The sequence below is a fragment of the Croceibacter sp. genome (assembly GCF_002716225.1).
In the GTDB taxonomy this organism is placed as follows: domain Bacteria; phylum Bacteroidota; class Bacteroidia; order Flavobacteriales; family Flavobacteriaceae; genus Croceibacter; species Croceibacter atlanticus.
Genome location: NZ_PAZX01000013.1, coordinates 173015 through 230685 on the forward strand (window position 1 = coordinate 173015; position 57671 = coordinate 230685).

General features: G+C 34.1%; 46 protein-coding genes and 1 pseudogene (2 of these 47 running past the window's edge). 23 read left to right on the plus strand and 24 right to left on the minus strand.

Translation table 11 applies throughout. The annotated features are described in order from the left end of the window. Positions 1-455 carry the 3' portion of a UbiA prenyltransferase family protein gene (locus tag CL818_RS10610; RefSeq protein ID WP_272973645.1) on the plus strand. Its footprint begins 172 nt before the window's first position, so 455 of the gene's 627 nt are visible here — the last part of the coding sequence; its start codon lies off the left edge, out of view; its stop codon occupies positions 453-455. Here CL818_RS10610 and CL818_RS10615 read toward each other — a convergent pair. After that, positions 447-701 carry a hypothetical protein gene (locus tag CL818_RS10615; protein ID WP_013187283.1) on the minus strand — a complete coding sequence of 85 codons (255 nt, stop codon included), beginning with the start codon at positions 699-701 and terminating at the stop codon, positions 447-449. The genes CL818_RS10610 and CL818_RS10615 overlap by 9 nt on opposite strands. 6 nt (positions 702-707) lie before the next feature. Then, positions 708-1259 (minus strand): sigma-70 family RNA polymerase sigma factor, encoded by a 552-nt coding sequence (locus CL818_RS10620; RefSeq protein ID WP_013187282.1) that lies wholly within the window; start codon positions 1257-1259, stop codon positions 708-710. An 84-nt stretch (positions 1260-1343) separates the two neighbouring features. On the opposite strand from CL818_RS10620, the gene CL818_RS10625 reads away from it, so the two are divergent. The 5 genes from CL818_RS10625 to CL818_RS10645 all read left to right on the plus strand — a co-directional run bounded on the left by CL818_RS10625 (position 1344) and on the right by CL818_RS10645 (position 8711). Further along, positions 1344-2576, plus strand: coding sequence for a glycosyltransferase (locus tag CL818_RS10625; protein WP_272973644.1), 1233 nt, complete (start codon positions 1344-1346; stop codon positions 2574-2576). A 106-nt stretch (positions 2577-2682) separates the two neighbouring features. After that, entirely contained in the window at positions 2683-3183 is a 501-nt protein-coding gene (locus CL818_RS10630) for a DUF6702 family protein (protein ID WP_272973643.1), read from the plus strand. A gap of 59 nt (positions 3184-3242) precedes the next feature. Then, positions 3243-5555, plus strand: a complete 2313-nt coding sequence (locus CL818_RS10635) for a M1 family metallopeptidase (protein WP_272973642.1) — start codon at positions 3243-3245, stop codon at positions 5553-5555. Positions 5556-5627: 72 nt separating this feature from the next. Continuing rightward, positions 5628-6842, plus strand: a complete 1215-nt coding sequence (locus tag CL818_RS10640; protein ID WP_272973641.1) for an outer membrane beta-barrel protein — start codon at positions 5628-5630, stop codon at positions 6840-6842. 39 nt (positions 6843-6881) lie between these two features. Then, positions 6882-8711: a Xaa-Pro dipeptidyl-peptidase gene (locus tag CL818_RS10645; RefSeq protein ID WP_272973640.1), complete on the plus strand. Its 1830-nt coding sequence runs from the start codon at positions 6882-6884 to the stop codon at positions 8709-8711. A 35-nt stretch (positions 8712-8746) separates the two neighbouring features. On the opposite strand, the gene CL818_RS10650 is transcribed toward CL818_RS10645, so the two are convergent. From CL818_RS10650 to recR, 4 genes are all read right to left on the minus strand, one after another. Continuing rightward, positions 8747-9709, minus strand: coding sequence for a lipid A deacylase LpxR family protein (locus CL818_RS10650; protein ID WP_272973639.1), 963 nt, complete (start codon positions 9707-9709; stop codon positions 8747-8749). Positions 9710-9816: 107 nt separating this feature from the next. After that, a complete protein-coding gene (locus CL818_RS10655; protein ID WP_272973638.1) occupies positions 9817-11139 on the minus strand; it encodes a dihydrolipoamide acetyltransferase family protein in 1323 nt (440 codons plus the stop codon). A 110-nt stretch (positions 11140-11249) separates the two neighbouring features. Beyond that, positions 11250-12389, minus strand: coding sequence for a glycosyltransferase family 2 protein (locus CL818_RS10660; protein ID WP_272973637.1), 1140 nt, complete (start codon positions 12387-12389; stop codon positions 11250-11252). Then, positions 12390-13007 (minus strand): recombination mediator RecR, encoded by a 618-nt coding sequence (gene recR, locus CL818_RS10665; protein WP_013187273.1) that lies wholly within the window; start codon positions 13005-13007, stop codon positions 12390-12392. It abuts the gene before it with no gap. 93 nt (positions 13008-13100) lie between these two features. On the opposite strand from recR, the gene CL818_RS10670 reads away from it, so the two are divergent. Next, on the plus strand, positions 13101-14537 hold the full coding sequence (locus CL818_RS10670; protein ID WP_272973636.1) for a sodium:solute symporter: 1437 nt from the start codon (positions 13101-13103) through the stop codon (positions 14535-14537). On the opposite strand, the gene CL818_RS10675 is transcribed toward CL818_RS10670, so the two are convergent. The 5 genes from CL818_RS10675 to CL818_RS10695 all read right to left on the minus strand — a co-directional run bounded on the left by CL818_RS10675 (position 14517) and on the right by CL818_RS10695 (position 24716). After that, the gene (locus tag CL818_RS10675; RefSeq protein WP_272973635.1) at positions 14517-14879 is read right to left on the minus strand and encodes a CoA-binding protein; all 363 of its coding nucleotides are present in this window, start codon (positions 14877-14879) and stop codon (positions 14517-14519) included. The genes CL818_RS10670 and CL818_RS10675 overlap by 21 nt on opposite strands. A 113-nt stretch (positions 14880-14992) precedes the next feature. Then, the gene (locus CL818_RS10680; protein WP_272973634.1) at positions 14993-18748 is read right to left on the minus strand and encodes a M4 family metallopeptidase; all 3756 of its coding nucleotides are present in this window, start codon (positions 18746-18748) and stop codon (positions 14993-14995) included. A 228-nt stretch (positions 18749-18976) separates the two neighbouring features. Next, on the minus strand, positions 18977-21700 hold the full coding sequence (locus tag CL818_RS10685; RefSeq protein WP_353743994.1) for a M4 family metallopeptidase: 2724 nt from the start codon (positions 21698-21700) through the stop codon (positions 18977-18979). Continuing rightward, a complete protein-coding gene (locus tag CL818_RS10690; protein WP_272973633.1) occupies positions 21631-22728 on the minus strand; it encodes a hypothetical protein in 1098 nt (365 codons plus the stop codon). Before CL818_RS10690 ends, CL818_RS10685 begins: the two co-directional genes overlap by 70 nt. Before the next feature lie 344 nt (positions 22729-23072). Next, positions 23073-24716 carry a T9SS type A sorting domain-containing protein gene (locus CL818_RS10695; RefSeq protein WP_286972988.1) on the minus strand — a complete coding sequence of 548 codons (1644 nt, stop codon included), beginning with the start codon at positions 24714-24716 and terminating at the stop codon, positions 23073-23075. 461 nt (positions 24717-25177) lie between these two features. On the opposite strand from CL818_RS10695, the gene CL818_RS10700 reads away from it, so the two are divergent. Further along, positions 25178-26005, plus strand: a complete 828-nt coding sequence (locus CL818_RS10700; RefSeq protein ID WP_286972990.1) for a DMT family transporter — start codon at positions 25178-25180, stop codon at positions 26003-26005. Positions 26006-26274: 269 nt separating this feature from the next. Here the strand turns inward: CL818_RS10700 and CL818_RS10705 are convergent, their stop codons facing one another. From CL818_RS10705 to CL818_RS10715, 3 genes are all read right to left on the minus strand, one after another. Continuing rightward, positions 26275-27282, minus strand: a complete 1008-nt coding sequence (locus CL818_RS10705; protein ID WP_272973630.1) for a 3-oxoacyl-ACP synthase III family protein — start codon at positions 27280-27282, stop codon at positions 26275-26277. Between the two features lie 109 nt (positions 27283-27391). Continuing rightward, entirely contained in the window at positions 27392-28714 is a 1323-nt protein-coding gene (locus CL818_RS10710; RefSeq protein WP_286972992.1) for an ABC1 kinase family protein, read from the minus strand. A gap of 24 nt (positions 28715-28738) precedes the next feature. Continuing rightward, positions 28739-29422: a TetR family transcriptional regulator C-terminal domain-containing protein gene (locus CL818_RS10715; protein WP_286972994.1), complete on the minus strand. Its 684-nt coding sequence runs from the start codon at positions 29420-29422 to the stop codon at positions 28739-28741. A gap of 254 nt (positions 29423-29676) precedes the next feature. Between CL818_RS10715 and htpG the strand changes: the two are divergent. The 7 genes and pseudogenes from htpG (at position 29677) to CL818_RS10750 (ending at position 37404) form a co-directional block, all read left to right on the plus strand. Continuing rightward, positions 29677-31578, plus strand: a pseudogene (gene htpG / locus CL818_RS10720) (molecular chaperone HtpG). Positions 31579-31764: 186 nt separating this feature from the next. Beyond that, on the plus strand, positions 31765-32598 hold the full coding sequence (locus CL818_RS10725) for a hypothetical protein (protein ID WP_286972996.1): 834 nt from the start codon (positions 31765-31767) through the stop codon (positions 32596-32598). 6 nt (positions 32599-32604) lie between these two features. After that, on the plus strand, positions 32605-32958 hold the full coding sequence (locus CL818_RS10730; protein ID WP_272973625.1) for a DoxX family protein: 354 nt from the start codon (positions 32605-32607) through the stop codon (positions 32956-32958). A 15-nt stretch (positions 32959-32973) separates the two neighbouring features. Further along, on the plus strand, positions 32974-33579 hold the full coding sequence (locus CL818_RS10735) for an alpha-ketoglutarate-dependent dioxygenase AlkB family protein (protein WP_272973624.1): 606 nt from the start codon (positions 32974-32976) through the stop codon (positions 33577-33579). Between the two features lie 216 nt (positions 33580-33795). Next, positions 33796-34068 carry a TIGR03643 family protein gene (locus CL818_RS10740; protein ID WP_013187259.1) on the plus strand — a complete coding sequence of 91 codons (273 nt, stop codon included), beginning with the start codon at positions 33796-33798 and terminating at the stop codon, positions 34066-34068. A 43-nt stretch (positions 34069-34111) separates the two neighbouring features. Beyond that, positions 34112-35062 carry a calcium/sodium antiporter gene (locus tag CL818_RS10745; protein WP_272973623.1) on the plus strand — a complete coding sequence of 317 codons (951 nt, stop codon included), beginning with the start codon at positions 34112-34114 and terminating at the stop codon, positions 35060-35062. Positions 35063-35220: 158 nt separating this feature from the next. Beyond that, positions 35221-37404 (plus strand): glutamine synthetase III family protein, encoded by a 2184-nt coding sequence (locus tag CL818_RS10750; protein ID WP_013187257.1) that lies wholly within the window; start codon positions 35221-35223, stop codon positions 37402-37404. A gap of 135 nt (positions 37405-37539) precedes the next feature. Here CL818_RS10750 and CL818_RS10755 read toward each other — a convergent pair whose 3' ends face one another. The 4 genes from CL818_RS10755 to CL818_RS10770 all read right to left on the minus strand — a co-directional run bounded on the left by CL818_RS10755 (position 37540) and on the right by CL818_RS10770 (position 42504). Next, the gene (locus tag CL818_RS10755; RefSeq protein WP_219359642.1) at positions 37540-38238 is read right to left on the minus strand and encodes a DUF4369 domain-containing protein; all 699 of its coding nucleotides are present in this window, start codon (positions 38236-38238) and stop codon (positions 37540-37542) included. Positions 38239-38299: 61 nt separating this feature from the next. Next, positions 38300-39559, minus strand: coding sequence for a DUF819 family protein (locus CL818_RS10760; RefSeq protein WP_272973622.1), 1260 nt, complete (start codon positions 39557-39559; stop codon positions 38300-38302). A gap of 75 nt (positions 39560-39634) precedes the next feature. Further along, positions 39635-41515 carry a M61 family metallopeptidase gene (locus CL818_RS10765; protein WP_272973621.1) on the minus strand — a complete coding sequence of 627 codons (1881 nt, stop codon included), beginning with the start codon at positions 41513-41515 and terminating at the stop codon, positions 39635-39637. 26 nt (positions 41516-41541) lie between these two features. Continuing rightward, positions 41542-42504 (minus strand): alpha/beta hydrolase family protein, encoded by a 963-nt coding sequence (locus CL818_RS10770; protein ID WP_272973620.1) that lies wholly within the window; start codon positions 42502-42504, stop codon positions 41542-41544. A gap of 143 nt (positions 42505-42647) precedes the next feature. On the opposite strand from CL818_RS10770, the gene CL818_RS10775 reads away from it, so the two are divergent. The 5 genes from CL818_RS10775 (at position 42648) to CL818_RS10795 (ending at position 46551) form a co-directional block, all read left to right on the plus strand. Continuing rightward, a complete protein-coding gene (locus tag CL818_RS10775; protein ID WP_286973000.1) occupies positions 42648-43454 on the plus strand; it encodes a S1/P1 nuclease in 807 nt (268 codons plus the stop codon). Positions 43455-43569: 115 nt separating this feature from the next. Beyond that, positions 43570-43923, plus strand: a complete 354-nt coding sequence (locus CL818_RS10780; protein ID WP_272973618.1) for a BlaI/MecI/CopY family transcriptional regulator — start codon at positions 43570-43572, stop codon at positions 43921-43923. Between the two features lies 1 nt (position 43924). After that, positions 43925-45616 (plus strand): M56 family metallopeptidase, encoded by a 1692-nt coding sequence (locus tag CL818_RS10785; RefSeq protein WP_272973617.1) that lies wholly within the window; start codon positions 43925-43927, stop codon positions 45614-45616. Between the two features lie 90 nt (positions 45617-45706). Further along, positions 45707-45988 (plus strand): Sec-independent protein translocase subunit TatA/TatB, encoded by a 282-nt coding sequence (locus CL818_RS10790; protein WP_041240951.1) that lies wholly within the window; start codon positions 45707-45709, stop codon positions 45986-45988. Further along, complete coding sequence (locus CL818_RS10795) at positions 45988-46551, plus strand: phosphatase PAP2 family protein (RefSeq protein WP_272973616.1); 564 nt, start codon at positions 45988-45990, stop codon at positions 46549-46551. Before CL818_RS10790 ends, CL818_RS10795 begins: the two co-directional genes overlap by 1 nt. A gap of 50 nt (positions 46552-46601) precedes the next feature. Here CL818_RS10795 and CL818_RS10800 read toward each other — a convergent pair whose 3' ends face one another. The 4 genes from CL818_RS10800 to CL818_RS10815 form a co-directional block, all read right to left on the minus strand. After that, on the minus strand, positions 46602-47243 hold the full coding sequence (locus CL818_RS10800; protein ID WP_013187247.1) for an O-methyltransferase: 642 nt from the start codon (positions 47241-47243) through the stop codon (positions 46602-46604). Between the two features lie 78 nt (positions 47244-47321). Further along, entirely contained in the window at positions 47322-48410 is a 1089-nt protein-coding gene (locus tag CL818_RS10805) for an amidohydrolase family protein (RefSeq protein ID WP_013187245.1), read from the minus strand. Between the two features lie 212 nt (positions 48411-48622). Beyond that, complete coding sequence (locus tag CL818_RS10810) at positions 48623-49408, minus strand: SDR family oxidoreductase (RefSeq protein WP_272973615.1); 786 nt, start codon at positions 49406-49408, stop codon at positions 48623-48625. 206 nt (positions 49409-49614) lie between these two features. Continuing rightward, positions 49615-51060: an aldehyde dehydrogenase gene (locus tag CL818_RS10815; RefSeq protein WP_272973614.1), complete on the minus strand. Its 1446-nt coding sequence runs from the start codon at positions 51058-51060 to the stop codon at positions 49615-49617. A gap of 154 nt (positions 51061-51214) precedes the next feature. On the opposite strand from CL818_RS10815, the gene thrA reads away from it, so the two are divergent. The 3 genes from thrA (at position 51215) to thrC (ending at position 56100) form a co-directional block, all read left to right on the plus strand. Next, positions 51215-53659 carry a bifunctional aspartate kinase/homoserine dehydrogenase I gene (gene thrA, locus CL818_RS10820; protein WP_272973613.1) on the plus strand — a complete coding sequence of 815 codons (2445 nt, stop codon included), beginning with the start codon at positions 51215-51217 and terminating at the stop codon, positions 53657-53659. A gap of 105 nt (positions 53660-53764) precedes the next feature. Beyond that, positions 53765-54691 carry a homoserine kinase gene (locus CL818_RS10825; protein WP_272973612.1) on the plus strand — a complete coding sequence of 309 codons (927 nt, stop codon included), beginning with the start codon at positions 53765-53767 and terminating at the stop codon, positions 54689-54691. Between the two features lie 110 nt (positions 54692-54801). Continuing rightward, positions 54802-56100, plus strand: a complete 1299-nt coding sequence (thrC, locus tag CL818_RS10830; protein ID WP_272973611.1) for a threonine synthase — start codon at positions 54802-54804, stop codon at positions 56098-56100. Between the two features lie 40 nt (positions 56101-56140). Here the strand turns inward: thrC and CL818_RS10835 are convergent, their stop codons facing one another. Next, the gene (locus CL818_RS10835; protein WP_272973610.1) at positions 56141-56566 is read right to left on the minus strand and encodes a RidA family protein; all 426 of its coding nucleotides are present in this window, start codon (positions 56564-56566) and stop codon (positions 56141-56143) included. Positions 56567-56714: 148 nt separating this feature from the next. Next, on the minus strand, positions 56715-57671 hold the 3' portion of the coding sequence (locus CL818_RS10840) for an FAD-dependent oxidoreductase (RefSeq protein ID WP_286973005.1). The gene runs 453 nt beyond the window's last position; only the last 957 of its 1410 coding nucleotides appear in the window; the start codon falls outside the window, past its right edge — the gene reads right to left on this strand; the stop codon is at positions 56715-56717.

Consider the following 57671-nt stretch of genomic DNA (forward strand, 5'->3'; position numbering starts at 1 on the left):
GAACTATTAGAGGCCTTAAAATTTTCGTTATTGCAATAGTTTGGGCTGGTTTTGCTGGTATTTTGCCAAACTTATATTTAGACAATACAATTACACATTTAGCTATAATACAAACTTTACAATATGCCATATTTGTATTAGCAATAATATTACCATTTGAAATTAGGGATATTAAATATGATGCCTCACAACTAGGCACGATACCACAACGTATAGGTATAAAAAAAACTAAAGTATTAGGGCTGGTATTATTAGCACTTATTATTCTGGCTGAATTCTTTAAGAGTAAACTAGAGATAGCTAATTTTATAACACTACTAATAATTTGTTTATTAGCCGCACTATTTATAGTAGGAAGTAAGAAAGAACAGCATAAGTATTATGCTTCGTTTTGGGTAGAAAGCTTACCAATAATATGGTTTGGTTTAGCTTGGGTTACAACATTTTTATTTTGAGAGTTCTTGTTGTATTAAACGCTCTATTTCATTTTTATCTGCATCATTAAACGTTTGTATATTAGACTCTTTCATTATTTTAGTCAGCCTACTATTTTTTGAGGAATACTTTCTGCAAGTTCTGCAATACATAAGGTGTAAAATTAACCGCATTTTCTCCCAAACTGAAGCCTCCTTATATTGATTCTTATCGCAGATGTGAGTTGCTTTTCCGCAGTTAACAAACATTTTTTTAATACTAATCATAATTTTTTAATACCAGTTTTTTTCTAAACATTCTGCCATAGCTGTTCGAGCTCTGTGAATGATAACCCACAAGTTAGACGGCGTTATATTATATTCATTACAAATGACTTCCGTCTCATAATTCTTAATGGTCTTCTTTTTAAAGATTTCTGCGTGGCGTTCATTTAAGCTGCCTAGACATTTATGTATTGCTAAACCTAGTTCGGTATTTTCAAGATCGTCTTCAGCTGTCGTATCAAAAGGATCTGCTACACGCTCTTCTAACCAATCTCCTTCTTGGTCTGCATCCTTATAATTAATATGTACTTCTGCCTTCCCTTTTTTAGAGTTAGTTTTCCTGTAATAATCTATAATTTTTCGCTTAAGAATAGCTATAAGCCAAGTACGCTCACTAGCTTCGCCCTTAAAGTTTTTCATAGCCTTTAAAGCTGCCAAGAATGTTTCAGAAATTAAATCTTTAGCCACAGCGCTATCATTAACACGTACAATAGTGTAATTATAAAGATAGTCTGAATACTTTGAGACCCATTTGTTAGGATCTATTTGTGGGGTTGGCATACCGTTATGTCTTTAAGGACGCATAAAATTAACAAACAAATTGTAATATTCTATTATCGGTTACTAATTGTTTTTCTTTGTAGTATGAAACACCTACTTGTCATAGGCAAAACTTGGCCCGAACCTCAGAGCACTGGCGCAGGCTGGAGAATGATTCAGCTCCTTAAGCTCTTTAAATCATTTAATTATGAAATTACCTTTGGTAGTGCATCTGCAAAGACAGAGTTTAGCGAAGATTTAAGTGAGATGAACATCACTGAGACTCAACTAAAGATGAATGATTCTTCTTTTAATGAGTTTTTAAAACAACTTGATCCCAATATTGTATTGTTTGATAGGTTCATGGTTGAAGAACAGTTTGGCTGGCGTGTTTCAGAAACCTGTCCCAATGCTATTAAAATTTTAGATACAGAAGATCTGCATTGTTTAAGAGCAGGACGACAACAAGCCTTCTCTGAGCAGCGAAGATTTAAAAAACAAGATTTACTTAACCAAACTGCAAAAAGAGAAATTGCAAGTATTTTACGATGTGATCTTAGTATTATGATTTCAGAGGTTGAAATTAATATACTTAAACAAGTGTTTCAGATAGATGAATCTATCCTACATTATATTCCATTTTTACTTGATCCAGTTTCAGAAGAAGAAAAGGAAACACTACCAACTTTTGAAGACCGAGAAGGTTTTGTGATGTTAGGTAATTTACTACATCCTCCAAATTTTGAATCTGTAAAATTTGTAAAGAAGCACGTCTGGCCTATAATTAAGAAAGAGATGCCAGAAGCCCAAATACATATATATGGTGCATATACATCTCAAAAGGTTCAACAGTTTCACAATAAAAAAGAAGGCTTCTTAATTATGGGACGTGCAGAAAGCGCTTCAGACGTATTAAAAAATGCTCGTGTACTTTTATCTCCTTTATTATATGGTGCTGGTTTAAAAACAAAATTTATAAATGCCATGCAAAATGGTACGCCTAACATAACCACTATTGTAGGTGCAGAAGGCATAGGCGGATTGTTACCATTTGCAGGTGAGATTGCAAATGATCCAAAAGTAATAGCCAAAGAAGCTGTTAAGCATTACAACTCAAGAAACCAGTGGAAGACTGCACAGAAAAACGGATTTAAAATTATTGAAGAACGTTTCTCTAAGTCCAGCTTCGAAGGTCTATTTCAAAAAAAACTTAATTATCTCGAAACAAATTTAACAGAACATCGCAATCAAAATTTTTTAGGTCAAGTTTTACAACACCATCAATCTCAAAGTACGAAGTATATGAGCAAGTGGATAGAAGAGAAAAACAAAAGTTGATTATAGCGTAACAAATTTAAGTTGGCTACGTCTATTAGTATAGACGATCAAAATAAAACTGCTTTCAGATTAAACCTTTGTCGTTTTTTACAGTCAAACACTAATTATGAAAAAGATAATTTTCCTTTTACTCTTTTGCCTGCCATCTTTAGCATTTAATAATGCCCACAAGTTTTATGTAAGTACTACAGATATAGAGTTTATAGAGGAAGACCAAACTGTACAGATAATCTCCAGAGTATTTATTGACGATTTAGAAAACCTTCTAAAAACAAGATATAGCGAGACTATTAAACTCGGAAAGAACTCAGAAACGAGAAATGCAGATAAGTTTATTGAACGCTACTTTACAGACAAACTTCAGATTACGATTAATGGAGAGAAAATTTTATTCGAATATCTAGGTAATACCTATGATGACGATTTAGTAAAATGTTTCTTTAAAGCTGTAGGTGTAAAAACTCTAAATTCTATTGAAGTTAAAAATGAAGTCCTTCTAGATGTTTTTGAAGAGCAACAAAATGTTGTACACATAACTAAGAATAAAACTATAAAGAGCTTATTACTAATGAAAGACCGCGAAAGCGATGTGTTAAACTTTCGTTAAGAAATACTCAGAGATTGATAAATCCTTAATTTTAACAACCTTAAATTAAACTATATATAATGCGAACTATCAAAACTACTTTTTTTGCCTTGTTTTTGGTATTTTCTGCGGGACTCTTTGCCCAAGAAGAGCAACCTCAAGAAGAACCTACAAAACCGCACACAAACAACAATGCGTTTAGACAACTTTACCAAGAGTTTTCTACACCTAACCAATACCGCACAGGTTCTGGAGCGCCAGGTGAAGCATATTATCAAAATACTGCCGATTACAAAATGGACATCACTTTAGATGACCGTACTCAAAAGATATTTGGTGAAGAAGAAATTACATACACAAACAACTCTCCAGACGCTTTAGAATACCTTTGGGTTCAACTAGATCAAAATGTTAGAGCTAAAGATTCTAAGTCTCCATTGATTAATGGTTCTGGTATTGGTGCTGTTTCACAAACTGGTGGTTTTGTATCTCAATATATGACAGAAGGTTTTGATGGTGGTTTTAATATAGAAAAGGTAACTAGAAATGGTTCTCCTTTAAATTATACCATTAACCAAACTATGATGAGAATAGATATGGGACAGCCATTAGAAGCTGGAGATAGCTATACCTTTAGCATTAAGTGGAACTACAACATTCCAGACCATACTATTAACAGAGCAAGATCTGGTTACGAGCATTTCCCTAAAGATGGTAACAATGCTTACGTTATTGCACAGTTTTTCCCAAGAATGGCTGTTTACAATGATGTAGAAGGATGGCAAAACTACCAATTCTGGGGAAGCGGAGAATTTGCTCTTCCTTTTGGAGATTATGAAGTAAACATTACTGTACCAGCAGATCATATTCTTGATGCTACAGGAACATTACAAAACAGAAAAGAAGTCTTCTCTAAAGAGATGATGAAACGTTACGAAAAGGCAAGAACATCTTATGACAAGCCTGTTATTATAGTAACACAAGAAGAAGCAGAAGAAGCAGAAAAAGGCTTTTCTGAAAAAACTAAAACTTGGAAATTTAAAGCTGAAAACGTAAGAGATTACGGTTTTGCAACATCTCGAAAGTTTATCTGGGATATGCAAGCAGTTAAATTGGGAGAGCGTACTGTAATGGCAGTATCTATGTACCCTAAAGAAGGTAACCCACTTTGGGAAGAATTTTCTACTAAAGCAGTAGCATCTACATTAAAATCTTACAGTGCTCACACGTTTGACTATCCTTACCCAAAAGCAATTTCTGTTCACGCTAAAAATCAAGGTATGGAGTATCCTATGATTTGCTGGAATTATGGTAGACCAAATGAAGACGGTACTTACAATGACCGTGTAAAATACGGTATGATTTCAGTAATTATACACGAAGTAGGACACAACTTCTTCCCAATGATTGTTAACAGTGATGAAAGACAATGGGGTTGGATGGACGAAGGTCTAGATACATTCATGCAATATGTAGCAGAACAAGAATTTGGTGAAGAATTTCCAGATGCAATTGCTCCAAACCAAAAGTACCCTTCACGTCGTGGAGAGCCTAGCAAGATTGTAAATTACATGAAAGGTAATCAAGACTTTATTGCACCAATAATGTCTAACCCAGAAAATGTTTACCAACTTGGTAACAACGCTTATGGTAAGCCTGCAACAGCACTTAACATTTTACGTGAGACAGTAATGGGAAGAGAATTATTTGACCATGCGTTTAAAACATACTCTAAGCGTTGGATGTTTAAGCACCCAACACCAGAAGATTTCTTCCGCACTATGGAAGATGCTTCAGCAGTTGATTTAGACTGGTACTGGAGAGGATGGTTCTACTCTACTGAAAATGTAGATTTAGGAGTTAAGGAAGTAAAATCTTACTTTGTTACAGATAAACCAACCAAAAAAGGTAAGGAATTATTAGCTCGTTATGGTGTTCAGGATCCAAGTACAATAGATGCTATTTATGTTGTTGAAGAAGGTGATGAAGAGTATGACGCTTCTATGAAGAGTAAGTCTCTTTTTGAAAATGCTCCTACGCTTAAAGAATTCATGATGGACAACTTTTCTGAAGAAGAACGTAACGCTATAAAACAACCTAAGTATTTATATAACATCGTATTTGAAAAGCCAGGTGGAATTCCTATGCCTTTAATTGTTGAGTATACTTACGAAGATGGTTCAAAAGAGAAAGTAACATATCCTGCACAAGTTTGGAGAAAGAATGATAAAGAAGTAAGCAAAGCTGTAGCTAGTGATAAGGAAATTACAAACATTGTTGTAGATCCAGATTTAGAAACTGCAGATGTTGATACATCTAACAATTCTTGGCCAAAAGCTGAAAAAGAAGGCGAGTTCGAAAAATTCGAGCAAGGCCAAAAAGGTGATAAATAACATTTATTATTTACAATAATATATATAGCCGCCATACCCCTATGGCGGCTTTTTTACTTTTAAATATATACTATGCACAAAAAAATACTTATATACTTCATATTACTAATTGGATATAATAGCTATAGCCAATCTGATTTTGAAAAGGGCTATATTATTAACAACTCTGATAATAAAACACCATGTCTAATTAGGGTTTCAGATTGGTTTAGCTCTCCTATTAATTTTGAATACAAATTAACTGAAGAAAGTAAACCAATAAAAATTACTACTAAATCTATAAAAGAGTTTTCAAGTTTAAATAATTTTAAATATGAGAGACAAACTGTAGATATAGATAGATCTAGCGACCAGATTAAGAAATTAAATTATGATAATACCCCAAAATTTATTGAAGAAACTCTTTTCTTAGAGGTTTTAGTTGAAGGGAAAGCAACTCTATATAAATATGAAGAGGGAAACCTTATACGTTATTTTTTCAAAACTGAAAACCAACCAATTGAGCAGCTTATTTACAAGAGGTACAAATCAACTATAAATTCTTCAATCAAAGAAAATAATCAATTTAAGCAACAACTTTACACTTCCCTAAGCACCTCTAATCGTTCAGTATCAAGTTTTGAAAACATAGATTACACACAAAGAGATTTACTTAAAATTTTTGAAGAATTTAATAATGAATCTGGTAGCGATTATACTTCTTATAACACATCTGATAAGCGGTTATATTTTAATGTTACTGTAAAACCAGGAATTAACTTTTCTTCATTTGAATTTGAAAATAGTATAGGAAATTCTAGAAGTGTAAATTTTGATAATAAAACATCATTTAGATTGGGTGCTGAAATTGAACTGTATACAACGAAAGCCAAAACGTGGAGTATATTTTTTGAACCAACTTACCAATCCTATAACGCAGAAAAAGATTTTGTGATTTTTGTAAATCCTCAAGTACAAACTGAGTCTCGCGCAATAGTTGACTATAAGTCTGTTGAATTGCCATTAGGTATAAAATATCATATTCCTTTATCTTCAAATACAAAAACTTTCTTGAGTGCTGCATTTATTTCTGACATTGCAATTAACTCTACTATACAATTTGATCAAGGCACTAGTGATAAGGATATTGAATCTGGAACTAATTTTATGCTTGGAGCTGGATTAAAATTTAAAGATTATTCTATTGAAGCCAAATATTATACGAGTAGAAGTCTTACAAAAGGTGATGATGACTTCTCATCAGACTACAACACATTTGCTATAGTCTTAGGGTATTCAATACTATAATTATATAAAATTTTATAAATTTAAAATAAACTAAAAATTATGAAACTTAACCTACTATCGCTATTTGTAGCTTTTGTAACAACTCTAGGTTGTATACAAGCACAAGATAAAGCAACTCCTATTTTTGAAAACGGAGAAGCACAACCCGTTAAAGCATTTAGCAACCCTTCAGAATGGATAACACACGACCTTTGGGTAGAAACTGAGTTTAATACAGATGGTGATGATAAACTAGACCGTATGCACGTCTCTGTTACCAGACCTAAGCAAACAGAAACCGAAGGCTTAAAACTTCCTGTTATATATGTGTCTAGCCCTTATTTTGCAGGTGTAGCACCAGACACAGATGGTTTATTTCATAGTGTTGAAGTAGAATTAGGCGATACACCAAAAGAACGTGTACATCCAGAAGTTACACGCCGTGGTAAAAGACCAGTAATTTCGAAATCTCACATTAATACTTGGGTACCTAGAGGTTATATAGTTGTACATTCTTCTTCTCCAGGCACAGGCTTATCTCAAGGTTCTCCTAGCTTAGGTGGTGACAATGAGTCTTTAGCACCAAAAGCAGTAATAGATTGGCTAAATGGTCGCGCAAAAGGGTATACAGAAATAGACAGTAATGAAGAAGTAAAAGCAACGTGGTCCACAGGAAAAGTTGGTATGACAGGTACATCTTATAATGGCACAATACCATTAGCTGCTGCCACAACAGGAGTTGAAGGTTTAGAAGCAATTATTCCTATTGCACCAAACACATCTTACTATCACTATTACAGATCAAATGGTTTAGTACGTTCTCCAGGTGGCTATTTAGGAGAAGATATAGATGTTTTATATGATTTTATTCATAGTGGAGATGAAGCTAAAAGACCATATAATAACAAAATGATGAGAGATGAAATTTTAGCTGCCAATATGGATAGAGAAACTGGCGACTATAATGAGTTCTGGGCAAGCAGAGATTACCTAAATGATATGAAACCTATGAAGGCAGCATTATTAATGTCTCACGGTTTTAATGATTGGAATGTTATGCCAGAACATAGCTACAGAATTTACAAGCAAGCAAAAGAACAAGGCATACCATCACAAATATTTTATCATCAAAATGGTCATGGTGGTCCACCTCCATTTTCTATGATGAACAAATGGTTTACTCGCTATCTGCATGGTATTGAGAATAATGTAGAAGATGATGCTAAGGCTTGGATAGTTAGAGAGAATGATAAAAGAGATAACCCTACATCTTATGAAGATTACCCAAATCCAGAAGCAAAACCAGTTACACTTTATATAAACACAGGTGCGCCTAAAGCCGGAACTTTAAGTACCACAAAGTTAGATAATAAAGGCACAGAAACTCTACATGATGATGCATCAATTGCTGGAGCAGAATTAGCAACTGCAAAAGAAAGTAAGCACAGGTTACTTTATGTTACTCCAACATTAACTAAAGATTTACATATATCTGGTGTTTCTGATATCACAGTATCGTTATCTAGTAACACACCAGCAGCAAATCTTTCTGTATGGTTGGTATCTTTACCTTGGAATGAAGACAAGAAAGCAAAAATAACAGACAATATTATTACTCGTGGTTGGGCAGACCCTCAAAATTACAAGTCAATAAGTAAAGGCGAAGCACTTAAAAAAGGTGAGTTTTATGATGTAACATTTTCATTACAGCCAGATGATCAAATAATTCCTGAAGGACAACAAATTGGTTTAATGATTTTTTCAAGCGACAAAGAATTTACGCTCCACCCAAAACCAGGAACAGCACTTACTATTGATTTAGATAAAACCTCTCTTAACCTGCCAGTTGTTGGTGGTAAAGATGCTCTAGAGAATGCATTTAAGCAATAAATAAAAAGATTTAGCATTGCCTCTTTGGGGTGGATTTAAAAGGTGAAGCCTAATTTAAATCCACCCCATTTTGCTGAGTCACCTCTACTAAACTCTCTTGTTATTAATGTGCGCGTATATTCAGCATAAAACCCTTTAGTCTGTAAAACAAAACCATATGTATATTGACCTGTAAAACGTTTGACATCATTAGTAGCTATTGTGTATGGACTATCAGTTGTAATTAATCCACCTTGTAAAGTAGCATCATACCCTACTACACTACCAAAAATTTGAGAATAAAAATAAAGTTGAAATTTATCTTTTTTAGCTTCCGAAGAAAATGCAGAATTAATTATCCCTAAGCTGCCATTAAAACCTAAAGATGCGTTAGTAAACAACGTTCCTAGTTTAGCATTAGATTGTGCCTGTATAGAAAAATACTGTCTGTATTTATAAAGCTGCTGCTCTAACCCTACTTCATAATTTAAAACGATGTCATTCTTTATTTGATGTTTCCAGCCTAAAGGAATTTCATTCCCTGTTGCTTTATGAATTTCAACCTGCATTTCTTTACCAAATGCACCTGGCCCAATTATTCCTACATTAAATGAAGATGTTAATCTGCGTTTAGATAATGTGTTGGTATTAATAACAAAGCCCTTTAAATAAATTGCAGTAGCAAATGGCCGATCTCCAAATTGAATTTCCTCACTACCATAATCATCTGGAGTAAAGCCAATATGTTCAATTGCTAATCCAAATTTAGACTGGTAATTTTTAGGCTTTAAGAAGAGAATATTAATAGGGTTCTTCTCAAATACTGGCAATACTAACTCGAAGCTATATCCTTGTGTGTAATTTTTATCTGAAGAAGAAAAGAAATCGTTATCATAATTAAATCTGAAATAATGATCATTTTCAACATCTCTAAATGAAGAAAGGTTATCTATTTTCTGACTGAAAAGTGAGTTAGAAATAAACAATACTACAAGTATTATTAAGCATTTATTTGTCATACTTAATTTACGTTACAAGATGTAATTAGGTTTTGGCAAAGCAATTACTGGTATAAAAAAAGCCATCAATATTAATTGATGGCTTTGTATAATTAGGTTGTTGAAAATTAGATTTCTCTATTCACATCAAACGCTTCTAAATAATCTTTAACACGTTGAACAAATTGTCCTCCTAATGCACCATTTACAACGCGATGGTCATAAGAGTGCGACAAGAACATTTTATAACGTATTCCTATAAAGTCACCATCTGGAGTTTCAATTACAGCTGGTACTTTTCTAATAGCACCTAGCGCTAAAATTGCAACTTGAGGTTGGTTTATTACAGGAGTACCAAACACACTACCAAATGTACCAACATTTGTTACTGTGTATGTACCACCTTGTGTATCGTCTGGTTTTAATTTTCCAATACGTGCACGGTTAGCCAAATCATTAACAGATTTAGACATACCTACCAAGTTTAGCTGGTCTGCATTTTTTATAACTGGCACAATTAGGTTACCATCTGGTAATGCAGCTGCCATACCAAGGTTAATAGCTTTACGCTTTATAATTTTATCACCATCTACAGAGATATTAATCATTGGGAAGTCTTTTATAGTCTTAGCTACAGCTTCCATAAAGATTGGTGTAAACGTTAGTTTTTCACCTTCTCGTTTTTGGTATTCATTTTTAATTTTGTTTCTCCAGTTCCAGATGTTTGTAACATCTACCTCTATGAAAGACTGAACGTGCGCAGATGTCTGCACACTGTCTACCATATGATGAGCAATTAGTTTACCCATACGAGACATTTCAATAATCTCATCGCCACCATTTACACTTACAGGAGCTTTAGGAGGTTTTGGAGCAGCTGCCTTAGGTGTTTCTACAGGTTGCATTTGTGGTTTAGGAGCAGCAGTCTTACCTGCTTTTTTATCTTCAATGTATTTTAAAATGTCATTTTTAGTAACACGTTCATCTTTACCTGTACCAGATATTGCATCTAGCTCAGATAATGATACACCTTCTTCTTTTGCTATATTCTTAACAAGTGGAGAATAAAATTTATCAGATTCTGAAAAATCTGTAGTTGTTGCTTCTTTTGCAGAAGTTACAGATTGTGATACAGCTTCAACAGCTTTATTAGACGACTCTTCTTTAGCCGGCGTTTCTGATGAAGTTGTTTCAGCAGGAGCATCTCCACCTTCAGTTTCAATTATTGCGATAGTCTGTCCTACTTGCACAACGTCATCTGCTTCAAAAAGCTTTTCAACCAAAACACCATCTACCTCACTTGGTACTTCGCTGTCAACTTTATCTGTTGCGATTTCTAAGACAGCCTCATCAGCCTCTATAGTATCACCAACTTCTTTAAGCCAGTTAGTTAAGGTTGCTTCTGCAACACTCTCACCCATTTGCGGGAGCTTTAGTTCAAACTTTGCCATATTCGTAATGCAATAGGTTAATTAATAATTGCGATTGCAAAATTACTTAAAATTACAACGTTATTGTATTAAAATGATGTTAGAATTGCTTTAAACTGAGATTATTTCTTTTATTGAATTTCATCTAGTTCTAAAACCAAAACCTCACCTTTTCCTGTACTAGTATCACTACCAATCAACACATTAGAAGATTTCAACTTTATCCTGAATGTATTATTATGGTGCCCATACTGCTCTAAAAGACTAATAATTTCTTTAAAACTAAAAAATTGAGAGTCTAAAAACAGCTGTGAATTTTTTAAAGTTAGCTTCTGTAGCTCTTTTAAAGAAAGATGTTGTACTTGCTTATTTTTTAGTTTAGACAAGATGGAAACACAGTCTGAAGAATTACCGATATAGATAAATACATTTGAAGATATTTCCTTATCTGTATCTAAACCTTGAGCCTTATTTGCCTTCTTAACTACTTTGAGTGCAGCTTTTACAATTAGATTAGTAAACTTACTATTGCTAAAATGTTTTTTATAAAAAAGTTGCATTGCACCATAAAAACGTGCTCTATACACTTCATCTTTAGTAGTACTTTCTCCTTTAAAATGAATTACTGAATCTTTTCCGTAATAGTAATTTTTATAACCAGCCTTAAGTAGTTTGTAGCTAAGGTCTATATCTTCACCATACATAAAGTAGTCTTCATCAAAACCTCCAACTTGTAAATAACGCTGTCTGGACATAAACATAAATGCGCCTACAAGAACATCTACACAACCAATATCATTAGATTCTAAATTACTTGCATAATAGTTAGTAGCGTTGCCAACCATTTTTTGAAAGGCCACTTTAGGAGTAGGTATTTGCCGTTTGCTTTCTGGTAAAAATTGCCCTTTACCATCGACTAACTTTACTCCTACCGCTCCAAAATCTGGAACTGTTTTAACGAACTTCAATAAATTTGAGAAGATTTGCTCTGGCACTACAGTATCTGGATTTAAGATACAGATGTATTTACCTATAGCTTTTTTTACAGCTAGATTATTAGCTTTACTAAACCCTAAGTTTTTTTTATTTTCGAGTCTTATAACATTTGGAAAATCCTGAGCAACCATTTGCATACTTCCATCTTTAGATGCGTTGTCTGCAACAATAATTTCGGCTTGTATATTTTCTGTAGCCTGCACCACACTTTGTAGGCAAAGCTTTAAAAAATGCTTGACATTGTAATTAAGTATGATTATAGAGAGTTGTACCATTTAAGATTTTAAAGAAGCTTCAAAAGGAATTCTATTTAGGATACTTCTACCTAAGGTGATCTCATCTGCATACTCCAACTCATCTCCTACAGAAATCCCTCTTGCAATGGTAGAGGTTTTTATACCTGTCCCTTCTAATTGTTTAAAGATATAAAAGTTAGTAGTGTCTCCTTCCAACGTACTGCTTAAAGCAAATATAATTTCATCTACTTTTCCTGCTTTAGCCTTATCTACCAAGGTAGAAATATTTAATTGGTTTGGACCCACACCATCCATAGGACTTATTTTTCCACCTAAGACGTGATAGTGACCACGATATTGGCTTGTATTCTCAATTGCCATTACGTCTCTTATATCTTCAACAACACAAACATATTGAGATTCTCTTTTAGGGTTTGCACAAATCTCACAAAGCTTATGATCACTTATATTATGACAGTTAGTGCAGAAATTTATTTGTGTCTTAACATCTACCAAAGCCTTAGCCAAACTTACCGTTTGGTCTTCTGGCTGTTTTAATAAATGAAGTACCAAACGCAACGCTGTACGCTTTCCGATTCCTGGTAATTGAGAGACTTCCTGAACTGCTTGTTCTAAATATTTTGAAGAAAAATCCATATTGCAAAAGTAAGTATTTCACGAGATTTGAGATCACGCTAAATAGACAATACGATAATATTTACATTATATTCGTGCCATAATTATTAAACTATGCAACCGCTACATATTCTTTTCCTCATTGCAGGTTACTTTGGTGTTTTAATGCTTATCTCATTTCTTACAAACAAAGGTGGCACAAATGCTGAGTTTTTTAAAGCTAACAGGCAATCTCCTTGGTACCTAGTTGCTTTTGGAATGATTGGCGCATCACTTTCTGGTGTTACTTTTATTTCTGTTCCTGGTTGGGTTGAAGCTAGTCAATTTAGTTACTTTCAAGTTGTATTAGGTTATACTGTTGGCTATGCAGTAATAGGTTTAGTTTTATTACCTCTTTACTACAAGCTTAATTTAACCTCCATTTACACCTATTTAGATGGTCGCTTTGGTAGGTACTCATACAAAACCGGCGCTTCATTTTTTATCTTATCTAGAATAGTTGGCGCCAGCTTTAGACTATACCTTGTAGCTGTTGTTTTACAAAATTTAATTTTTGATGGGCTTAACGTTCCATTCTGGGCTACTGTTACTATAACCATTTTACTTATCTGGCTTTATACGTTTAAGAGCGGAATTAAAACTATTGTTTGGACAGACACCTTACAAACTTTATTTATGCTTATTGCTGTAGGTGTTACGATTGTATATGTTTCTGAAGACTTAGGGATTAATTCTGGAAATTTCTTTAGCTATTTAGCGGATAGTAACCTTTCTAAAATGTTCTTTTTTGAAGATTGGAAATCTGGTGATTTCTTCTGGAAACAATTTATTAGCGGTGCTTTTATATCTATCGTGATGACTGGTTTAGACCAAGATATGATGCAAAAAAATCTTACTTGCAGGAACTTGAAAGATGCTCAAAAAAATATGTTTTGGTTTACAATTGTGTTAACCATTGTAAACTTTGTGTTTTTAGCACTTGGCTTATTATTAACTGTATATGCCCAACAAAACGGTGTAGATGCTCATAAAGACCAATTATTTCCTGAGCTTGCTACACAAGGCTATTTTGGTATTGGTGTAGCAATAGTATTTATACTAGGATTAATTGCAGCTGCATACTCCAGCGCAGATAGTGCTCTAACTTCTTTAACCACATCTTTTAGTATAGACATACTAGATATTGAAAAGCGATATAGTGAGAAAAAACAAGTTGTGGTAAGAAAAACCATACACGTAATTATGTCTTTAGTGCTCATAATTACTATTATACTTTTTAAGTATGTTATTGCAGATGCTACTGTTATTGCAAAACTGTTCACTTTTGCAGGCTATACCTATGGCCCATTGTTAGGCCTATATGCATTTGGCTTGTTTAGCAAATGGAAAATAAAAGATAAACTCGTACCACTTGTTGCGTTGGCTACCCCAATTTTAGGTTACGTTATAAGTATAAATAGCTTAAAGTGGTTTGGGTTTGAGTTTAACTTTTTTATACTTGTATTAAATGGCGCTCTTACCTATTTAGGCTTAGTATTGATTCGTCGCTAGCATTACTAACGTGCAAGCTAAATCTACCTCTATATTGTTTGCTTTTAATATTTTATAAAACTCAGGATTCTCTGTTCCAGGATTAAAAATAACACGTTTAGGGTTTAGACTTACAATGTATTCATAATATTCAGGTTGATGTTTTGCTCCCAAATAAAGCGTTACTGTATCTATATCTTTAAATTCTACTTGTTCTTTTTCTATTGTCACACCATTAACTGTACCTTCTCTAAGGCCAATTGCTACGGTTGGCTGGTTGTTAGAAACTAACCTATTAATAGCAATGTTAGAATACCTATTCGGCTTTAATGATGCGCCTAAAACTAATGTTTTCTTTTTCATAGTTCTACAAAGTTACAAGAATGATATTTAACTTGCTTAAATAAAAAAGTATCCTAAAAATAAAAAGGCTACTGTAATTACAGTAGCCTTTATTTATTTAAACAGTATTTAGCCTATTTAACTATAAACTTAAATGTTTTATTAGCATCATTATTAAGTCTCACAAAGTAAAAACCAGATTGAAGTGTCGTAACACTTAACTGTACTTGTTGATTTCCTGCAAACTTTTTCTCAATAACTTTCGCACCTCTTACATCGAAAACTGAAGCGCTATTAATAACGATATCTTTAGCTGTAATGTTAACTAAACCACCTTGCGCCACTGGCGAAGGATATAAAGATACACTACTAATTAAAACATCTTTTACACTAGCAGTTACAGGTTGTACAATTGCAAAAGAACTAAATCCTGTAAATGTTCCTTTAAACGTTGCATAACCTTCTGCAGCTGTAAGATCTTCTAACATACTTCCGGTGATTACTGTGTTGCTAGAAGTTGTTGCATCTATATCACTGCCTTCTACTTTCATTATTTGCAGATCTGCCATACTATTAAAGTTTGCCAGTTCATCTGTAGTCATAAATAGTGTAAGGTCATACGTTGCGTTTGTAGCATCAAAACCATCTGCAGTAATTTCTATAACTTTTGAAGATCTATCTACACCTGCATTTGCATTAGTAATAAGGTCTGTACCACTTCCTGTAAGTGTCATTTCAACACAACCTAAGTCTTGAGTGGCACCTTCAATTCTAGCTATAATGCTTCCGCTATCATTACTTGCAAAGTAAACATCATTGTTAGTATTTACAGTATTACTTGTTGTAGCATTTAATTCTGTTTCAACAGCTGCAGGAAGTGCTTCAACGTGAACATTATCTATAGCAAAACTAAATGCAGACGTTGTTGCATTAGTATCATTAAACCAACGGAAGCCTAAGAAAAATCTTGTATTTGCTAATTCAGGAATTATTTCATCAAAAGTACCAGACATAATACCATCTTCTTCAAGTGCAAAACGCTCACTACCTTCTTCAAAGTTTACACCATCAAAAGAGTATACTAGTTGACCATAATCAAAAGCAGGATTACCTGGATCTAGTTCTCCACCAGCTTCCCAATCGAAAGTTACTCTAACATCATTTAATCCTAAAGCATTTAACTCTGGTGTTTTTAAAATTACATGAGACGGTGAATTAGATTCATATATAGCTGAATTTGTAGATCCAACAGGCGAAGTGTAAGAAATGTAAGCTCTTCCAGATTCTGTACCTGCACCATTGTAATACCATTTGTTCATACTAGGATCTACTACTATAATTTCTTCCCAATCATTAGGGATAGCAGAAGAAGCAAACTCTTCGATTGGCATTATTTCTACAACTGAAGCTCCTATTGCTGGAACAACATCATCATCTAATACATTTATTACTTGGGTTTTGGTTTCACCCATAAAATCAAATGATATTGAAATTAACTCATCCTCTTCAACTAAAGCATCATTATATATAGTTACTTCAAAAGACTCTGTTGCAGTACCTTCTAAATCTAAAGTTGTAGTAGACATGTCAAAATCTACTCCTAGTTCTGCAGTACTAGCAGAAGTATCTAAAGTTACTGTAACAGCAGGATTTACCTGTACTGTTGCAACATTTACAGTATATGTTCTAAATGTATTACAACCTGTGTCGTTATTTTTTTCTTGTAAGCTATTTGCATTGGCAGAGCTAAAGAAAACTTGGTTAGGATCTGGTGTGATGTAGCTCTCACCTACACAAATTCCGAACCACGCATTTGTAGTTTGTATTTCTTCGTTAGAGTCTACTCCATAATCTTGTTGCGCCACTAAGATTGATGCATCTCTCATATCACTAAATGTTGCATTAGGCGTTAATAACACTTCACCTTTAAATGCAATCTGTTCTGCAATTTGAAATCCTAAACCTTCAACACTATATGGATCTCCATTATCGTTTACCTCATCATCTGCAGCACGCTTGTCTCTACCTGGTGTAAATACTTGGCCAGAACCTTCAACTAAAAGATAAAACCACTTATTTAACACACCACTATTTGAGTGCACTCCACATTGGTCATTCCCTAAATTTGGTGCAGGACAACCAGCTTCAGAAGTATCTATCCAATTTACACCTTCAAAACATTCTGGATCTCCAGCTGCATTTGGGTCATCCATAAAACGTAAAGCTCTCATATCTGGATTGTCTTCACCTGGCTGAATACCACCATCACGTTCATCTATTTGCTCACCTATACCATAAGGTTGGTATGGCAACGTAGAATCTATCTCCTCTAGGACATAAGCCTCAACAGCTGCAGCCCATATATCTGAAAACCCTTCATTCATACCTCCAGATTGTCTTGCGTAAACTAAGTCTGCAGTAAAATCACAAACACCATGACCTATTTCGTGTGCTGCAACATCCATAGACATAAGTGGTGCAAAAGAACCATTAGGGTTAGTTCCACCTTGGTAACTACCATCTCCGTAAGTCATTGTAGAGCTACTATAAAATGCATTATCATAACCATCTCCATAATGTACAAAGCTTGTAATTTTTTCTCCAGCACCATCAAAACTCCAACGGTTATGACGATCTGCCCAATACCTAATTACAACTTCTGATCCCCAATGCGCATCTAAAGCAACATCATCATTATCAAATTCATTATCAACAGGATAGTTATCTGCTGGTGTTTCAAAACGATCTCTGTAATGCTCATCTGCAGACCAAAAATTATCTGCGATTTCTACATTTAACTGGCCTTCTTCTAATCTTGAGCTACCATCTGTAATTTCATAAGAAGGTATTGTACCTCCAACATTTAAAGGCACACCACCTATACCATCATAAGATCTTGTTTCATTTAACACAGTTACAGACTCGATAGTCTGGCTATCTGGATTAAATGCATTTACTGTAATTGTACCGTCTAGAACATAACGCTCTGGTAATGGATTTACAGGATCACTCGCATCTGCAGCTAAAAGAGTAGTTTCGAAATTTCGAGTACCTGCATATCGTGTTTCTCCCATTGCTTGAACCATTGCATATGAAGACATTTTTCTGCGTTCAGCAATTTCATTGTTTAATTCTGCAGCGTGCTTAATATCTTGATCTGCTAGTAAGATTTCTCCATTTACAGCATCTACATATACATCTGCTCTATAAAGAGGTTCTGCTGCATAAATATTGAATTTGTATGCTAATCTTAAAGAAATACCTGGCTCATTATAGTTATCTACAATTACCAATTCTCCCGTAGGATAAACTGAATTTACTGCAGCATCTAATTGTGTGAGACGTGCTGGATCTGTTTCATTAAGTTTAAGGAAGTTATAATAATCCCAAGCATACTCTGTTGCACCCACAAAGTTTAACGCATAATTTAAAGCATTGTCTTCTGATAATGAAGCAGTAACATTAAAGTTATCTTTTAGCTCGTAGTGCTCTAATGTAATAGCCTTAAGCGCATTGTCTTTAGATAACGCATTGTAAATACCATGCTCTACTTTTACGCCTTTAAAATACTCTTGATATTTAACTACTTTAGAACCACTTGGTGTAACATGAGCTCTTTTTTCAGCTAATGTTGTAGTTTCCCTAAGGCCTAAAGCTTCTCTTATAAATGAAGATGCCTCTTGAGGTTCTACTCTATGAGTTTGTGAGTTTGAAAGTTTGATTAAACTTGGCGTTCCACGCTCTTTACTAATTTTTACGTTAGTAATTTTTTGTTGGTCTTGCAGTTTTTGAACGGCGCTCAAAGACGTTTGTGCTTGCACCATACTCATGGTACCCACAAAAGCACCCAACACCATTAAAAACTTGAAGTTGTGTAATTTAATTTTCATATAAAGAATTTAGTTTATTTGGTTAAAATTAGCACGGTATTCTGCGCCAATTAGCCGAATATACAACAGCTAACTTATTGTTTTTGAGGATTAACAATATCTTAGCCATAAAAAAATCAACAATTCGACAACTTGCTTTTTTACACGTTAAATTACAGTTACTGTTTTATATTTAAACATAAAAAAAGCCGCTATAAATAGCGGCTTTTAGTTAGTTTACAAAGACAATTAATTAACAATAAACTTGAATGTCTTTTTAGAATCTCCATTAAGCGTTACAAAGTAAAATCCAGATTGTAATGCTGAAGTGTTAAGCTGTACAGAATTTAAGTTCTTAAACTTCTCATCCATAATTTTAGCTCCTCTTAAATCGTATACCGCTGCACTCTCAATAGCTATTGATGGGCTATTAATAGTTACATATTGACCTCTATTTACTGGTGTTGGGTATATTGACACATCATTAAAAGTTACATCATCTACACTTGCAACTGCATTTTCAACTATAGCAAAAGAGCTAAAGCCAGTAAATGAACCTTTAAATGTTGCATAGCCTTCTGTATCTGTTAAGTCTTCAAAAACCTCACCTGTAATAACAGTGTTTGCATTTGTAGTAGCATCTATATCACTACCTTCTACTTTCATAATTTGTAAAGTTGCAACTTCACTAAAGTTAGCAAGCTCATCTGAAGTCATATATATTGTTAAATCATAACTTGCTGTAGCCGCATCTGGACCATCTGCTGTTATCTCAATAACTTTAGATGACCTGTCCACACCAGCTTGAGTATTGCTTACTGTTTCTGTTCCTTCTGAAGTTACATTTACAGATACACATCCTAAATCTGCTGAAGCATTTTCAATACGAGCAATAATGTTATTGTTTTCTGTTGTTAAGAAGAAAATATCATTTGCTGTACGTACTGTGTGGCTCTGCGATGTATTTGCAGCTGTTTCAACTAATGCAGGAGAACCAGAAATTGTTATGTTATCTATTGAGAAACTATAAGCTGTTCCTAATAACTGGTCATTTAACCATCTGAAACCTACATAAAATTGAGAGTTTTCAACCTGAGGAATTACATCATCATAGCTTCCTGTTAATACTGTACCTCCAATACCTACAAACTGTTCGATACCGAAGAAGTTACTTCCATCAAAACTATATACAAGTTCACCATAATCAAGTGGTGTTCCTGCTTCATCTTCACCACCAACTGTGTAGTCAAAATTAACTGTTATGTCTCTTAAACCTAAACCGTTAATTAATGGCGTCATTAAAACCGTATTAGAGCTACCATCTTGGCTAACTCCAGGACCATTACCATTATACATTGGAGTTTCTGTTGTACCATCTGTAATGTAAGCTACACCAGCACCAGCACCAACACCATTCATTTCCCAGTCATTAACACCTGGATCTACTAATTTGTTAATTTGCCATCCTTCTGGTAATTCGTTACCATCAAATGTTTCCATTGGTAATAACTCTTGAATAGAGCTACCTACAGCTGGCGTAATATCATCATCTATTAATGCAATGTCTTGTGTAAATGTTTCTCCGTTATAGTCATAGCTAATAGAAATCATTTCTCCTTCTTCAATAATAGCATCATCAAAAACTTGTACGCTAAAATCATAGATACCAGAACCTGAAACTTCAAGTGTTGTTGGTGATACAATAAAGTCTTCACCTTCAACAGCTGTACTTGCTGAAACATCTAAAGTTAGGGTTGTTGGCTCGCTTACTAATACTGAAGCAATACTATACGTGTACGTTCTAGATGTGTTACAACCAACATCTGTATTACGTTCTTGTAATTGTGTTCTGTTATCTGCATTAAATACTATTACATCTCCTTCTGGAGCTACGTAATCATTACCAACACATACTGCAAACCAAGCACTAGTAGTAGATGCTTCTTGTGGAGATCCTTGACCATATAATGTTTGAGCTGCCATAATAGACATTTCTCTCATTTCTGCAAAAGTTGCATTAGGGCTTAATAAAACCTCACCGCCAAATGCTATTTTCTCTGCATCTGCAAAACCTAAAGCTGTTACACTATAAGGAGCGTTATTGTCATTTACTTCACTATCTGCAGCTGCTTTACCATCACCTAATTCATAAGTTAGACCTGAACCTACAGCTAATAAATAGAACCATTTGTTTAGTACACCACTATTAGAGTGTACACCACATTGATCATTACCTAAGTTTGGAGCAGGACAACCTGCTTCTGTAGTATCTTTCCAGTTAGCACCAAGTACACAATCTGGATCACTTGCTGCATTTGGATCATCCATAAAACGTAATGCTGCCATTTCTGCACTGTTTTCTTCTGGTTGAATACCACCATCACGCTCATCTATCTGCTCACCAATACTAAATGGCTGATATCTATCTGCCAATGTTGGATCTATATCTTCTACTGCAAAATTCTCAACTGCAGCTGCCCAAATATCTGAGAATCCTTCATTCATACCTCCAGATTGTCTTGCATATACAAGTCCTGAAGTAGTATCACAAACACCATGTCCTATCTCGTGACCTGCAACATCTAAAGACATTAAAGGAGCAAAAGAACCATTAGGATTTGTGCCACCTTGGTAGCTACCATCACCATATGTCATCGTTGCATTGGTATAAAATGCATTATCATAAGCATCACCGTAGTGTACAAAACTTGTTATACGAGTACCTTGACCATCCCAACTGTAACGGTTGTGACGTACGCCCCAATAACGTAATACAATTTCTGATCCCCAATGAGCATCTAATGCAACATCGTCATTATTTGTTTCATTAGTTACAGGATATTGCTCTGTAGGACCTTCAAAACGGTCTCTGTAATGCTCATCTGCTGTCCAATCATTATCACCTACTTCTGTAGATGGGAAACTAGATTCTTCTGGTCTAGATGAACCATCTGTAATTTCATAAGATGGTATTGCACACCTGCACTAATTGGAGCACCACCTACACCATCGTAAGATTTTGTTTCATTTTCTATTGGTAAAGAAGATACAACTCCTGCTTCTTCGATATCTACTTCAATAGTACCTAATAATGTGTACTCATCCATTGCTGGTGTAGCACCAGGAATTTTTGTAGTCTCAAAATTTCTGCGGCCTGCATAACGTAAATCTCCTATTCCAGTAGCTGGCTCCATTACCATTGCGTATGTAGACATTTTCTTGCTTTCAGCTATATTTTCATTTATTTCTGAAGCATGTTTAATATCCATATCTGCTAATAACATTTTACCGTTTTGCGCATCTATGTAAATATCTGCTCTATAAAGAGGCTCTGCTGCATATACATTAAATTTATATGCTAATTTCATATCAACTCCAGCAGTATTGTAATCATCTACAATTACTAATTCTCCTTTTGGGTAAACACTTTCAATTATAGCATCTAACTCTGCTAATCTTTGAGGATCTGTTTCATTCATTTTTAAAGTGCTATAAAGATCCCAAGCGTATTCTGTAGCACCTACAAAATTAATAGCGTGTTGCATAGCAGCTTCTTCAGATAAAGAAGGTGTTATTTGAAAGTTGTCATTAAAATCATAATGCTCCAAACCTATAGCTTGAATCATATCTGATTTAGATAATACAGTATAGTTACCGTGCTCTACTTTAACGCCTTTATAATATTGTTGAAATCTCTCAACTCCTACTGTAGGTGATAAACCAGCCTCAGATTTTTTTCCAAGTGTAATGGTGTTATTTAATCCTAAAACAGTTCTTATTAATTGAGAAGCTTCTGCCTTAGGTGTTCTCTGTGTTGAAAGACCATCAAACTTAACAAGGTAAGGTGTGTTTCTATCTTTATTCATAAGATAGCTGGTCACCTTGTTTTCATCTTGTAGTTTTTGGATTGACTTTAAAGATTCCTGCGCCAAGCCAAAATAGCCTGAAACCATAAAGAATCCTAAAACCAACCACTGCATGTTGCGTAATTTAGTTTTCATACTTTTTTATTTGAATTAAATTGTAAAAGATGTTAATAATTGATAATCATTAAACAGATGTGCAATTTAGATGACTATCCTACTTTTTATTGTTAAAAGCAATATAATGTTGTTAATTTTTTAACGAAAAATATGACCGTTTAAAGAGTAAATTAAAAATCTATCCAAATACCCTTCTAATTAAACAAAATTTAATATTGTAGCCGCAATAGTAACAGATACTTAAACTAATATCATATTCTTAACATTATTTATATATGCACGCATAGCAAACTGCAGTTTGTCAATAAAAAAAGCCTAACAACTTTAATAGTGTTAGGCTTAATGGTAAAAATTGAATTCAATTATTTTACAACTAGCTTTGTGGTTTCTGCTGCATTATTAATCTTAAGGAAGTAAAGTCCAGAAGATACATTTAGTGTTAAGTTAGCATTTGAGTCTGATATATTTTCTCTCTCGTATACACGTTTACCAGATATATCATAAATATATATACTCTCAATTTGTGACGTGCTATTTGAAACAATATGTAATTGTTGTTGCTGATGTAAGATTGTTGGAAACACGCTAAATTGATTTGTAAGTATATCTTCAATACTTTGGGTTGCGTTTTCTACAACACTAAATACACCAAATCCAGAAAAATTGCCTTTATAGGTGACAAAGCCAGATGCAGAGTTGTCTTCAAACAATTGGCCTGTAACCGTTGTATTTGTATCTGTAGTTGCATCTACATCTGTACCTTCTACTTTAACCATATTCATTGTAGAAACATCTGTAAATACAGCAAGCTCATCACTAGCATAATACAATGTTAAGTCATAAGATGCACTTGAGGCATTTGTACCATCTGCAGTAATTTCAAAAACTTTAGAGGCTCTGTTAAAACCTGCTTGCGTATTTTCAACAGCTTCGGTTCCACTTTCAATCACACTTATTTGTACACATCCTAAATCTTCAGTTGCATTTTCTATTCTTGCCATAATAGCGGTATTCTCATCACTAATAAAGTAAACATCATTTTGAGTTCTCACCAACTCAGTATCTGATCCTGTTTCTGAAGTTTCAACATTTAAAGGTTCTGCTGTTACAGATACGTTATCTATAGTAAAGCTAAAAGCTGTACCTAAAAGTTGATCGTTTATCCATCTAAACCCTACTTGAAAATTTTTGTTTGCTAATTCTGGATACAGCTGTGAAAATGTTCCTGATTGCACTGCAGCTCCTAAAGATTCTGCAGTACCGGTAAAGTTTTCTAACACCACAAAATCTTCACCTTCTATTTTATAGGACACTTGACCATAATCGAACGGTGATGGCGATTCTGTATCTAATTCTCCGCCAGCAGTCCAATCAAAAGATATATTTACATCTTTTAGTCCTGCTGCAGAAATCATAGGTGATAACAGTAACGCATTAGAACTTGCGTCCATAGCTACCGGATCTGCACCAAGATTACCATCATATGATGGCATTGCAGATGTACCATCTGTAATATATGCTGTACCTGCAGCTAAACCAGCTCCATTAAACTCCCAATGGTTTAGTCCAGTATCTATAGCATCAATAGTTTCCCAATTTTCTGGCAAGGTAGAGGCATCAAAGGTTTCTACTAATAAATCTACAGTTGTGTTACCTACAATCGGTGTAACATCATCATCTTTAATTGTTACAGTTGCGTTTCTGGATTCGCCATTAAATGAAAACAAGAGGTCAATAGTTTCATCACCTTCTATCAGAGCATCGTTAAAAATATCTATCTGAAAATCGACAGCACCAGTTCCTTCCACATCAAAAGTTGAGTTTGATAGCATAAAATCTTCGTTGGCTGATGCTGTACCACCATTTACTAAAATTGTGACACTTACTGCAGGCTCTACTTGTATACCGAAAACAGAAATATCGAAAGTTCTAAAAGCATTACAATCTGTGTCAGGATTTGCTTCATTAAAACTTACAGTAGGCATTGCAAAATCCAAAGAACCCATTTGNTCNTGTGCAGCTATTTTACAGAGAGGAAAAAGNAAAATAGTTAATAATACACTATACTTTATAATGTATATATTTTTGTGTAGTTGTGTAATCATAATGTATGGTTTTAAGTTTATTTTTTTTCTTGTAACTATTTGAAGTTAAGATGTTAAAACCATACTATCATAAAACTTAACTATTTTTAGCGTTGTTATCTTCTAGCATAACTTTTCATCGATAAAAAAGAATACTTTGTAAAGTGTAACAATCCTGTTTTAGGGTCGTCATTAAAATAGTGCTAAGTAAAATAACCAAATTTCATAGTTGATGGTTAGTGTTATATTTGGTTATTGAAAACCCGAAGTTGATCGCTTCGGGTTTTTGTTTTTTCATACTTAATAATCTTTAAGAAATACCATTNAAATAACGTCCTATATTAGAGTATANAATTACCTTTGCAGAAACCTTATACACCTTGTTGAAAGGAATTATTTATATGGCTATTGCTGCATTTGCCTTTGCGTGGATGAATTTACTGGCTAAATATCTAAATGACTTTCACCCATTACAAGTAGTATTCTTTAGAGCATTTGGAACCTTTATCTTTATATTTCCTTATATGCTTTTAAAAAAGATCTCCATAATAGGTAATAATGTCTTTTGGCTAACTCTGAGAGGCGTATTAAGTTTTGTATCNCTTTCACTTTTCTTTGTTGTTATACAACGTATACCATTAGGATCTGCTGTAGCATTACGCTATACTGCTCCTGTNTTTAGTGTATTCTTAGCTGCGCTTTTTTTAAAAGAGCGTGTAAAAGTGTGGCAGTGGTTTGCCTTAGGCTTAGCGTTGAGCGGTGCATTTATTATGAAAGGTTTAGATTTTAGGATAGACACTGTAAGCTTTGCATTAATTATAGGCTCGGCTATATTAGTAGGTGCCGTTTTTGCAATAGTGAGATATCTAGGCTCAAAAGAGCACTTTCTTACTATTATTAATTATTTTATGGTCTGCTCAATTNTAGGAAGCNTGTTTTTTATAAACNAATGGCGAATGCCGATTGGACAAGAATGGTGGTTTGTATGCAGCATTGGTGTTTTAGGAATGATTGGGCAAATATTTTTAACCAAGTCTTTTCAACTTGCCGAAACAAGTGTTGTTGCTCCTATAAAATATATGGAACTTGTTTATGCNNTAATTTTTGGNTTTTTCCTTTTTGGAGAACACTATACATTATTTCCAATACTAGGAATGTCCTTAATAGTGTTAGGGATGCTATGGAATGTATGGCTCAAAAAATCTTCTTAAACTTTTTGTCCCCTACTGAATTCTCTTTTAAACCAGCAAAAGAAAACAAGGCACAAAAACACCATTATCTGCTAAATATCAGTTAATTGTGTTAAATATAGTTAATAATTGAAACGTTGAAGTATTTGTCTCGTCTATATAGATGAAGAACGGATATAATTTGTTTTGAATTAGCCTTTTAAACACTGAAACATATCATTCTTATATATAAAAACGCCGGTTAACTCTCATTAACCGGCGTTTGTCTTTTATATAGTTTACTAATTTACTTACCAGCTCATTACTGCACTAGCCCAAGTAAAACCACTACCAAAGGCAGCTAAAACTACCTTATCTCCTTCTTTTATCTTTCCTTCTTCCCAAGCTTCAGTTAAAGCAATTGGGATAGATGCTGCAGTTGTATTACCATACTTCTGTATATTATTATANACTTTATCATCACTCAACTTAAATTTCTTCTGGATAAATTGAGAGATTCTTAAATTAGCTTGGTGTGGTATTAACATATCAATATCTGAAACTGCCAGACCATTTTCCTTTAAGCCTTCCATGATCACCTCAGAGAATCTAGTCACAGCATTTTTAAATACAAATTGACCATTCATATTAGGATAGTAATCTGGATTCTCTTGATTGTTTTCTTCAATAATTTCTGGCACCCATTTTTGAGTACTTGGTCCTTTTAAAGAAAGCTCCAGCGCATGTTTACCTTCACTGTGTAAGTGTGTAGATAAAATACCTTGACCATTGTGATCACTTCTAGTTAATACAGCAGCACCAGCACCATCTCCAAATATTACAGAAACACTTCTGCCTCTTGTAGTAAAATCTAAGCCTCCACTATGGTTTTCTGCACCTATTACTAAAACGTTTTTATACATTCCAGTTTTAATAAATTGATCTGCTACAGATAATGCGTATACAAAACCACTACATTGGTTTCTTACATCTAAAGCTGGACACGTTTTTATATCTAAAGCTTCTTGAACCTGTACACCACAACCAGGAAAATAATAGTCTGGAGATAATGTTGCAAATACAATAAAGTCTATATCGTCTTTAGAAATACCTGCACGTTCAATNGCAATTTTTGCTGCTTTAACGCCCATTGAAGCTGTAGACTCCTCATTATAATCTTTTATATGTCTACGTTCTTTTATACCTGTACGCTCTTGTATCCAAGCATCATTGGTATCCATTAACTTTGCGAGATCATCATTTGTGACCACATTTTCAGGCACATATTTGCCTAATCCCGAAATTTTTGATTGATACATAATTAATATTTAAAAAAAAGCTATCTCAAAATGAGATAGCTTGCAAGATAGCCAATACCTAATTATGGTTATGCATAATATTATNGGATTTAATATGCTTGCATAATAACTATGCCGTAGCGTTAGGTATGTATTTCTTAAATTGGTTTACATTTATTTTAGCACCTAAGTCGTGTAGTAAATTGTAAAGCCCAAAGAATGTTCTATTTATATATAAAAAGTGTTTACTTCCTCGATTTCCATTCATCTTTCTCAACGTAGTATCCTTAGAATATTTTTCACTTAACTCTGTGATTGAATTCCAAAATGTTTCATCAGAAAAATCGAAAGTGTCANTATGAAATGGGCTTGTAAACAAACTTAACATTTCGTGAAATAATGTAGAGAAGTAATCTATCTCTGCCTCACTATCATCTTGTCTTAAAATCTCCAACTCATATAGTTTAGCTCTAAAAAAGTCTGGGTTATCTATATTCTCTGGCACAGCCAACTCAAAATAAGGCACATAAAAATCTTCTGGTACTTCTTTTATACATCCAAAATCTATAGCTATGAGTTGTCCTTTATCATTAACCAAGAAATTACCTGGATGCGGATCTGCATGAACAGCCTTTAAGTAATGCATTTGAAACATATAGAAATCCCAAAGCGCTTGGCCTATTTTGTTAGATACCTCTTGGTCATTTTNCTCGCTAGTGTATTCACTAAGATGTTTTCCTTGCATCCAATCCATAGTGATGATACGCTTGCTAGAAAGAGCTTCGTAATACTTCGGGAAGATTAAATTATCTATGTGGCTACAAGCTTCAGAAATCTCTTTGCTTTGCTTAACTTCTAAGATATAATCTGTTTCTTCAAGAAGCTTGCCTTCAACTTCTTTAAAATATTTCTCTGAGTCNTTTCCTTTTATATTAAACATTCTCATAGCTATAGGNTTTACCATAGCTAAGTCACTACTAATACTGCTTGCCACACCTGGATATTGAATTTTCACAGCAAGAATTTTCCCATCTTTTTTGGCCTTATGAACTTGGCCTATACTGGCAGCATTTACAGAATTAGCAGTAAACTCATCATATAAATCTTCTGGATAAGCACCTTGGTAGGTTTTAAAGGTTTTTCTCACCAATGGTGCAGATAATGGCGGCACACTAAATTGTGCCAAGCTAAATTTCTCTACATAAGCATTGGGAAGCAAGCTTTTTTCCATAGATANCATTTGCGCTACTTTAAGCGCACTTCCTTTTAAACTTTTTAAACCATCATAAATATCTGAAGCATTGTCTTGGTCTAACTCATCTCGAGTTAACTCTTTATCAAANGCTTTTTTACCATAATATTTAAGGTAGTTACCACCAATTTTCACACCTGTTTTTACAAGCTCTGTTGTTCTTCCCAATTTTGAGGTTGGTATACTATCAATCGTCTTCATATGCGTTCTTTTATACCTATTAAATTATGCTGGTTTATTTTGCCACAAGAATTTACCTAAATCTATAATACTCTCAAGTGGTGTATTATCAAACACATCGAAAACAGTATTTACAGACTTTTCAATAGCCATGTCTGTTTTTTCAAAACCTGGAGAGTTGTCTTCTTTCCAAAATTTCATTAGAAATAGCANCTGTACCCAAGTAGCTTCAGAAAATACCATCTCATTTTTCTGTAGCGCTTTTATTTTTTTACCTTCATTAGCATCAGATATTAAACCTTTGGCAAACTCCTTAACATCTTGTCGTAATTGCTTAAGTTGTTCTAAGTTTTTAAGCGGCATTTCATACTTGCTTAACACCATTAGCACATAACTTCTATTTGCTGTAAGCATTTCAAAGAAGGTGTAATAAAATGTTAGAAGCTTCTCTCTGTTTGCATACTGTTGGTAATCTTCACTCTTATGTAATAATGTAATGGTTAAACTGTAAAAATCTGACCAAATGCTGGTTTCTAGATTTTTGAAGCTCGCAAAGTCCTCATAAAATTCTTGCTCTTCAAACTTATGTTCTTTACAAAACTTGTAAACAGATTTAGGATAGGTTTCTGTCATCAACACATAATCCATATAAGCCGAAACTATCGCATCTCTTGTTGTCTTCTTAGTTTTAGTAGTTGATTTTTTTGANGTGTTCTTTACTGTCGCCATAACTCTTTATTTTCTATGTAAATATACAAAATGTTTAATCATTAATAATATAAGTTAAACAAAATAATTAATACTGATATAAGCTTTTCTAATAGAAGTAAATCAACAATCAATCCGAAGCGTTATTAGAATCAGTTAAAATTATGTCAGTTTGTCACAAACCTATAGATGGTATTTTTTTTGACTATTCACTTTCAGAAATTAATTAATAACCGTGTCTACGCATAGACACTTTTTTATAAAACAATTTAAACATGGCAACAGGAACTATTAATGTATCTGTAGAGAATATTTTTCCGCTTATAAAGAAATTCTTATACAGCGATCACGAAATTTTCTTACGTGANTTAATAAGTAANGCAACAGATGCAACACTTAAACTNAAACACCTNNCNNNNATTGGTGANGCNAAAGGCGTNGAGTATGGNAANCCNCATATNGAAGTNANGATTNANAANGANAANGGNACACTTCATATNANAGACCANGGTATTGGNATGACNAAGGANGANGTTGAAAAATANATTAANCANGTNGCATTNTCTGGNGCCGAAGANTTTNTAGAAAANTATAAAGANTCTGCAAAAGATAGTGGTATAATAGGACACTTTGGTCTTGGATTTTACTCTGCTTTTATGGTTGCAGAAAAAGTGGAGATTATCACTAAATCTTATAAAGGTGGTACAGCTGCGCACTGGACTTGCGAAGGCTCTACAGAGTTTACTCTTGAAGATGCCGAAAAGGATACACGCGGAACAGAAATTATCTTACATATTTCTGAAGATGAAAAAGAATTTTTAGAAGAAGGTCGTATTTCTGAACTATTGACCAAGTACAATAAGTTTATGCCTATACCAATTAAATTTGGTACAAAGACAGAAACGCTTCCTAAACCAGAAGGTTTAACTGAAGAGGAAGAAAAAGACTATAAAGTTGAAACTAAAGAGGTTGATAATATTATAAACAACCCAAATCCAGCGTGGACAAAAGCTCCAACAGAATTAGAAGAAGAAGATTACAAAGGTTTTTACAGAGAGCTGTACCCAATGCAGTTTGAAGAGCCGTTATTTAACATTCACCTTAATGTAGATTATCCATTTAACCTAACAGGAATATTATATTTCCCAAGATTAGGACAGGATATGAATATTCAGAAAGATAGAATTCAACTTTACCAAAATCAGGTTTTCGTTACAGATAATGTAGAAGGTATTGTACCAGAGTTCTTAACTATGTTAAGAGGTGTTATAGACTCTCCAGACATTCCATTAAATGTATCTCGTAGTTACCTACAAGCAGATGGTGCTGTAAAGAAAATATCTGCTTATATAACTCGTAAGGTTGCAGATAAGCTTAAGTCTCTATTTAACGAAAATCGTGAAGACTTTGAAAGTAAGTGGAATGACATAAAAATTGTTATCGAATACGGAATGCTTTCTGAAGATAAATTCTTCGATAAAGCTAAGAGCTTTACTCTTTATCCTACTGTAAATGATACGTACTTCACTTTAGAAGAGTTAAAAGAAAAGATAAAAGACAACCAAACAGATAAAGATGACAAACTGGTTGTACTTTATGCTAGTGACAAGGATACACAACACAGTTACATACAAGCTGCAAAAGACAAAGGGTATCAAGTTTTATTACTAGACTCTCCTATTGTACCACACCTAATTCAGAAATTAGAAACTAGCGAAGAAAACATTTCTTTTGTTCGTGTAGATGGTGATCATATAGATAACCTTATCAAGAAAGATGAAGAACAAATTAGTAAACTATCTGATGAGGAAAAAGAGAAAGTAAAAGAAGCTTTTGAAACTGTAGTTCCTAAAGAAACTTATACTGTACAGCTTGAAGCTATGGACAGTACTGCATCTCCATTAATTATTACACAACCAGAATTTATGCGTCGTATGAAAGATATGCAGAAAACTGGTGGTGGCGGTATGTTTGGTATGGGTAATATGCCAGATATGTACAACCTTGTAGTAAATACAAATCATGAGTTAATTGCAGAAATATTAGAAACAAAAACAAAGAAGAAACAAGAACGTTTAATTAGTCAGAGTTTAGACTTAGCAAGACTTTCACAAGGCTTGCTTAAAGGAGAAGCTTTAACTAACTTCATTAAGCGAAGCTTTGAAATGATTAAATAATTAGTATTTAATTTTTAGTTCAACTAAAATCCCATTTTAAAATATTAAAATGGGATTTTTTTATGCGCAATCATATTACTGAAAACCAATTACTTTTTAAATATAATAACATCTAATCCTAAAACTTTGAAAGTTTCTTAACACCATTACGACTCTCTAACCTATATCTTTAAACAAAAAACAACCATGAAAGCATTAATCCTTTTACTATCTGCCACACTAATAATGAGTTGTGGTGAAACAAAAAAACAAGAAGACAACACCACTAAAGAAGACATGATGCCAGTTGAGCCAAATGGCGGCATTGGAGACGGCACACCATCTTTAGATCAAGCATTTGTAAGCAGTGTTGAGAAAGCACACAAAAAAGAAGCGTTTCTAAATAAAGCTGTAGTATCTTTTGATATAGACCTAAATTTTAATGGTAAAGATGCTTTAGATGGAACAATTAGCATGTTAACCAACACAAGCAAAATTAAAATTGAGCATGACAATGGTAGTATGTTAGTATTTGATAATGAAAATGTATACAAAAGCCCTAAAGATGCAGAAATGCCTAGAGCACGTTTTTCTATGTTCACATGGCCTTATTTCTTTAGCTTACCTTACAAGTTAAATGATGATGGTGTAAATATTGAAAAGCAAGATATGATGCCTATGGAAGGTGAATCTTTAGAAGCGTTCAAAATGACTTTTGATGCTGGTACAGGAGATGCTCCAGACGATTGGTATTATGTATACACTAACGATAAGCAACAAATTGTAGCTGCTGGTTATATTGTAACCTTTGGAGGAACTCCTGAAGAAGAAGCTGTAAAAAATGCACACGCCATTGTTTACAACGATTACAAAATGGTAGATGGTATTCCTGTGGCAACATCTTGGGAATTTTATAATTGGAGTAAAGAAGAAGGTATTACAGGAGAACCAATTGGAGATGCTACAATTACAAACCTCACATTTTCTGAAGAAAAAGAAGATATGTTTGCCGCTCCAGAGAATTCAACAATTATAGACTAATAAATTATGAGTAACTCTTGGCATTTTTATTTAATGGCTGCAATGTATTGCATTGCTGGTCTTATGCATTTTATTAAACCAAGAGCTTATATGCGCATTATGCCTAGATATTTGCCAAACCACAAAATACTCGTGTATTTAAGTGGTTTGGCAGAACTGGGTTTTGGTATAGGATTGCTGTTTGAAAGCACTCGAGTTTTATCACTTTGGGGTATAATGGCTATGCTTACGGTATTTTTCTTAGTACACTTTTATATGGTCTCCAATGAAAAAGCAGGAATGGGCATACCTAAATGGTTACTTTGGATACGCATACTGCTTCAATTTGTGCTTATTTGGTGGGCTTGGTTTTACTTATAACCAAATTTCATCTCTTTGAATTTATTTCCACAATCAAATGAATTTATAAAACTCCCTTTAAAGGATGCTAATGTTCTTTATTTGGAACAGTTTTACAATTCAGAAACTTCAAATATTCTTTTCAATACATTGAGAAAAGAAATACAATGGCAACAGGATGATATAAAACTGTTTGGAAAAACATACAAGCAGCCAAGGCTAACAGCTTTATATGCTGAAAATGAAAAGCCATATTCCTACTCAAATATTACGATGTACCCTGAATCATTTTTTAAAGAGCTAGAACAGGTTAAAAGTGATATTGAAGAAAAGATAGCCCATAAATTTACAACCTGTTTAGCAAATCTTTATAGAACTGGAAATGACAGTAATGGTTGGCATTCTGACAATGAAAAGGAACTTGGCCGTAATCCTGTAATAGCTTCCTTAAGCTTAGGTGCAACCAGAAGCTTTCAGCTTAAACATAAAACTGATTCATCACAACGGTTTAATATTGAATTGCCATCCGGAAGCCTCCTAATTATGAAAGGTACAACACAAGAGTTTTGGAAACATCAAATTCCTAAAACCAAAAAACACGTAGGAGAACGTATTAACTTAACCTTTCGGACAATTCTCTAAATAAAAAAAACGCTTGTAAGAGAAGCGTTTTTTTCTAACTTTAAGAGGTATAATATTACTAATACGTGTAATTTATTTAAGAGGTTTGTTTTTTTAATACATTATAAATATAAGACTTTATTCACACAAAACAAACACACTTTTGATAATTTTAACATATTAATTGAATTATTATAATAAATAATTGATTTTTAACAAGCAATTACATATTTAAACATGCAACTAACTGAAAGAGAAAAAGATCGGATTATAGAAATGGCATGGGAAGACCGCACCACTTTTGATGCTATTGAGTTTCAATTTGGTTTGTCTGAGCCTGAGGTCATTAATTTTATGAGAAAAGAAATGAAGCCTTCTAGTTTTAGAATGTGGCGTAAACGTGTACAAGGACGCGCAACTAAACATGAAAAATTAAGACAAGCAAAAGGACGACGCTTTAAATGTAGCAGGCAAAAGCATATTTCTGGAAACAAGATATCTAAGCGATAGTGGCTAACTCCTACGCAGTTTGCTATCTTCGCAAAAAAAATTAATGAGCATACTTTATTTATTTCTAGGATTTCTTTTTTTAGTTGTTGGTGGAGAATTTTTAGTAAGATCTTCTGTAGGATTATCCTACAAACTCAAGCTTTCTAAAATGGTTATTGGTTTAACTGTTGTTTCTTTTGCAACCTCTGCACCAGAATTAATAGTAAGTTTAAAAGCTGCTTTAGATGGCTTCTCAGATATTTCCTTAGGTAATGTAATAGGTTCCAATATTGCAAATATTGGTTTAGTGTTAGGAATTACAGCTATTATTTCTCCTTTAGCTATAGATAAAGATTTCTACAAATTTAATTGGCCAGTAATGATGGTCATGTCTATCCTACTTTATTGTTTTCTACTTACCAACGATTCTATTTCGAGACTAGAAGGAATTACCTTTATTATAGCACTTGTTCTATATATAATAGTATTAATTACCAGAGCTAAGAAAAAAGCATCTCCATTAACAGATGATGGTTTAGATGATGGCTTAGCAAAAACCTCAAACTTTAAAATTGCAATTTGGTTAATATTAGGAGGCGCAGCACTTTGGGGTGGCTCAGAATTATTAGTAACAGGCGCTGTAGACCTTGCTTCTATGTTAGGAATAAGTGAACGTGTAATCGCAGTTACAATGATAGCCGTTGGTACAAGTGTTCCAGAATTGGCAGCTTCTGTAATCGCTGCACTTAAAAAGGAAAAAGCAATATCACTAGGAAACTTAATTGGTTCTAACATTTTTAACATAGCATCTGTTTTAGGAATTACTTCTGTAATACAACCAATTGCCATGAAAAGCCAAGAAGTGCTTACTAACGATATGTTGTGGCTGTTAGGTTTTGCATTTATTCTTATCCCATTAGCATTTATCCCTAAGACATTTATACTTGGTCGTTATAAGGGGCTTATTCTTTTTGTTGGCTACTGTATTTTTATCAGTTTAGCATTTATAGACTAGTTTTTTAATTTTAATATCATATTAACCCCTATAATTTTAGGGGTTGTTAATAATTTAAAGTTTCTTTTTTAAAAAGTTAACATTAAAAATTAGGGGGTTTTGGCGTTTTAAATATATTTTTGCTCTTATTAATATGAAATTAATTAAACTCCATACTCATGGCAACGCTTAGATTTCAAGCTTTAAAAGAAACATTAAACAGACCAGTTGTAGAAATAGACGAGTCAATTCGTCGTTCAGAACTTTTTGGAAAAAACGTATTTAATGAGGCGTCTATGCGCCAATACTTAACAAAAGATTCTTTTAAAAGTGTAACAGATGCAATTTTAACAGGATCTAAAATTTCTCGTGAAGTTGCAGACCATATTTCAACAGGAATGAAAGAATGGGCAATCTCTAAAGGAGCAACGCATTACACACACTGGTTTCAACCATTAACTGGTGGTACTGCAGAAAAGCACGATGCCTTTTTTGAAACTATTGGAGATGGTTTAGCTATTGAAAAATTTGGTGGAGGCCAATTAGTACAGCAAGAACCAGATGCCTCTTCTTTTCCTAACGGAGGTATTAGAAATACATTTGAAGCTCGTGGTTACACAGCTTGGGATCCTACATCTCCAGCATTTGTATTTGGTACAACTTTATGCATTCCTACAGTATTTGTTTCTTATACTGGAGAAGCATTAGACAACAAAACACCTTTACTACGTGCTTTACAAGCAGTAGACTCTGCAGCTACAGACGTTGCTAAATATTTTGACAAGAAAGTATCTAAAGTTAATGCAACATTAGGTTGGGAACAAGAATACTTTTTAATTGATAGTGCGCTTGCTGCTTCAAGACCAGATTTATCTGTAGCTGGACGCACTTTATTAGGACACGCTTCTGCAAAAGGACAACAGTTAGATGACCACTACTTTGGCTCTATACCAACACGTGTACTTAATTATATGAGAGATTTGGAAACGCAATGTATGCTTTTGGGTATTCCTGTAAAAACTCGACATAATGAAGTAGCACCAAACCAATTTGAGCTTGCCCCTATTTTTGAGGAAGCAAACTTGGCAGTAGACCATAACTCACTAATAATGGATGTGATGCGTAAAGTTGCAGAACGTCATAAGTTTGTAGTGCTTTTTCACGAAAAGCCATTTGCAGGAATTAATGGTTCTGGAAAACATAACAACTGGAGTTTAAGTACAGATACAGGTGTAAACTTACTAAGTCCTGGTTCTACACCAATGAAGAACTTACAGTTTTTAACTTTCTTTGTAAACACAATTAAAGCAGTTTGCGATAATGAGGAATTATTAAGAGCTACTATAGCTAGTGCAAGTAATGATCACCGTTTAGGAGCTAATGAAGCGCCACCTGCAATTATTTCTGCATTTATAGGTTCTCAATTAACAGCTGTTTTAGATGAATTAGAAAAAGTTACAGATGGTAAACTTTCTCCACAAGAAAAAACAGACCTTAAACTTAATGTTGTTGGTAAGATTCCTGAAATCTTATTAGACAATACAGACCGTAACAGGACATCTCCATTTGCATTTACAGGAAATAAATTTGAGTTCCGTGCTGTAGGTTCAACAGCTAACTGTGCTGTACCAATGACAGCTCTTAATGCAATGGTTGCAAAGCAACTTAATGAATTTAAAGTAGAGGTTGATGCATTGATTAAGGACAAGAAAATGAAGAAAGATGATGCTATCTTCAATGTTCTTAGAGAATACATTAAGCAATCTAAAAAGATTCGTTTTGAAGGCGATGGTTATGGTGAAGCTTGGGAAAAAGAAGCTAAAAAGCGTGGTTTAAGTAACAATAAGACTACACCTGAAGCACTTAAAGCTAACCTAGACAAGAAATTTATAAAGCTTTATGAAGACCTTAATATTATGAATAAGGTTGAGATTGAAGCTCGTCATGAAATACAGGTTGAGGAATATGGTATGCGTATTCAGATTGAAGGTCGTCTTCTAGGAGATATAGCCCGCAATCACGTAATACCAACTGCTATACGTTACCAAAACTTACTTATTGAAAATGTAACAGGATTAAAGCAGATTTATGGTGACGATTTCAAGAAACATTCTGAAGAGCAAATGAATTTAATTGAAGTGATTTCAGATCACATCAAACAAATTAACAAGGGCATTACAGAAATGATTGAAGAGCGCAAGAAAGCTAATAAGAAAGACGCCGAAAAGCGTGCTGAAGCATACTGTAATAAAGTGAAGCCTTATTTTGATGTAATAAGATACCACTGTGACAAGCTAGAACTATTAGTAGATGATGAGCTTTGGCCATTAACTAAATACCGCGAACTACTGTTTACTAAATAAACAACTCGCAATTAATCTAAAACCTGATAAGATTGTAACTCTTATCAGGTTTTTTTTATGACTTAAAACAGATTGCAAAAAAAAATCCTGATGGTGTACATCAGGATTTTTTTTTTAAAATAGATAGGCAATCTACTATTCTAATGTTTTGCGTTCTTTTATTAAGCTTTTAAGCTCTTCGCCGTAAAATGACTTTTTAACCTTAGGCGCTAAGTTGTTATAAACAGTATCTAAGTATTTAATATTAGCATCAAAAACTTCAGAAACCATTAGATAAGGAGCTACCTCAAAATCTTTTTGATTTAAAGCATAGTTTACGGTATAAAGATATCTACGTTTTAAATTACGGTCAAAGCGCTTTTCTAATTCTAATAATTTATCTTGATCATTAGCTTTCTGAGCTTCAAAATCTTCTTTTACCAAGGCTAGGTTCTCTTTATTAAAACGCTTAATCATAGCATTAAAATATTCAAGCTTAACTTGATTCTCTGAACCTTCAATTGTAGCTTCTTCAAAATTTTTGAGTGTTGTATTAATAGTCATTTCACCTTCTTCAGCAAAAAATCTAATTCTATCATCAAACTCACTGTTGTCTAACTTATCTAAGTATAAGTAATGTATTTGTGGACTTTTAACTAATGCTTCAAATTCAAAATTAGCATCACCATCAACAATTACAGAATCTATATTTACTAAAAGCGTATCCTCTATTTTCTGTAAATACAGCTTTCCTTTTTTAAGGCCTTCTACTTTACCGGTAATTACTAGGTTAGATTCTTTTGTTGAACAGGCTACAACAGCAAAACACATTAAAATTACTACTAAATATTTCATTGATTATGTATTGAATTTGAGCGGGCAAATATGCACTTTTTATTGAAATTTACGAATGGGTTTATGAAGCTATTTCCATTAATCTTGCACAAAATAAAGCGCCCCAAGTTCCTACAACATATCCTAATACAGCTAAAAGAACGCCTACAGTAGCTAAAGACGGATGAAAAGCAGCTGCCACTACAGGTGCAGATGCGGCTCCACCAACATTGGCCTGACTGCCAACTGCAAGAAAGAAGTATGGTGCTCTAATAAGTTTAGCAACTACTATTAAAAGACCAGCATGAATAGCCATCCAGACTAAACCAATAGCTATTAAACCTGGATTGTCAAAAATCATTGTTAAGTCCATTTTCATACCAATGGTTGCAACCAAGATATAAATAAACACACTACCTATCTTGCTTGCACCAGCACCTTCGTATTGTTTTGCTTTGGTAAATGATAATAGTACACCAATAGTTGTGGCTATAGTAATCATCCAAAAGAATGTAGATGTAAATGAAGATAATGCAGAGGTCTTATCATTGAAAACTTCAAAATTTGAAGCTAAGAATCCTGCTATAATTTCTGATCCCCAATGTGCTATTCCGGTAGCTCCAAATGCTATAGCTAACATAATTATAAGATCTGAGAGGCTTGGGTTTCGCGTTACCTTTTCAGAATAGGCAATTACTTTTTCCTTAAGCTCTGTAATTGCGCTTGAGTCTGCCTTTAACCAACGGTCTATTCGTTCTGTTTTCCCGATTCCCATTAATACAATTGCCATCCATAGGTTGGCAACAACAATATCTACAAACACCATTCCTCCATACTTCTCTGGGTTGTATTTGAAAATTTCCAGCATAGCTGCCTGGTTGGCACCACCACCAATCCAACTTCCTGCTAAAGTAGCAAGACCGCGCCATATTGCATCTGGACCAGCACCACCAACTGTTTCTGGAGATACTGCAGAGATTAGTAAGATTGCTAAAGGACCTCCAATTATTATTCCTACAGTTCCTGTAAAAAACATAATTAACGCCTTGGGACCTAAGTTGAAAACAGCTTTTAAATCTATACTTAGTGTCATTAACACTAATGAAGCTGGCAGTAAATACCTACTTGCTACATAATAAAGGTTAGAAAACTCATCGCTTATAATCCCTAAAGAATTAAAGATGGCAGGAATTAAGTAGCACATTAATAATGCAGGAACTACTTTGTAAAATTTATTCCAAAAACCACTTTGTTTAGATGATGTATAAAATACAGCTCCTAAGGCTACCATTAACAACCCGAAGACAATAGCATCATTTGCAAAGAAAGGTGTGTTTTCCATAAAAAAAATTGACTTTAAAATCTGTATTGCGCAAAATACGATTTTAAAGTCAATCTTAAATGTCTTGTAAAATGTCTACTTATTTAACCAAGCAGCTCTTAAAGCTTTCTGCTCTTCTGTAGCATAAGGACTCTCTCCAAGTTTATTAGCTAAATATGAAGGTGTACTATATTTACCAGATAAAGTTACTGTTTCACCGTCACGCTTTACCGTTAGAGTAACAGTATCTCCTTCTGCTAATCCGTTTGTAGCAATTATTAATCCTCTAGCTGTAGATAGGTTGTATTCTTTCTTATTAAAGCTTACTAAAACATCTCCACCTAAAACACCTAAATCTTGCAACGTGCTGTTTAACTCTCCATTTACAAATACAATTTCACCTGCTTCATTACCTCTGATATATTGAACGTCTTGACTTGCTAATAATGCCGTATTTGTTTTAGTTTCAGCAAACTCTAATCCTACCAAATAAAAATATTCTGTGTAATTAATAGCACCATTATTTTGTACGTGATCTCTTAAAAAATTACCTACTTCTGGATAAGACAATGCGGCAACAGTTTCAATAAACGTATCATCACTAAAAGGACTTGTACTACCAAACCTTTTAGTAAGTGTTTTCATAAGATCTATTAATCCTTTTTCACCATTACTCTGCTCACGCATAATTAAATCGATACACATTCCTATTAATGCACCTTTTTCATACACGTTTGCATAGGCATCTTTATAAGGCTCTTCTAAAACATTCTTACTCATTTCAGTAAATGAAAAATCACCAGTATAACGTTTTGCGTTATCTATTTTTGATACTATAACATCATAAAACTCTTCTGGAGTTACTAAGCCTTCATACACTTGAAAATGTTGTGCAAAATATTCAGTTACACCTTCATACATCCATAAATGCTGAGACATTTTAGGTGTATTGAAATCAAAAAAATGAATTTCTTCAGAATGAATACTTAATGGTGTTACAACGTGAAAAAACTCGTGTGCAACAATATCTACCATCGCTTTATCTAATAATTGTTTAGGATATTGCTCTGGCATAACAACTACCGTAGATGTGTTGTGCTCCAATGCACCAAAACCTTGAGCATCTTCTGCTCCAACTGTAGATAAGTATACTAAAATTGCATACTTATTTGTTGTCTTTAAATCTCCTAGGTAAGCTTTTTGAGCTTCAACCATTGTCGAGATTACAGGTTTAAAATCTTCAGCAGAATAGGTTCCGTTAGGTGAGAAAACATTTATTAACACTTCTGTTTCTCCAACAGTAAACGATACAGGTTCATGCTCTGTATACATTACTGGACTGTCTATTAAATCTGCATAACGGTCTACTTTATAATAATTTGCGTTGGCAGCTGTAAGACTATCTTTAGTTTTAGGTATTTCTAATTCATTTAAGGATGTCCCTGCATACAATGTTTCTGGATGCTTAATTAAAACTTCATAAGGAAGGTTTTTCAAGGTGTTAAAATAGCCTATAAAACCATTCATATTTAAAACATAGTTATTTGAAGCTATATTGGTTCCCGTTGGAGAAAAAATATCGTGCTCACTTTCTATATCAAAAGTATCGTTAACCAAATATGTTACTTTATCTAGCTTGTCTGCATTTAAAATGCTCCACGTGTTATCATCTACTTTAGTAAATTGAAGCTCGTTTCCACTATAATCTAAAGCTTTAAAAGCTTCGATATACTTACCATAATCATCTCTACTATAAGTACCAGGCACTATGGCTGGCAAAGAAAACTTTATTTCCTTTTCTGTAATAGTTGGCGGATTTACAACCACAGATACCTTATCATCTGTCACATTAATAAGATCTACAGAGGTGAGAACTACTTTAGGTGTTTCTTTTTGTGTAGCAGATAGCGGTGCTTTTGGTGTACCACAACCTACTAATAAGAATGCTGCAATGGCAGCTGTGTACAATAATTTCATAAGTTAAATATTTGTTAGTTTGGGGGTTAGTTTTTTGTTACAAAATTAGCAATCGTCTCGACCAATCCCATAGTTAGAGGTCTCCAAGATTCATTATAGGATTTTGCGTTTTCAAGGTCATCACCTTCAATAGTGACAAGAACGTGATTCATATTTTCAAAAATCTTGAGTTCAGATTCTGGTGCTGCGTCATGTAAAACCTCAGCATCTTTTACGGTAACTTGTAAATCTTTTGTGCCATTTATAATTAATATTGGCATCTCTAATTTCTTAATTTCTTCAGTAGGATTGTAAGGCATCCAGGATAATAAGAATGGCTGTAAATCTTCATTAAAAATACTTGCTAAGCCTTTATTGTAATCAGTTACTTTTCCATCTTTTCGTAAGGCATTAAAGGCATATTCTGCTTCTTTACCCATACCCATTTGTTGTTCTAATTGAGATACTATAGCCTCATCTATAGTAGTAGATGGTCCTGCTAACGAGATAAAGCCATCTGCTGTGTCTTTTGCTGCTAACATACCTACCAGTGAACCTTGACTATGGCCAGCAATATATATTTGACTATAGTTTCCTTCGTTTCTAAAATAAGCGATTGCATCCTTGGCGTCTTTAATAAAATCGTTAAAGGAGATTTTTCTATAATCCATATTTTGCTTTAACATTGGTATTACGCGTTTATCATACCTAAATGTAGCAATCCCCTTTTTAGCCAATTGGTCTGCCATTTTCTTAAATGTATTTCGCCTAGAGGTTGCCTGGTTACCATCTCTATCTACATCTCCAGAACCCATGATAAAAACAATTAGTTTTTCTGCTTTACCATCTTTAGGAAGTTGTAAAGTACCATGTACAAACGGAGTTAGTTTAAGTTTTTGCAGCGTATCTACCTTTATTTGCTGTCCTTCTTTAGATAAAACACCTTGGGCGTTGACTGTTAGGGCGCAAAACAACACTAATAAAACAGGAAATAATCGATTACATTTCATAGGGTATAAGACGTTATATATTATAAATTGTTACATCAAAATTCAAAAGCTATACCAAAAATATTAATTAAAATTAGAGGATTGCTTAATTTAACTTTAAGGTCACTTTAGCTTTCTTATTTTTGCTGAAAATTATATTTAAAATGAAATACCTACTTATACTCTCTTTAGTTGTATTAACCTCATTCTCTGCTTCTTCAAATAATATGCCTTCTGAAGCTTTAGAAATTAAAAATGATTGGGGAAAAACGGGCCATCGTGCTGTGGGCGAAATTGCCTCTAAACATCTTAACAGAAAAGCCAGAAAAGCAATTAAAGATATTTTAGAAGGTACCTCTCTTGCTGAAGTTTCTATCTATGCAGATGAAATACGAAGCGACAAAAAATATAGAGCATATGGACCTTGGCATTATGTAAATGTACCTTTTGATACTTCTTATGATGAAGCGGAAAAAAATCCTAAAGGTGATATAATTGTAGCTATTAACGAGTGTAGGACCAAAGTGCAAAACAAAACCTTATCTAAAGATGACCGTGCATTTTACCTGAAACTTTTAGTACATTTTATAGGAGACTTACACCAACCATTACATACTGGCAGATCTGAAGATAAAGGTGGTAATGATATACAAGTGCGCTGGTTTAATGAAGGCTCTAACCTACACCGTGTTTGGGATAGTGAGATGATTGACTTTTATAAAATGAGTTATTCAGAATTATCTTCTAACAGAGAAGACCTTACCAAAACTCAAATTAAACAATGGCAAGCTGGCACTGTATTAGATTGGGCAAATGAGTCTCGCGCATTAGTACAAACAGTTTACAAAACTGCAAATTCTGGTGATAAGCTTGGTTATGAATATATGTATGAAAACTTCCCATTGGTAAGAACACAACTTCATAAAAGCGGATTACGTTTAGCAAAAGTCCTAAACGATATTTTAGGCTAACCTACTAATTGCCAACAATCAAACACATAAAAAACTACTTATTTAGTTAAATAACTATTTTTATAGTTGTATAACTACAAAAATAGTTTTAAGTTTGTCTTATCAAATTTATACTATGGATAAGTTAACAGCTAAAGAAGAAGATATAATGATGGTGTTATGGGAGTTGGAACGTGCCTTTGTAAAAGACATTGTTTCTAAACTATCCGGAAAAAATCATTATAACACCATTTCTACCATTGTGAGAAACTTAGAAGATAAAGGCTACGTAGCTCATCAAGCTTTTGGGAAAACACATCAATATTTCCCTATAATTACTAAAGAGCAATACAGCAAAACCTTTTTAGCTACTGCTATGGATGGTTATTTTGAAAATTCTTATAAAGATCTTGTTTCATTTTTTGCTAAGGAAGAAAAAATATCTGCAAAAGAACTTAGAGAAATTCTTAACCTCATAGAAAATAAATAATATGGATACGCTTGTGTTTTTCTTACTTAAAAGTGCCACTATAATTGGTTTGTTTGTTTTGGTATATGGAATATGCCTTCAAAAAGAAACGCTTTTTAAAGCCAATCGCTACTTCTTGATTGGTGGATTAATTTCTGCCATCTGTATCCCATTAGTTACCATTACTAAAATTGTATATGTAGCTCCTGTTACACTTGAGGGAACCATACTAAATAATATAACGCCTATTGCAGAACAGGGATTTCAACCTAATTGGTGGCTAATTGCTCTTACTACTTATAGTATTGGTGTAGCTATAGTTGGCGGTCGTTTTGTAATACAACTCTTGTCACTTAAGCGATTCATTCTTAAGAAAAACAGCTTAAATAAAAAAGGCATAAACTATATTAAAGTTCAAGACAAAATAGCGCCTTTCTCTTTTCTGAATTATATAATTTACAATCCATCACTTCACAGTACTAACGAGTTGGCACTTATATTAAAACACGAAGAGATTCACGTAAAACAATATCATACTTTAGATGTAATTCTAGCTAACCTTCTAATAACATTACAATGGTTTAATCCTTTAGCTTGGGTTTACAAGAATAACATAGAGCAAAATCTTGAGTTTCTCGCAGACTGCAGTACCGTTGACACAAGCATTTGTAAACGTGACTACCAATTGGCTATGGTACGAACTTCTGCTCGAAACTCTTATCCAGAAATCACCACAAATTTTTATCAATCATTCATCAAAAAACGAATCATTATGTTAAACAAATCAGCTTCAAACCGTAAAAGTCTTTGGAAAATGAGCTTAATAGCTCCACTATTACTAGGCTTTATTTTTACATTTAATGTAAAGACAATTGCTCAAGAACACTCAGCAGTTTCAGAAACTCAATCAATTGCTTCAACTTCTTCTAATATAGAAAGTCCTGAAAGTGAATCTCCAAAAACAGAATTAATTACAATTACGCAACGCTCTAAAGCAACCTCTTCTCGTGAGCTTGTTGAATTTATAGTAATGAATGTTTCTACCAAGGAGGATTTAAAAACAATTGAAGACAAATTTTCAACCTATGACGCTAAGGTTAATTTCAAAAATATAAAGCGCGAGGGAGATCGTATTACTGCTTTAAAACTTGTTATAAATTATAAGGAGGACTCACAAAATTATGCCTTTAAGAATACCAAGGGCATTCAAGCCTTCAGCATTCAATTAGATACAAAAGAGCAAAAAGTTACTATTAAACAACACTCTGAGCCAGCTTTAAATGTAGATAGCACTATATCACATTCAACTCATATCAAGGATAACAGTAAAGAGGTTATAGTAATTAGTGACAATGCTAATCACGTTGGAAACAATCACAACGTTATTGAGATAAAAACAGATCAAGACGATCAAGATATTGTGTACTATATAAATGAAAAAGTAGTAACTAAAGCAAATGTAGATGCATTACAGCCAGATCACATTGCTTCTGTAAATGTTGTAAAAAACGATGGTACAGGTGAAGTTAGAATCATTCTTAAAGACGGTAATGCTAAGCCAAATGTTGTCTCTAAAGACATTACATACTTTATTGATGGCAAAATATCATCTAAAGAAAAAGTAGACGCTTTAGATAAAGACAGTATTGAGCGTGTAGATGTTACTAAAAATAACAATACAGGTGAGGTTAGGGTAACTTTGAAAAAAGGCTAAGCAAATAAAATTTATTTTTAAGGAGCACATTAAAATACTTTGATGTGCTTTTTTTTATGCACTATTCCCTACGTATATTTGCAGATAATTATGATGATACTTCCGTTATTTATTAGTGGTGCAGAAATTGCCTTTATTATCTTCATCCTCGTGATGGTTTTTGGAGCAGATAAAATTCCAGAAATTGCCAGAGGTTTAGGACAAGGTTTACGTTCTATAAAGAGTGCTACAAATGATATTAAATCTGAAATTTCTAAAAGTGCCGAAAAACACGGTATGGATTTAGACATTACCAAGGATATAAAGAAAGAGGTAGACCAGGTTAATGATGATATCGATGAGATAACTGGTCCCATAAAACGCCGCTTTTAATGGTAGAGCAACTCAAAAATTGGGATCGTGAGTTGTTTGTCTATCTTAACAGTTTAGGAATTGAAGATTATGATGCGTTTTGGATTTTCGTAACGCAGATTAAGCATTGGGTTCCACTTTTTATCCTATTCTTTATATTATACTTCTTAGCATTTCACTGGAAAAAAGCTGCATTTACAATAGTTAGCTTAGTTGCTTCATTTGCAACAACACTTGCGTTTACAAATTTTACAAAAGCTGCTGTTGCTCGCTTAAGACCTAATAATGTAACAGACCTTGCAGACGTTATTCGCATATTGCAAACGCCGGACAATTATAGTTTTTTCTCAGGCCACTCCTCATCTTCTTTTGTAGTGACTACTTTTTTAGTCCTTACATTACGTGAAAAATACAAATGGATTTATATCATGTACCTTTGGCCTATACTCTTTATAATGAGCCGAATTTATGTAGGTGTACACTATCCTGGAGATATTTTGGTTGGTGCTTTTGTTGGTACTGTTATAGCCTTCTTATTCTATAAATCTTACCAGCAATTTTTAATAAGGTATTTTGGTGAGTGAAAATTGTTTAAGTAATTACTTAGCATCTTTTCATTAACTACTTACTCTAATTATAATACTCTAGTTACCGTTAATCCGTCGCGTATAGGTAATAAGACACTTTCCACACGATCATCTGTATTAAGCAATTTGTTATATGTTAATAGTGCAGCTGTGTCTTTGTCTTTAGGATTTAAAGGTTCAATTACCTTTCCGGTCCACAAAACGTTATCACTTAAAATTACAGCTCCAGATTTTAACAATGGCATGACCAACTCAAAGTAATTTGGGTAATTTACTTTATCTGCGTCTATAAAAACCAAATCGAATGTGGTGTTTAATGTTGGAATAATCTCCATAGCATCTCCCACATGTTGAATAATGCGGTCACCATAACCAGAAGCATTAAAATACTTACGCTGGAAGTTTTGCAACTCCTCATTAATATCGATAGTATGTAAAACGGCATCTTTAGACATACCTTCTGCTAAACATAAAGCAGAATATCCGGTGTAAGTACCTATTTCTAAAATAGATGTTGGTTGTATAAGTTTAGAAATCATACTTAACACACGACCTTGAAAATGCCCACTTAACATTCTTGGCGCCAAGACCTTTTGCCAAGTTTCACGAGTTAAATCTTGAAGTAACTTTGGTTCTTGTTGGCTATGCGCTACAACATAGTCGTCTAAATCTTCAGGTAAAAAATGCATTGAGGTTAATTAATAGTGAATAAGTAAAAATGAATGATATTAATATAAGTAAAACTGCTTTCAATATAATAATCGTAATTATTCATTCAATATTCGTTTCATCAACTTATCCTTAGCATCTTGGTCATCTCCACAAAGCCATTGTATAACATTGTTTTCCCATATATCATCACATTCAGATTCATTTAGTATGCCACGTTCTTGTGCGAGATCTAAAATTTTACCTGGATAAGAAGATTGTACCGCGCTTTCCATTTCTCCTAACGGATAAGGATCATCTAAGCCCATTATAATCTGCTTTGGCTTCTGGTTTTCTACCAAAAGTTTAAGGGAACCCGTATCGTGAACTAAGGTATCAAAGAAAATGTTCTTATGTCCTACTGCTTTTCTTGGGTGTGTTTTACCTTCAAACAAATCTGGACGACCATCAAATCCTTGTATTCTTCGGCCTAAATTTATCTGTGCCAACTGGCCTCCGTGTGCAAAGCACGTGCGCATATTAGGGTATTTATCTGCATATCCGTTTAGAGTTAAGAAATGATAGGCATCTGCACATTGTGCCAACATCCATATAAGGTGAAAACGCCAAGACGTGTTCTCTAAAAGTATAAACTTCTCACCATCGTATGGGTGAATCTCTACCGCTAAATTATACTTGCTTGCCAACTCAAAAATTGGCTCATTTTCTTCATCAAAAATACAACGCCACGTTCCTATAGTATCCATATAATGCGTTGGCAAGCATAAAAGCTGCAAGCCAAGTTCTTCTACACAGCGTTCAATTTCCCAAAGCGCACCTTGCACAAAACCAGGATGCACCACAAAACCACATGTAAATTTTGATGGATTATCGTGCTGTACCTTTGCATTAAAATCATTCTGAAAACGCAACGCTTTCTTCATTTCCTCCACGCGTAACCCATTACCATAAAGCTGGGATAAGTTAAGCACCACAGCGTGATCTATATTGTAACGGTTCATCCACTCCAACTTCTCGTTAAGGAAAAAACTAGAATCGGTAACAGGCCTTCTCCAATCCTTTTGAAGCATAAATTTTCGATCCTTATCTACCCAAAATATACCTTTATCCTTCATAAACTGTGGAATTTCTTCAGGATATGGTAAAAGGTGTGAATGGCCGTTTATGCGTAATTTTCGTTTAGTCATAGTTCAAGTCTGTTTTGGCGGGCTTCTTTTTCGCGGTGCTACAAAAAACCAGGCTATCGGCTTTATCTCCCAAGAAAAATGGGAGGATATCACCTCTATCCTTGCCCGAAGTAATCCTACTAAAATACAAAGTTAATTGGAACAAGAAAGAAATATTAAACTATTGCTGGTTTAATACTTTTGCAATACTAAATATAGTGAGCATTAAATTTTTATAAACTCTTAGTACGGCCACCATCTACAGGTAAATTAATACCGTTAATATAGCTTGCGCTTGGGCTGGCTAGAAAAGCTACAGCATAGGCAAGTTCTTCTGGTTCTGCAAAACGTCTTGCTGGCGTAATACTTTTCATCACATGGCGAGCTTCTTCTTCTGTAGAGTTAGCTTTATTAGCCTTGTTAGTCACAATCTGATCTAAGCGTTCTGTAGCAGTAAATCCTGGTAATACATTATTAACTGTTATCCCAAATTGACCTAGCTCATTAGCTAAAGTTTTACTCCAACTTGCTACTGCTCCTCTAATTGTGTTGCTTACGCCTAAACCATCTATAGGTTGTTTTACAGAGGTTGAAATAATATTAATTATCCTACCATAACCTGCATCTTTCATTCCTGGCACTACAGCTTGCGTAAGTATTTGGTTACACACTAAGTGTTGCTGAAACGCGTTTGTAAATTCAGTTGTATCTGCAGTATAAATTGGGCCACCTTTTGGTCCGCCAGTATTATTAAGCAAGATATGATAGGTAGTTTTAGATGTTGCTTTTTCTACTGTTTTTCTTAAGGTTTCGGGATTTGTAAAATCTGCAACAAGGTAATTATGGTTTTGTTGTTGCTCCTTAGGTAGCTCTGCCAAAACAGCTTTTAGTTTATCTTCATTCCTTGCTACTAAGGTAATGGTTGCACCAAGTTTTGCCAGTTCAATAGCAGTAGCTTTTCCAATTCCTGCAGTACTTCCGCAGATTAATGCATGTTTGTTTGTTAAGGATAGGTTCATAATTTGAGTGTTTTCTTTAACCAACAATCAGAAAATAAAATCTAATTGAAAGTTTCTGTAAGTTTATTTTTTGTTCTAGTTGTCTTGTCAAGTGTAGCCGAGACCTACAAACTAGTTCTATTTATTTTAAAATGTCATTCATCTTTACAATCAGCCAAGAGCTTCGTCTTAAACATTACGCGAAACTTCCTGAATTGAATATCAATTTACTCATAGCTTATACACACGTTCTTTGGTTCTGTAAAGAAGCGTAAGGCTTCAAAGCCACCTTCACGACCAACGCCGCTATCTTTCATACCACCAAAAGGCGTTCTTAAATCACGCATCATCCAAGTGTTTACCCAAACTATTCCAGCTTCAATTTCAGAAGATAAACGCATTGTTCTGTTTAAATTATTAGTCCAAATGGTAGCTGCTAATCCGTAACGCACACCATTTGCCAATTGTAACGCTTCTTCTTCTGTTTTAAAAGGCATTAGTGTGACAACTGGTCCAAAAATTTCTTCTTGGTTTAGTTTACAATCATTGCTTGAAACCTCAATAATAGTAGGCTCTAAATAATAACCGTCTTCGTAACCTTTAACGGTCACTTTGTTTCCTCCAGTAAGTATTTTACCACCATAGGTTTCAGCTTTATCTATATATGAGAATACTTTTTCTAAATGTGGTTTAGACACCAAAGCGCCTACGTTTGTATCCTTACTTGAAGGATGACCAACATTAAGTTGAGAAACTTTATTTACAAAATCTGTTTTAAATTTATCGTAAATAGAAACTTCAACAAAAATGCGACTTCCACATAAACAAATCTGACCTTGATTGGCAAAGCTAGATCTAACCGTTGTCTCCAGCATCTTATCATAATCACAATCTGCAAATATGAGGTTTGGGTTTTTACCACCTAACTCTAAAGACAATTTCTTAAACATTGGCGCTGCTGTACGTGCAATATGTTCTCCAGTTGCAGTACCGCCAGTAAAACTAATAGCCTTTATGTTTGGATGCTCTATAACGGCTTGTCCTGTTGTAGTACCTAAACCATGTACTATGTTAAGTACGCCCTTTGGTAATCCTGCATTATGACATATGTTAGATAACAAATAAGCTGTCATTGGTGTAACCTCACTAGGTTTTGCCACCACACAATTACCAGATACTAATGCTGGTGCTATTTTCCACGTAAATAAATATAATGGTAGGTTCCAAGGCGAGATACAACCTACTACACCAAGTGGTTTTCTTAAGGTATAATTTACAGCATTTAAACCAACACTTTCGTGCGCATTGGTAGAAAACTGTGTAATTGCCTGACTAAAAAATTTAAAATTACTTGCTGCTCTAGGTATGTCTACAGCTCTTGCCAAAGATTCTGGTTTGCCATTATCTTTAGCTTCTGCAATAACTAAAATTTCTAAATTCTCTAAGATGCTTTCAGAAATACGTTGTAAAATTGAGCTACGTTCTTCAATAGTTGTTTTAGACCAATTGGGAAAGGCGTTTTCTGCAGCTTTCACCGCCAAGGCAATATCACGCTCATCACTATTCGGAATCTTAGAATAGACCTTACCAGAAGATGGCTCATAATTATCCAACCATTCTTGAGATTGAGGCTCTAGGAATTCTCCATTTATGTAATTTAAAATATTCTGCACAATCGGTTAGTTTATTAGAAATTTCTCAAAAATACAATGTTTTACAATCACATAATTAATGATTTCTAAGTTTTAGAAAAAATGACATATAAACTTCTTGTTTTAAATGCAAAAGGCTCATAAATTATGTATTATAGCTTAAAATTTTATTATTGTGAACGTACTTAAGTTTGGAGGCACATCTGTTGCCAATGCAGAGAATATTACCAAAGTTATTAATATCTTAAAATCTGAGGCAAAAGACACCCAACTTCTTGCTGTTGTATCTGCTTTAGGCGGTATTACAGATGTACTATTAGAAGCTGGTGAGCTTGCTAATGCTAAAGATGAGGCTTACCTAACTACATTTGATGCTATAAAAGCAAGGCACCTTGAAACTGTAGAAGCTCTTTTCCCAGAACATATTAAGGAAGACATTATTAGTGAGGTGAGTGCTATCTTAGAGCGCTTAAAGGATATTCTTCAAGGCATTTATCTAATTAATGAGTTTTCGTTTAAAACAAGAGATAAAGTGTTGTCTTTTGGTGAGTTGTTATCTTCCTATATTATTTCTGAAGCTTTAAAACTACATGTTAAAGATGCGCAACTTAAAGACTCTAGAGAGCTTATCGCTACAGACTCTTATTTTACCAAAGCCAATGTAAAAGAAGAGTTGACCAACCAAAACATCACATCGTATTTTAAGTCATCTAAAGCTTCTGTAACAGTATTACCTGGTTTTATATCAAGAAATGAAATTGGTGAAACAACTACGTTAGGTCGTGGTGGTTCAGATTATACAGCTGCTATATTAGCTTCTGCTCTCAATGCTTCTCAATTAGAAATTTGGACAGATGTTAGCGGTATGTATACAGCACACCCTAAATTGGTTAAGCAAGCCTTTCCTATAGCTCAAATTTCATATCAAGAGGCTATGGAGTTGTCTCATTTTGGCGCTAAAGTGTTGTATCCTCCAACTATACAACCTGTGTTAGACAAAAACATTCCTATATTAATTAAGAATACATTTTTTCCAGAAGATAAAGGCACACGTATCGTACCAACTGTTAGTGAAGACAATCCAATTAAAGGTATTAGCCATTTAGAGCAAATAGCCTTACTAACACTAGAGGGCAATGGTATGGTTGGCGTACCTGGTTATTCCAGACGCTTGTTTGAAGCCTTGTCTTTAAATGGAATTAATGTTGCTCTTATTACACAAGCCTCTTCAGAACACTCTATATGTGTAGGTATTTTAGATAGTGATGTGACTAAGGCTGTTGAAGCTCTTCATTTAGAATTTGAGTATGATATTGACAAACATAAAATTAATCCTGTACAAGTTGAGGAGAGTTTAGCTATAGTAGCACTCATTGGTGATCAAATGAAATCTCACCAAGGTATAAGTGGCAGAATGTTTAGTGCTTTGGGAGAAAACAATGTAAATATAAGAGCCATTGCCCAAGGTGCATCAGAACGTAATATATCTGCTGTAATTGCCAAAAAAGATGTGAGTAAAGCTTTAAACATTTTACATAACAGGTTTTTTGAAGAGCAAGTAAAAACGCTAAACTTATTTATAATGGGCGTTGGAAATGTTGGACATCGCCTCATAGAGCAAATTGCCAAACAACAACAACACCTTATGGATACGTTATTGATTGACATAAAGGTAATAGGCTTGGCAAACTCAAAACAAATGTATTTTAATGAATTGGGAGTCGATTTATCACATTGGAAAAAAGCCTTAAAATCTGGAAGGCCTCAAACCTTACAGACTTGGATAGAAAATATTGATGCCTTAAATCTAAGAAATAGCATCTTCCTAGACATTACAGCCAACCAAAGCGTAGCAGAAAGCTATGCAGAATATCTTAAGCGTAGTATTGCCATTGTAGCCTGTAACAAGATTGCATGTTCATCAAATTACAGCAATTACAAAGAGCTAAAACGTTTATCTAAAAAATACAATGCTCCATTTTTATTTGAAACAAATGTAGGCGCAGGATTACCCGTAATTAACACCTTAAATAATTTGGTGAATTCTGGTGATAAAGTAACCTCAATAAAAGCGGTATTAAGCGGAAGCTTAAATTTTATCTTCAATAATTTTAATGATGCCATAAGCTTTCACGATGTTGTGAAACAAGCACAAGCAGAAGGTTACACAGAACCAGATCCTAGAATAGATTTAAGCGGTGTAGATGTAGCTAGAAAAATCTTAATTCTCTTGCGAGAAAGTGGTTTACAAATGGATATTGAAGATATTGAGAATAACATGTTTTTACCACAAGCCTCAATGGATGCAGAAAGTGTAGACGCTTTTTATGAAACTTTAAAAACACACAACAATCATTTTAATAATCTTTTAGCTGAAGCAACTGCAAAAGATTGTAAGCTAAAATATGTAGCAGAATTTAATAATGGCAGCGCTAAAGTTGGCTTGCAACACATCCCAAAAGGGCATCCTCTGTATAACTTAGAAGGCAAGGACAACATTGTCATTTTTAATACAGAGCGTTACGTAGATCAACCATTACTCATAAAAGGTGCTGGTGCTGGTGCAGAAGTGACGGCATCTGGCCTATTTGGAGATGTAATAAGTTTAGCGAGATCTTAGGGAAATTAATAGGGAAGAATTAAAATTTAATTACACTTTATGTGTGTGACTTTAATTGATTTCTAGAGCACAAAAATCAGTATTAAGAAGTCAAGTTAATTGAAAATGAAAAACCAGATAAAAATTTTCTGTCCAGCAACGGTCGCCAATGTGTCTTGTGGTTTCGACGCCTTAGGCTTTGCTTTAGAAGCAGTTGGTGATGTCATGACGTTTACCAAAACTGAAACTAAAGCTATTCGAATCACTAAGATTAATGTAGATTCTTTACCAAAGGAGACCGATAAAAACTGCGCAAGTGCTGTGGCTAAAATTATGTTAGAAGATGCTAAGGCAAATTTTGGCGTAGATATAGAAATTCACAAAGGTTATAAGTCTGGCAGTGGTTTAGGCAGTAGTGCTAGCAGTTCTGCTGGCGCAGCGTTTGCTATCAACTATTTTCTAAACAATTATTTTACAGAACAGCAATGCCTAAAGTATGCTATGTATGGTGAACAGGTGGCTTGCGGATCTCCAATAGCAGATAATGTTTCAGCGTGTTTGTTAGGCGGTTTTGTACTTATAAGATCTTATGAACCTCTAGATGTAAGACAGCTTCCTGTTCCAAATGACTTAATGGTGAGTGTAATACATCCTCAAATTGAAATAAAAACACAAGATGCTAGAGATATTTTACCTAAAGACATTCCTATAACTAATGCAATTACACAATGGGCAAATGTAGGCGGACTTATAAGTGGCTTATATGAAAACGACTATGATCTTATTGGCAAATCTTTAGTTGATGTTGTTGCAGAACCTTACCGTAAAACGCTTATTCCTAATTTTGATACTGTAAAAGAACATGCGTTAAATTCTGGTGCTTTAGGTGTTGGAATTTCTGGGTCTGGACCTTCTATTTTTGCACTGAGTAAAGACCTTACAACTGCTAAAGCTGTTGCTGAAGCGATGACAAATGTTTATAAAACTACAGATATTGAATACAAGACATACGTATCAAAAATTAATTTGAAAGGCGTGCATTTGATAGATTAATGCTTGTCTTTCTGAATTTGATTTAAATCTGATTCATTAAAATTTTCGTGTTAAAGCACGGAATACTAAAGAAGTTTCCGCATAAAAACGGAATAACAATTACACAGTTTATGACCTATTATAGTTTAAACGGAAAAGCAAAACATGTAAACTTTGAAACTGCAGTACGTAAAGGCTTGGCAGAAGATAAGGGCTTGTATTTTCCTGAACATATTTCAGCATTACCAAAATCATTTTATGATGCCATTGAAAATTTATCACCTACCGAAATCGGTTATCAGGTTATCAAACAATTTGTAGGAGATGAAATTCCAGAAAACGATTTAAAAACTATAATTTCTGAAACATTAGATTTTAAATTTCCTATTGTTTCTGTTGAAGAAAATGTAGGATCACTAGAGTTGTATCACGGTCCTACTTTAGCATTTAAAGATGTGGGTGCTCGCTTTATGGCACGTTGCTTAGGGTATTTTAACACCTCTCAAAAAAATACAGAAAAAGTAACCGTACTTGTTGCCACTTCTGGAGATACAGGCGGCGCAGTTGCTAATGGCTTTTATAATGTTGAAGGTGTAAATGTTGTTATACTCTACCCTAGCGGAAAAGTGAGCCATATACAAGAACAGCAACTTACAACCTTGGGAGGAAATATTGAAGCTATTGAAGTTAATGGCACGTTTGACGATTGCCAAGCAATGGTGAAGAAAGCATTTTTAGATAAAGACTTTAAGGGGAAACGCAACTTAACCTCAGCAAACTCAATAAATGTGGCGCGTTGGTTACCACAAATGTTCTATTTCTTTTTGGCTTATAAACAATTAAAGTCTCTGGATAAGAAGCTTGTATTTTCAGTACCAAGTGGTAATTACGGAAATATCTGTGCTGGAATGATGGCGCAAAAACTGGGTTTACCGATATCCCATTTTGTTGCAGGAACTAACGAGAATGACATAGTTCCAGAATATTTAAAAACTGGAATCTATACCGCAAAACCATCTGTAGCAACAATTAGTAATGCAATGGATGTTGGTGACCCAAGTAATTTTATCCGCATCCAAAAAATTCACGATAATGATGATGCGACCTTAAAACAACACCTTTCAGCGTATCGTTATAGTGATACTGAAACTGAAGATGCTATGATTCAGCTATATAAAACACATAATTATATAGCAGATCCTCACGGCGCAATTGGATATTTGGCGTTGAAAAAATATCAAGAATCGAATCCTGATACCTATGGTGTATTTCTAGAAACCGCGCATCCTTGTAAGTTTTTAGATGTGATACCGAAGTCAATAGTTGATGCTGTAAATATTCCGCAGAGTATTAAAGCGATTATGGATAAAGAGAAAAAATCTACATTATTAATTACGTATACCGAGTTAAAGGAGTATCTCTTAAAGTAATTATAAGATTTAACCCAAACATATTACTTTACTGTATTTACTATGCTTTCGGCTTATATGCCATTGCTTTAATCTCTACCACTAAATGAGGATGTGGTAATTGGTGTACAGCAACTGTAGTTCTTGTTGGTCCAGTTTCTGAGTTAAAATACTCTGCATACACTTCATTGTAACCACCAAAATCATTCATATTTACTAAAAATGTGGTAACATCTACAACGTCTTCCATTGTTGCGCCTTCAATAGCTAAATAGTCTTTAATGTTTTCTAAAACTGCTTTAGTTTGTTCTCTTATATCTAAATGCATTGTGCCCATACCATCTTTTTGATGCACACCAGCAAAGGTATTATCGGGTAAACGACTACTCGTGCCGGAAATAAATATAAAATCACCTACACGTTTTACGTGAGGATATGCACCTCTTGGTTTTGCCTTACCATCTACTAAAGTTGATTTGTTTGCCATAATATTTTGTCTTTTCACAGATATCAATTCGAGTGGTTTAATGTGAATTCGAGAACATATAAATTGTATAGGAATCCTTTGATGTTGTATTCACTATAGTAATTTCCCGATCATTTAAAATGACTCAATATGATATTGATTTATGTTTTTATAAATTTCCAATCACCTCATCATCGTGCAAGATGTCTTGGGTTTCTTTATTTACGATATTAAGTTTTTCTTTTAAGGGTAATGTATCTGGTAATTTACCATCATCTAACAAATTGAGTATTGCTTTATCTTGTGCTCTTCCTCTCATCTTTGCTTCCTTATATCCTATATCTTCTTTAAAAGTAACCAAACTGTATTTAGAGTGATAGTCTTCAGGAAATTCTGCTTCAAAAGCCATTTCTAATTTTCGTTTTTGCTGAAATAAGTCACTAGCTGTATGCTCTTTCATTTCGTGAAAATTATCAACTGCAAGATTGGCAATTGCATCTGTATCTGGTTTTCTAGCAGCTTCATAGGCTTTAAAAATAGCTTCCCAAGATTCTCCTTCATGAGCATCTAAAATATCATCAAAAACCGCAACATCTTCAAAAGAAGCATTCATACCTTGACCATAAAACGGAACTATAGCATGTGCTGCATCTCCTAAAATTAAGTTCTTACCATAGCAATGCCAAGGTGAACATTTAATAGTACCTAAAGGACCAGTTGGGTTTTCGAAAAATTCTTCAGCTAAATTTGGTATGAGCTCCAAAACATCTGGGAATTCTTTCTCAAAATATTCGGTTACCATTTCTGGAGTTGTCAATGTATCAAAACAATAATCTGAATCTGAATATGGCAAAAATAACGTCACCGTAAAACTACCGTCTAGATTTGGTAATGCAATAAGCATGTCTTCGCCTCTTGGCCATATATGGAGTGCATTCTTAAATGTTCTGTAGCCATTATTTTCTGCTGGTGGTATAGACAATTCTTTATAGCCGTGCGTTAAATAGTCTTGAGAAAAGCTAAAGAGAAAGTTTTTATTTAAAAACATTCTTTTTCTCACAGAAGAGCCTGCACCATCTGCACCCAAAATAACATCTGCAGAGAATGTGGTTTCTTCTTTAGTTGT

Bases quoted from the DNA above. Each gene is read 5' to 3' on its own strand.
- CL818_RS10680 (WP_272973634.1), bottom strand. From the start codon at position 18,748: ATGAAAATTAAATTACACAACTTCAAGTTTTTAATGGTGTTGGGTGCT.
- CL818_RS10660 (WP_272973637.1), bottom strand. From the start codon at position 12,389: ATGGTACAACTCTCTATAATCATACTTAATTACAATGTCAAGCATTTT.
- CL818_RS10765 (WP_272973621.1), bottom strand. From the start codon at position 41,515: ATGAAATTATTGTACACAGCTGCCATTGCAGCATTCTTATTAGTAGGT.
- CL818_RS10695 (WP_286972988.1), bottom strand. From the start codon at position 24,716: ATGGGTTCTTTGGATTTTGCAATGCCTACTGTAAGTTTTAATGAAGCA.
- CL818_RS10670 (WP_272973636.1), top strand. From the start codon at position 13,101: ATGCAACCGCTACATATTCTTTTCCTCATTGCAGGTTACTTTGGTGTT.
- CL818_RS10645 (WP_272973640.1), top strand. From the start codon at position 6,882: ATGAAACTTAACCTACTATCGCTATTTGTAGCTTTTGTAACAACTCTA.
- CL818_RS10615 (WP_013187283.1), bottom strand. From the start codon at position 701: ATGATTAGTATTAAAAAAATGTTTGTTAACTGCGGAAAAGCAACTCAC.
- CL818_RS10810 (WP_272973615.1), bottom strand. From the start codon at position 49,408: ATGAACCTATCCTTAACAAACAAACATGCATTAATCTGCGGAAGTACT.
- CL818_RS10750 (WP_013187257.1), top strand. From the start codon at position 35,221: ATGGCAACGCTTAGATTTCAAGCTTTAAAAGAAACATTAAACAGACCA.
- CL818_RS10785 (WP_272973617.1), top strand. From the start codon at position 43,925: ATGGATACGCTTGTGTTTTTCTTACTTAAAAGTGCCACTATAATTGGT.
- CL818_RS10760 (WP_272973622.1), bottom strand. From the start codon at position 39,559: ATGGAAAACACACCTTTCTTTGCAAATGATGCTATTGTCTTCGGGTTG.
- CL818_RS10835 (WP_272973610.1), bottom strand. From the start codon at position 56,566: ATGGCAAACAAATCAACTTTAGTAGATGGTAAGGCAAAACCAAGAGGT.
- CL818_RS10690 (WP_272973633.1), bottom strand. From the start codon at position 22,728: ATGAAAACTAAATTACGCAACATGCAGTGGTTGGTTTTAGGATTCTTT.
- CL818_RS10740 (WP_013187259.1), top strand. From the start codon at position 33,796: ATGCAACTAACTGAAAGAGAAAAAGATCGGATTATAGAAATGGCATGG.
- CL818_RS10625 (WP_272973644.1), top strand. From the start codon at position 1,344: ATGAAACACCTACTTGTCATAGGCAAAACTTGGCCCGAACCTCAGAGC.
- recR (WP_013187273.1), bottom strand. From the start codon at position 13,007: ATGGATTTTTCTTCAAAATATTTAGAACAAGCAGTTCAGGAAGTCTCT.
- CL818_RS10770 (WP_272973620.1), bottom strand. From the start codon at position 42,504: ATGAAATGTAATCGATTATTTCCTGTTTTATTAGTGTTGTTTTGCGCC.
- CL818_RS10725 (WP_286972996.1), top strand. From the start codon at position 31,765: ATGAAAGCATTAATCCTTTTACTATCTGCCACACTAATAATGAGTTGT.
- CL818_RS10780 (WP_272973618.1), top strand. From the start codon at position 43,570: ATGGATAAGTTAACAGCTAAAGAAGAAGATATAATGATGGTGTTATGG.
- CL818_RS10775 (WP_286973000.1), top strand. From the start codon at position 42,648: ATGAAATACCTACTTATACTCTCTTTAGTTGTATTAACCTCATTCTCT.
- CL818_RS10800 (WP_013187247.1), bottom strand. From the start codon at position 47,243: ATGCATTTTTTACCTGAAGATTTAGACGACTATGTTGTAGCGCATAGC.
- CL818_RS10620 (WP_013187282.1), bottom strand. From the start codon at position 1,259: ATGCCAACCCCACAAATAGATCCTAACAAATGGGTCTCAAAGTATTCA.
- CL818_RS10640 (WP_272973641.1), top strand. From the start codon at position 5,628: ATGCACAAAAAAATACTTATATACTTCATATTACTAATTGGATATAAT.
- CL818_RS10790 (WP_041240951.1), top strand. From the start codon at position 45,707: ATGATGATACTTCCGTTATTTATTAGTGGTGCAGAAATTGCCTTTATT.
- CL818_RS10630 (WP_272973643.1), top strand. From the start codon at position 2,683: ATGAAAAAGATAATTTTCCTTTTACTCTTTTGCCTGCCATCTTTAGCA.
- CL818_RS10745 (WP_272973623.1), top strand. From the start codon at position 34,112: ATGAGCATACTTTATTTATTTCTAGGATTTCTTTTTTTAGTTGTTGGT.
- thrC (WP_272973611.1), top strand. From the start codon at position 54,802: ATGACCTATTATAGTTTAAACGGAAAAGCAAAACATGTAAACTTTGAA.
- CL818_RS10635 (WP_272973642.1), top strand. From the start codon at position 3,243: ATGCGAACTATCAAAACTACTTTTTTTGCCTTGTTTTTGGTATTTTCT.
- CL818_RS10650 (WP_272973639.1), bottom strand. From the start codon at position 9,709: ATGACAAATAAATGCTTAATAATACTTGTAGTATTGTTTATTTCTAAC.
- CL818_RS10675 (WP_272973635.1), bottom strand. From the start codon at position 14,879: ATGAAAAAGAAAACATTAGTTTTAGGCGCATCATTAAAGCCGAATAGG.
- CL818_RS10825 (WP_272973612.1), top strand. From the start codon at position 53,765: ATGAAAAACCAGATAAAAATTTTCTGTCCAGCAACGGTCGCCAATGTG.
- CL818_RS10655 (WP_272973638.1), bottom strand. From the start codon at position 11,139: ATGGCAAAGTTTGAACTAAAGCTCCCGCAAATGGGTGAGAGTGTTGCA.
- CL818_RS10730 (WP_272973625.1), top strand. From the start codon at position 32,605: ATGAGTAACTCTTGGCATTTTTATTTAATGGCTGCAATGTATTGCATT.
- CL818_RS10795 (WP_272973616.1), top strand. From the start codon at position 45,988: ATGGTAGAGCAACTCAAAAATTGGGATCGTGAGTTGTTTGTCTATCTT.
- CL818_RS10755 (WP_219359642.1), bottom strand. From the start codon at position 38,238: ATGAAATATTTAGTAGTAATTTTAATGTGTTTTGCTGTTGTAGCCTGT.
- CL818_RS10805 (WP_013187245.1), bottom strand. From the start codon at position 48,410: ATGACTAAACGAAAATTACGCATAAACGGCCATTCACACCTTTTACCA.